This is a genomic window from Streptomyces sp. NPDC104202, from assembly GCF_055584185.1.
Genome location: NZ_JBVJMN010000018.1, coordinates 57,672 through 115,342, shown reverse-complemented (window position 1 = coordinate 115,342; position 57,671 = coordinate 57,672). Strand labels below are relative to the sequence as shown.

Sequence of the window (57,671 nt, the reverse complement as noted above, 5' to 3'; positions counted from 1 at the left end):
GCCGGCACGGCATATCCGCCGACCACACCGTCGTCTTCCTCAGCGGCAACAACAACTGGTGGGCCGCCGCCGGATACTGGCAGTTCGCCCTCTACGGCCACCGGCGGCTGCGGCTCCTCGACGGCGGCCGGCTCCGCTGGGAGGCGCTCGGCGCTCCCCTCACCCGGGACGCCCCGGAGCGGCCGCCCGTCACCTACCCCGTCCCCTCCGTCGACGAGTCCGTCCGGGCCCGCCGCGAGGACATGCTCGACCACATCGGCCGCCACCAGCTGCTCGACGTGCGCTCCCTGGAGGAGTACCTCGGCCACAGCAACACCCCGCCCGGCGTCCCCGAGGACCTCGGCGTGCGGTGCGGCCACGCCCTCTCCGCCGACCACATCCCCTGGCACACCGCCGTCCGCCCCGACGGCACCTTCCGCGACCAGGAGGAACTGGCCCGCGCCTACGCCGGCGTCCGCACCGACGCCCCGACCGTCGTGTACTGCCGCGTCGGCTGGCGCTCGGCGCACAGCTGGTTCGTGCTCAGCGAGCTCCTCGGCCTGCCCGACATCCGCAACTACGACGGCGCCTGGCGCGAGTTCGGCTCGCTCATCGGCGCCCCCATCGTCAACGGCCCCCAGCCCTGGGGCCCCGGCGGCATCCCGTCCGTCGTCGCCCAGCGGACCCCGGAGGTCACCGCCCGTGCCTGACGTCACCGTCTTCCGCGACGTGTTCCGCAACGGCTTCGACCAGACCGACCTGCCCTGGGTCCCCTGGGCCGAACCCGGCCGCGTCGGCGTCGAGTACGTCGTCCTCTGGGGCCCCGACCCCGCCGAGGACGAGGACTCCGCCTCCCTGCTGCTCCGCTTCCCGCCCGGCGCCCACGGCGACTTCCACGAACACCTGGGCCACGAGCTGATGCTCGTCCTCGACGGCACCCTCGACCACAGCGACGGACGCCGCTTCCACCGCGGCGACCTCGTCGTCGAGGAGCCCGGCACCCGCCACCAGATGTCCAGCGCCACCGGCTGCACCGTCCTCGCCGTCCGCGCCCGCCCCGCCGCCCCGCGCACCCCGGAGGACGGCGAGATCACCACCGGCGTCGGAGCCGGCGTCCCGGCCCCCTGACCCGTCCGCACACCCCGAGGCCACCGGGCCCCACAGGCCCGGCGGCCTCGCTCCGTACCCGCGCCCGTCCCGAACGCCCGCCCGTCCGCACGCCTTCCGGAGAGACGCCATGACACCGCCCGCACGGCCCCAGTCCCTGCGCAGTCCCGAGCCCTCCCGCCGGGTCCTGCTCACCACCGGTTCCTCCGACGCGCACACCTGGAACCTGGTTCACCTCCAGCTCTTCCTGGAGGAGCACGGGCACTCGGTGCTCAACCTGGGCCCCTGCGTCCCCGAGCAGCTGCTCGTCGACACCGCCCGGATGACCAACCCCGACCTCGTCGTGCTCTCCTCCGTCAACGGCCACGGCCACCAGGACGGGCTGCGCGCCGCCCGCGCCCTGCGCGCCGACCGCGCGACCCGGACCGTCCCCATGGTCATCGGCGGACTGCTCGGCATCTCGCCCGAGGGCGCCGCCACCCGCACCGCCGAACTCCTCGACGCCGGATACGACGAGGTGTACGCGGACGGCACCCCGCCCACGGCGCTGCTGCGCCGGCTCGCCGGACTCGGCGGCGCGTGTACCGGGCGGGCCGCGGCTTGACGACGTCCGCCCCGCCCCCGTACGCCGCCGGTGACCTCGGCGCCCACGTCCGCGCCGCGGCCGAGGCCGGCGAACTGGTCGTCCAGCCCCGGATGGGCATGGTCGGGCCCCGCGAGATGGCCGCCGGAGTCGCCGCCGTCGCCGCCTTGCCCCAGCGCACCGTCGCCACCCTCACCATCGACAGCTACACCCGCGTCGGCGACCACGCCGCCGCCACCGCCGCCCTGCGCGGCGGCCTGCCCCTCAACGGCTTCCCGCTCGTCAGCCACGGCCCCGCCACCACCGCACGGGTCGCCGCGGCGGCCGGCCACACCACACCCGTCCAGGTCCGGCACGGCTCGGCCGACCCGATGGCGATCTTCCGCACGATGACCGCCGCCGGACTCGCCGCCTCCGAGGGCGGCCCCGTCTCGTACTGCCTTCCCTACGGCCGCACCCCGCTCGCCGAATCCGTCGCCGCCTGGCGCGACTCCGTCGCCTTCCTGACCGAGGAGAGCCGCGCGCACGGCCGCCGCGCCCACCTGGAGTCCTTCGGCGGCTGCCTGCTCGGCCAGCTCTGCCCGCCCTCGCTCCTCGTCGCCGTCTCCGTCCTCGAATGCCTCTTCTTCGCGGCCCACGGGGCGACCAGCGTCTCCCTCAGCTACGCCCAGCAGACCCACCCCGCCCAGGACGCCGGCGCCCTCACCGCGCTCCGGCTGCTCGCCGACGAGTTCCTGCCGCCTGCCGTGGACCGCCACCTCGTGCTCTACACCTACATGGGGGTCTATCCCAGGACCGTGCCCGGCGCCCGGCTGCTGCTGCGCCGCAGCGCCGAACTGGCCGTCCGGGGCGGCGCGCAGCGCCTGATCGTGAAGACCGAGACCGAGGCGCACCGCATCCCGACCGTCGCCGAGAACCTGACCGCGCTGCGGATCGCCGCCGACGCGGCCGCCCGCGCCCCCCGTGCCGCCGGAGCCGCCGGCACCCCGGGGCCCGGAGCGCGCGGCCATGGAGGATCGGCCGACGCGGACGCCGAAGAGGTGCTCGCCGAGGCCCGTGCCCTGGTCACGGTCGTCCTCGGCCTCTCCGACGACATCGGCGCCGCCCTGCTCAAGGCCTTCGACCGGGGCCTGCTCGACGTGCCGTTCTGCCTCCACCCGGACAACCGGGGCGCCGTCCGTTCCACCGTCGCACCGGACGGGCGCCTGCAGTGGACCGACCTGGGCGCGCTTCCGCTGCTCACCACCAGCAGGAGGACCACTCCGATGACTTCGCGACAGCTCTCCGGCATGCTCGACCGGGTCGCCCGCGAGCACGACCGCGCGGCCGGGACGGACGCCGGCCGGGCACAGGCGGCCTCCGCCGCGCCCGGGAGCGGGCTCCCGGGCCGGGGGCCGGCCGAGGGACACGGCCGGGCCCGGGACCGGGCCGCCGACCCGGCGCCGGGACACGAGCGGACCGCGCCGGCGCAGGCCCCGGGCCGCGCCTCCGCGCCGGACCCCGGACGCCGCGGCGCCCCGGTGGCACCCGCGGACCCCCTGCGGATCGCCTTCGTCGGCATGGGACCGCGCGGGCTCTCCGTCCTGGAGCGGCTCGCCGCCCGCTGCGCCGAGGAGGCGCCCGGACGGCCGGTGGAGGTGTACGCCGTGGATCCGTACGAGGCGGGGGCCGGTCGGATCTGGCGTACGGACCAGTCGCCGTGGTTCCTGATGAACACCCCCGCCCAGGAGGTCACCATGTTCTCCGGGCCCGCCGACGACGGGCCGCACCGGCCCGGCGCCGGCCCCACCCTGGGCGAGTGGTGGGTGCAGGACGACCCGGCGGACGCCGCACCCGAGGGGTACGCGCCGCGCGCCGTGTACGGCCGCTACCTGACCCACGTCATGCGGCGGATCGAGGAGACCCTGCCGCCCTCGCTCACCGTCCACCGGGTCGCGGCCCGGGTGATCTGCGCCGACCGCACGGGCGCGGACGGCGGCCCCGGAGCCCACCGGCTGCGGCTCGACCGCGGGGACGTCCTCACCGTCGACCGGGTGGTCCTCGCCACCGGCCACCCCGTGAACGAACCCGACGCGGACCAGCGCGCCTGGCAGCGGTTCGCCCGCGAGCACAGCACGCCCGCCCGTCCCGTCCGGCACATCGCCGGCGGCTCGGCGAGCGAGATGCCGCTCGCCGAGATCCCGGCGGGAGCGAGCGTCGGCATCGTCGGCATGGGACTCACCTTCTACGACATCCTCACCGAGCTCACCCTCGGCCGGGGCGGCGTCTTCACCGAAGGCGGCGAGGGACTCCTCTACCTGCCCAGCGGCAAGGAGCCCCGCATCCTGGCGGGCTCCCGCGGGGGAGTGCCGCTGCTCACCCGGGGCGCCAACCAGAAGGGGCCCGAACACCGCTACCGGGCACGGCTGTTCACCCCCGAGCGGATGGCCGCCCTGCGGTCGGCGGCGGCGCCGCTCGACTTCGAGCGGTCCGTCCTGCCCTGGCTGCTGGCCGAGGTCAACCTCGTCCTCCTCGCCACCCGGATCCGCCGCGCCCACGGCGTCGACGCGGCCGCCGAGTTCACCGAGCGCGGCGCCGAGGCCCTCGCGGACCGGCCCGACCTCCGGCTCCTCCAGGGACTGGCCGCCGCGCACCGCGTCGACCCGCGGCCGCTCACCGGCCTGGACGCGCTGGCCCGCCCGTTCGGCGGCCGGCACTTCGGCTCCCCGGCCGAGTTCCACAAGGTGCTCACCGACTGGCTGCGCAGCGACCTGGCCGAGGCGCGGCAGGGGAACGCCGACGGCCCCCTCAAGGCGGCGGCCGACGTCCTGCGGGACGTCCGGCAGACGATCCGTTCGGTCGTCGACTTCGGCGGCCTCACGCCGGAGTCGCACCGCCGCTTCCTCGCCGAGTTCGGCCCGGTCGCCGCGATGGTCTCGACCGGACCGCCCCAGGTCCGCTCGGAGCAGTTCCTCGCCCTGCTGGCCGCCGGCGTCCTCGAACCCGTCGGCCCCGGGGCGCGCTTCGCGGCCGACCCCGTCGAGGGCCGGTTCTCGGTCGAGTCCGCCCAGGTCGAGAACTCCTGGGTGCCGTTGGACGTGATCGTCGACGCCCGGGTCCCCGGCACCGACCTGGCGACGGACCTGGACCCGCTGATCCGCGGCCTGATGGTCGACGGGGAGATCCGCACCTTCACCAACCACGCGGAAGGAGCGGGGGAGTTCGCCACCGGCGGGCTCGACTGCACCGACGCCCCGTTCCACCCGGTGCGGGCCGACGGCTCGGTGGACACCACCACCCACGTCCTCGGCATCCCCAGCGAGCACACCCGCTGGTTCACCCAGGTCGGCAGCGGCCGTCCCGGCCCGTGGGGGTCCTTCACCCGGGACGCGGACGCGATCGCGACGGCGCTGCTGCGGGGGGCGGCGGACCCGGGCGGATCCGTCCGGACCGGCGGGGGACCTGGCCGGCACCGCCGCCGTCCGGGGACGGCCGGCGGTCCCACCGCCGACCTCCCGCGCCCCGGCGGCGTCCTGCTCGGGGGTGCGGCGCGGTGACGGACGCCCGCACGCCCCGCTCGTCCGCGCACGAGGAGTACCGGGCCGCCCGGGACCTCCTCCTGCGGCTGCGCGGGGACCGGGAGGCGGCCTGTGCCGCCTTCCGGTGGCCGCGCGCCGGCGACTTCAACTGGGCGCTCGACTGGTTCGACGTCATCGCCGAGGGCAATGACCGGCCTGCCCTGGAGATCCTCGGCCGGCCCGGCCCGGACGGCTCCGTCCCCGTCGTCGACCGTCTCACCTTCGCCGAACTCGCCGCGCGTTCGGACGAGTTGGCCGTGACGCTGGGGGAGTGCGGCGTCGCGCGGGGCGAGCGCGTCCTGATCCTCCTCGGCACCCGCGCCGAACTCTGGGAGACGCTGCTCGGCTGCGTGAAGTCCGGCGCCGTCGTCGTGCCCGGCTACCAGGACCTGACCCGCGACGAGGCCGCCGACCGGATCACCCGGGGCGGCATCCGGCACGTGATCTGCGCGCCCGGACTCGTGCCGCTCGTCGAGGGGCTGCCGGTGCCCGGCCTCCGCATGGCGCCGTGCGCGGACCGGGCCGGCTGGGTCCCGTACCCCGACACCCGAGGCCCCGGCCGCCGCGCCCACGTGCCGGACCGGCCCACCCGAACCGCCGACCCGTCCTTCTGCTACTTCACCTCCGGGACGACGTCGCTGCCCAAGCTCGTGGAGCACAGTCACGCCGGATACGGCGTGGGCCACCTCTCCAGCCTGTACTGGAGCGGGCTGCGGCCCGGGGACCGCCACCTCAACCTCTCCGCGCCCGGCTGGGCCAAGCACTCCTGGTCCAGCTTCTTCGTGCCGTGGGCGGCGGAGGCCACGGTCCTCGCGCCCCCCGACGGCGGGCTCCCGCCCGAGGTCCTGCCCCGGGCCCTCGCCGACCACGCCGTGACCAGCCTCTGCGCGCCGCCCAGCGCCTGGCGGTCCCTGCTGCCGTACGTCACCGGCGGCGCGGGCGCTCCGCGGCTGCGCGAGGCCACGGCGGCCGGCGAGCCGCTGACCGCCGAGACCGTGCGAAAGGTCGAGGCCGCCTGGGGCGTCCGGGTGCGCGACGGCTACGGGCAGACCGAGGCCACCGCCCTCATCGGCCGTGCCCCCGGCACCCCGGAGCCGATCGCCCCGCTCGGCCATCCGCTGCCCGGCTACCGGATCGTCCTGAGGGATCCCGAGACAGGCGAGGCGGGCGACGCGGGCGAGGTCTGCGTCGACCTCACGGAGCGGCCGCCCGGTGTGATGCTCGGCTACGCCGGCCTGCCGGGCCGCACGGCGGAGGCCTTCGCCGGCGGCCTGTACCGCACGGGCGACCGGGGCGAGCGGTGCGCGGACGGCTCCATCCGGCTGCTCGGCCGGACGGACGAGGTCTTCAAGTCCCACGGCCACCGCGTCTCCCCGATGGAGATCGAGGCGGTGCTGCGCACCCATCCGGACGTGGCGGACGCCGCGGTGATCCCCTGCCCGGACCCGGACGGGGGCCTCGCGCCGTACGCCGTGGTGGAACTCCGCGCGCCGGGGCACGCGGTCGGGGCGATCCCGGCCGGGGGCTCCGGGGGCTCCGAGGGGCCCGACGGCCGGCACCGGCGGATCGGCGGCGAGCTGATCGCGCTGGCCGCCGAGCGGCTCGCGCCGGTCTTCGTCCCGCGGGGGGTCGACGTCGTCCCGAGCCTGCCGCGCACCCGCTCGGGCAAGGTCCGCCGGGGCGAACTCCGCCCCGCCTCCGCCGCGCGCTGACCCGCTTGGCCGCGTCGCCGCGCTCCGACGCGTGGGCCCGCCTCCGCCGCCCGCCGCCGCCCCTGAGGCCCGTGCCGTCGGGCGCGCAGGGCCGCCCCGCCGGGCGTCGATCCGGCGGGACGGCGCACGTCAGGCGCTGACCTGCGCGCGGTCCGCCGTGCGCAGGAGGACCTCCGCCACGGTCCGGGCGCGGACGGCGGCGTCCGCGGTGCCCTCGCGCACGGCGGTGACGATCGCCCCGTCGCCGAGGAGGGCGAGCTGACGGGCCAGGGACTCGTGGTCGCGGTAGCCGCCCTCGGAGAGGAGCCGGGCGAGGACGCCGATGACCTTCTCCTTGTGCTCGGCGGCGACGTGGTGCGCCGGGCTGTCCGGATCGGCCGTCTCCACCATCGTGTTGATGAAGGCGCAGCCGCGGAAGGAGGCCGCGGCGAAGCGTTCGGCGAGGCCGTCGAAGAGGGCGAGGGGCAGTTCCGAGGGGGAGCGCCCGCTGGCCGCGATGCGGCCGTCGAGCCAGGCGCGCCACATGGCGTCGCGGCGCCGCAGCACCTCGACGACCACGTCGTCCTTGCTGGGGAAATGGCGGTAGAAGGAGGCGCGGCCGACTCCGGACTCGGACAGGATCCGCTCGATGCCGACGGCCCGGATCCCCTCTTCGTAGAAGAGACGCTCCGCCGCGCTGAGGAGTCGTTCTTTCGCGTTCGTGGCCATGCCCGACGGTACCACTCGGTGCCGAATAGGTTGCCGCATCAACCACCTTCGGCCGGAAGCCGTCCGGCGGGGCGGCCGCCCCGCCGAATCAGGGATCCGGATGCGAAAGGCGGAGGCGGGCGCTCCCGTTGCATCGGACGGAACCGGTCGGTACCGTCTCGATGGTACCGATCAGTTCCGTCTTGGTCCGGCTCAAGGAGAGCTCCATGCCCCGCCTGCCCCAACTGACCGTCGAGACCGCCAACGAGGAGCAGCGCGAGCTGCTCGAAGGCACCCTCAAGCAGCTCGGCAAGCTGCCCAACCTCTACGCCGCCCTCGCCAACGGCCCCGCGGCGCTCCGCGGTTACCTCGCCATGCGCGAAGCCCTCGTCGGCGGCGCCTTCAGCGCCCGGCAGCGGGAGCAGCTGGCGCTCTACATCGCGCAGCGCAACGACTGCACCTACTGCGTCTCCGCGCACACCCTGCGCGGCGGCAAGGTCGGCCTCAGCGAGCAGGAGCTGCTCGACACCCGCCGCGGCGGTGACGCCGGCGACCCGCACATGGACCAGGTGCTCCGGTTCACCGGCGCCGTCATGGCCACCGCGGGCCGCGTGGCCGACGAGGACCTGGCGGACGCCCGCGCCGCCGGCGTGACCGACGCGGAGATCGCGGAGGTCGTCGGCCACGTCGCCCTCAACGTGCTGTCGAACTTCTTCAATCACGTTGCGCAGCCGGACTTGGACTTTCCGTTGGTCCCGGCGCACCTCGCCGAGTAGAGTCTTCGCGGCCGAGCAGGGGTGCCGGGCGCGACGGAGCGTCCGGCACCCCTGCGGCGTGTGCGACACAGCGACTGGGGCGATCGAGGCGGGTGGCCGACCAACCACCCGGGGCGAGGACACTGCCGCCTGTGCGGCAGGGGGGAATTCACGTGGACATCGACGCAAGAACCCTTCGGACCTTCCGCGAGGTGACCCTCACCGGGTCCTTCACCCAGGCGGCGCGACGCCTCGGGTACTCGCAGTCCAGCGTCACGGCGCAGATGCGTGCGCTGGAGCGGCAGGTGGGCGAGCCGGTCTTCGAGCGGCTCCCCAACGGCGTGCGGCTCACCCACTCCGGCACGGTCCTGCGGGACTACGCGCGCCAGATCCTCACCCTCGTCGGCGAGATGGAGACCGCCCTGCGCAGGCCGGCGGCCAACCCGCCCCGCCTCACCGTCGGCATCGTCCCCGCGCTCGCCTACGGGCAGCAGCTCGCCCGCGTCACCCACATCGGGCGGCGGCTGCTCTCCGGCGTCCAGCTCGCCCTGCGGGTCATGGGGACGTCCGAGGTCCACGACGCCTTCCGGTCCGGCGCGATCGACGGCGCCCTCGTCCTGACCGTGGTGGACGCGGAGGACCCGACCGTCCTCTTAGCCGACCAGCCCCATCCCGAGCGCGCCGACGACCTGACCGAAGTGCGCCTGCAGGAAGTCGAGTTCGTGCCCGTCACGAGCATCGGTCACCGGCGCGGGCACGGCCGCCAGGTCGTCATCGCCGACCCCGACTGCCCCTCCCAGCGCTGGCTGCCCGAGTTCCTGCGGCTGCGCGGGGACACCGCGCCCGAGATCCACGAACTGGGCTCCATGGCGGGCGTGCGCGCCGCCACCCAGTCCGGCCTCGGCTGCGCCATGCTCCCCATGGCCCTCGCCGCCTCCCCCCAGGAGGCCGACGGCCTGCGCCCGCTGCCCGGCGTGCCCCGGATGCGCTGGAACGCCTCCCTGCTCCTCGGCCGCCACGACACCCGCCCGGCCCTCGACCGGCAGAACCTCACCGAGACCCTCCGCCAGGCCACCGCCCTCGCCTGCGCCGTCCACCCCGGCGAGCGGGGCGGCGCGGCCCCGGCCGGCGTCCTCTCCGCCGGGGACGACGTCCTCGGCGGAGACGCGGCCGTGCTCGGCCCGGACCCGAGCATCGCCTCCTGACCCCCTCCGCCGGCGCGCGCCCCGGCCCCGCCGGTGTCCGCGCGCGCCACCCCCGAACGGTGCCGCGGCGCACCGTCGCCTCCCCCCGGCCCCACCCCCGACCGGGTCCAAGAGGGAGCGACGGGGCGCCGCGGCACCTCCGTCACCAGGGCGTGCCGGTCCCGCCACGGCCGTGGTCCCGGCCGGGGACCCGGTGGCTACAGTGGGGCACGATGACACGTTTTCGCGAGAGTGTTCGGTCCCTGCTGCGCGAGCAGGTGCTCGACGCCGCCCACCGCCTCGTCGCCGCCGAGGGCTGGGGCGGGCTGCGCATGACCGCCATCGCGCGCGCCGCCGGGATCAGCCGCCAGACCCTCTACAACGAGTTCGGGTCGAAGGAGGCCATCGGCAAGGCCCTCGTCCAGCGTGAGCTGGAGGCTTTCCTGGTCGGCATCCAGCGCGAACTCGACGCCCACCGAGGCGACCTGGAGGCCGCCGCCTCCGCCGGGGTCGGCTACACGCTCCAGCAGGCCGTGGACAATCCCCTGATCAAGGGGGTGCTGGTCGCGGCACGCGGCGGCGAGGACGATCTCCTCTCCTATCTGACCACGCGCGCCGAGCCGGTCTTCGGCACGGCGATGACGATGCTCGACGCCTACGCGACCGAGGCGTGGCCCGGGGTGGACGAGGAGTCGCGCGGGCTGGCGGTCGAGACGATCGTGCGGCTCACGGTCAGCCACATCGTGCAGCCGGTGGCCCCGCCCGAGGAGTCGGCGCGGCGCATCGCCCGGATCACGGCGAGGATCGCGTACCCCGGCGGCGCCGGCTGAGGGGTCCGCGCCGGACGTCGACGAGGCCCGGTGCCGGACACGGGGGATCTCCGGCACCGGGCCTCTGTTGAAGATTGTACGAGACGTCGAGGGGTGGCTGTCCACCCGGGGCGCCCGGCCCGGATGGCGAAGCACCGGCGTACGGGGTACATCTCCCTCTGAGGCGCATCACCGGTCACGACAGGGAGGCCGCCGTGGAAGGCAGAAGCATCGGGTTCGTGCATTCCTTCAACCGTCTCGGCGGATACGGCTTCGTGGTCCCGGTGAACTCCGAGGACCAGGTCTACTTCCGCGCCGAGGACATCGAGGGGGACGACCAGGTCGTCTCGGAGGGGCAGCAGGTCTCCTTCGTCCTGGTCCTCGGCGAGGGGCGCTTCGAGGCGAAGGAGCTGCGCCTCTGATGGCGACGGGGCTGCCTACGATGGGTCCATGTCTGAGCGAGTGGACCCCGAGGCCTTCCCCCGCCCCCACGAGGGGACCCCGGGGCCGCGCGAACTCTCGGCGGCGGCCGGGGTGTTCGCGCTGCTCTCGGACCCCACCCGGCTCCATCTGCTGTGGCTGCTCACGCACGGCGAGGCCGATGTGACCGCGCTGACGGAGGCGTGCGGCGCGGCGCGCCCGGCGGTGAGCCAGCACCTGGCGAAGCTCCGCCTCGGCGGCCTCGTCCAGTCCCGCAAGGACGGGCGCCGGGTCGTGTACGGGATGCCGGACGGGCATCTGAGGCGCCTGGTGGTCGAGGCGCTCAGCCGTGCGGACCACGAGGTGAGCGGCGAACCCTGGCACGCCTGAGAGCCCGGGCGCGCCGGGGAGCTCCTGGCGCGCCCTCCTCGAAGTAAACATGTGCGCACTTGTGCACGCATCGGCTACCGTGAGGACGTCAGTCGTTCGTCGTCCGCCGTGGCCGACCGGGGGCGTCCATGCTGTCCGTGCTGCGCGACCGCACCTACCGCCGTCTGTTCGCCGCCCAGGTCGTGGCCCTGGGCGGCACCGGCCTGGCGACCGTGGCGCTGAGCCTGCTCGCCTACGACCTCGCGGGCGCGAACGCCGCCGCCGTGCTCGGCACGGCCCTCGCCGTCAAGATGGCCGCCTCCGTGGGGATCGCCCCCGTGGTCGCCGCGCTCGCCGACCGCGTACCCCGGCGCGCCCTGCTCGTCTCGGCGGACCTGGCCCGCGCCGCCGTCGCCCTCTCCCTGCCCCTCGTCACCCGGGTCTGGCAGGTCTACCTCCTGATCCTGCTCCTCCAGGCCGCCTCCGCCGCCTTCACCCCCGCCTTCCAGGCGACCCTGCCCGACGTCCTGCCGGACGAGAGGGAGTACACCGAGGCCCTCTCGCTCTCCCGGCTCGCCTACGACCTGGAGAGCCTGGCGAGCCCGGCCCTCGCCGCGGCGCTGCTCACCGTCGTCCCCTACGCCTGGCTGTTCACCGGCACCGCCCTCGGGTTCCTGGTCTCCGCGCTCCTCGTCCGCACCACCACCCTCCCGCCGCCGGCCGGACCGCCGGGCGACGCCCTCCCGCCCCCCGAAGGCGCGGAGGGCCGCGCCCGCCGCGCCTTCGGCAAGGCCGCCTTCGGGACCCGGCTGCTCCTCGCCACCCCGCGCCTGAGGGCCCTGCTCGCCCTCGACCTGGCCGTCGCGGCGGCCGGAGCCGTGGTGCTGGTCGACACCGTGCTCCTCGTGCGGGACACGCTGGGGCGCTCCGCCGGAGACGTCCCCCTCGCGCTCGGGGCGTACGGGGCGGGGTCGATGGCCGTGGCCCTGCTGCTCCCGCGCCTTCTGGGGCGGGCCGACGACCGGACGGTGATGGTGCGGGCCGCCTGGGTGCTGCCCGGTGCGCTCGGGCTGCTGGCGACGGGGCTCGCCGGCGCGCCGGGTGCGTGGTCGTGGCCCGCGCTGCTCGGGCTCTGGCTGGTCCTCGGCGCGGCCGGGTCGGCGGTCCTCACGCCCGGCGGCCGGGTGGTGCGGCGTTCCGCGGCCGGCGGTGACCTGCCCGCCGTCTTCGCCGCCCGCTTCTCGCTGTCGCACGCCTGCTGGCTGGTCGCCTATCCGCTCGCCGGCTGGTCGGCCGTGCGGTGGGGACCCGCCGTCTCGGCGGCGGTGCTCGCCGCCGTCGCCCTGCCGGCGGCGGTGGCCGCCGCCCTGCTCTGGCCGCGCCGCGACCCGGCCGAGCTGCCGCACGCCCACCCCGAACTCCCCGCCGGGCACCCGCACCTGGCGGGGCCGGGCGGGCCGCACGCGCACGACTTCCGCATCGACGCGCTCCACCGGCACTGGCCCCGGGCGCGCTCCGCGGGTCAGGCGGGATCCGCCCCGGGCCGACGCGGAAGGCGCATCTCCAGGCCGTCGAGGACCACCTCCAGGCCGTAGGCGAACTTCGCGTCCCGGAGGGCGACGGGGTCGGCCGTGGCGGTGCCGGCGGCGTCCGCGTACGCCTCGGAGAGCAGGTCGTGCGCGGCCGCCGCCTGCTGGGCCGCGGGCATGAGGCGCGCGATGAAGGCCGCCTCGGTGTCCCCGGAGCGGGCGACCGTGGTGAGCCAGGCGGCCTCGGTGGTGCTCATGCCGATGACGTACGACAGGACGGTGTCGATCGCCCGGCTCGGCTCGGGGAACCCCGCGGCGGTGAAGAGGGCGGCGAGGCGCTCGGAGTACGCCATGAGGTTCGGGCCCAGGTAGGCGAGGCCGGCCTGTCCGAGCACGGACGAGAGCCAGGGGTGGCGCAGGGCCGTGCCGCGGAAGGAGGCGGCGGCCCCGGTGGCGGCCTCCCGCCAGGGGCCGCCCGGGCTGGGGACGGTGAGCTCGGCGGCGACCTCGTCGACGGCGAGCTCCATCAGCTCGTCCTTGGTGGCGACGTGGCGGTACAGGGACGTCGCGCCGGCGTTCAGCCGGGCGCCGAGCTTGCGCATGCTGAGCGCCTCGGTCCCGTCGGCGTCGAGCATGACGATCGCCTCGCGGACGATCGTGGTCCTGCTGAGCGCGGGCTGGTCGGGCGTGTTCTGCTCCCGCGTCCAGACGGACGGCACGGGGTTCGCCTTGGCGGCCATGGTCCGGGGCTCCTTCCTCGCTGCGTACGGCGTGCGCATTCAGCGTACAGGTCTCCTTCTTGCGAACACTGTACGCAGCTGCGTACAGTGTTCGCATCGAAGGGCGACGAACGCATACCGAGGGGGAAATCCCGATGGAAACCCGCAACCCACGCCGCTGGTGGATCCTGGTCGTGCTGTGCCTCAGCACCCTGGTCCTGGTGGTCGACAGCATGGCGCTGACCGTCGCGGTCCCCTCCATGACCGAGGACATCGGCGCCGGCGCCCAGGACATCCAGTGGATCCTGGACTCCTACATCCTGGTCTTCGCCGGACTGCTGCTCACCTCGGGAAGCCTCGGCGACCGCTTCGGCCGCCGGAAGGTCATGGTCCTCGGCCTGCTGCTCTTCGGGGCCGCCTCGCTGGCCGCCACGGTCTGCACCAGCCCCGGCGAGGTCATCGCCGCCCGGATCGCGATGGGGGTCGGCGGCGCGCTGATCATGCCCTCGACACTCTCCCTCCTCATCACCGTCTTCGACGAGGACGAGCGCCCCCGGGCGATGGCGGCCTGGGGCTCCGTGTCCATGCTCGGACTCGTCGCCAGCCCGGTCCTCGGCGGCGTCCTGATCGACCACTTCTCCTGGCACTCGATCTTCTTCGTCAACGTCCCGGTCGTCGCCCTCGCCGTCCTCGCCGCGCTCACCCTGATGCCCGAGTCGAAGGGCCCGTGGCAGAAGCCCGACCCGCTCGGCGCGGTCCTCTCCGCCGTCGGCATGACCGCCCTGATCTGGTGGATCATCGAGATCCCGCAGCACGGCGCCTTCCAGGGCCGCTCGCTCGTCACCCTGGCCGTCGCGGTCGTCGCCCTCGCCGGCTTCGTGGTCTGGGAGAACGTCACCCCTGAGCCGATGGTGCCGCTGGTCCTCTTCAGGCACCGCAACTTCAGCGGCGGTTCGCTCTCGCTGACCCTCGTGCAGATCGGCAACGGCGGCCTGCTCCTCGTCCTGACCCAGTACCTGCAGTTCGTCCTCGGCTACTCGCCGGTCAAGGCCGGCCTCGCCTTCGTGCCGCTCGCCGTGGCCGCCCTGATCGGCAACGGCGCCGGTGCCGGGCTCGCCGCGAAGACCGGAAACCGCGTCCTGATCCTCGTCGGCATGCTCGTCATGGCCTCGTCCTTCGCCCTCCTCACCACCGTCGACGCCGCCTCCGGCTTCACCGTCCCGGCGGTCGCCCTCGGACTCCTCGGCCTCGGTGCCGGTCTCGCCATGCCGGCCGCCGTCGGCGCGCTGATGAGCACCATCCCCGAGGAGAAGGCCGGCGTCGGCTCCGCCCTGAACGACACCATCCAGCAGGCCGGCACCGCGCTCGGCATCGCCATCCTCGGCTCGCTGCTCACCCGTACGTACTCCCGCGAGATGCCGGCCGACGCCCCCGAAAAGGCCAGGCAGTCGATCGGCGGCGCCCTCGCCGCCGCCCGGGGCGACGCGGACCTCGTCGACGCCGCCCGGGAGGCCTTCACCTCCTCGATGTCGACCACCTTCGCCCTCAGCGCCCTCGGCGTCCTGGCGGCGGCCGTCCTCGCCGCCCTGGTGATGCGGGACGGCGGGCCGGCCGGCTCCGCCCCCGCCGCCGACGGGCCGCTGCCTGAGAAGGAGACGGCGGAGCCCGTCGCCTGATCCTCCCGGCACGGCAGGAGCCGGTGCCCCCGCGCGGGGGCACCGGCTCCTGCCGTGGGTGGTCGGGCGACGGCTGCGTGCCGCCGCGGCGGGTCAGCGGGCCGTCGTCGGCGCCGGTCCGGAGGCGAGGGCGAGGGCGAGCGCGAGGCCGTGGGCGAGCTGACGGCCGAGGTCCGCCTCGGGGTCGGCCCGGACGAGCCGACGGACGGCCTGCATCGCCTCCCACGCGGAGATCTCGGCCAGGGTCCGTCCCCACGACTCGTCCAGGCGGTCGGAGAGATACGCGCAGAACCCGAGCTGAATCGTTCCTTCGCGGGCGCGCTCCTCCTGGTGGGCCTTGAGCGCCGCCGTCAGGAACGCCGTCGCCCGCCGTGGGCCGAGCGCCCCCAGGATGATCCGGAGGTACGGGTCCACCAGGGGGGCACTCGCCGGACGTGGGGCCGGGTGGCCGGGCCGGTCCGCCGGACGCGGCGCCTGGGCCGCGTGTGGGTGGGCGGGACGGGTGTGCGGGTGCGGACGGTCGAGCGGTGCGGACGGCAGAGCATCCCGGTAGTCGTTGGCCATGGGCTCACAGTTATGCGACGTCCCCCGGTGCCGGAGCCCGCGACACGGCCCTCGGCGAGTTCAACGCCCGAACGGACGTGTGGCCCGGGAGCGCCGACCCCGTCAGTACACGTCCCGGACGTAGCGCCGGTCGGCGGCCAGCTGCTTCACCCAGGCCGCCGCGTCCTCCGCGCTCATGCCGCCGTGCCGGGCGACGATGTCGCGGAGCGTCCGGTCGACGTCCTTGGCCATGCGCGTGGCGTCGCCGCAGACGTAGAAGTGGGCGCCGTCGCGCAGCCACCCCCAGAGCACCGCGCCGTGCTCGCGCATCCGGTCCTGGACGTAGACCTTGGTGCGCTGGTCGCGGGAGAACGCGACGTCGAGGCGGTCGAGATGGCCCGCCGCGAGGTGCTCGCGGAGCTCCTGGCGGTAGTAGAAGTCGGTGGCCTCGCGCTGCTCGCCGAAGAGGAGCCAGTTCGGACCCGTGTGCCCGCGGGCCCGGCGCTCCTCCAGGAAGCCGACGAAGGGTGCCACGCCCGTGCCGGGACCGACCATGATCATGGGGACCGAGGGGTCGGCGGGCGGCCGGAAGGCGGGGGAGCGCTGCACGAAGACCTGCACGGGGCCGTCGTCGGCGCCGTCGGCCAGGTAGGTGGAGCAGACGCCCCCGCGGTCCCGCCCCCGGCCGTTGGCGTAGCGGACGACGGAGACGGTGAGGCTGACCTCGCCGGGGTGGGCGAGCGGGCTGGAGGAGATCGAGTACAGGCGCGGCTGCAGCCGCTTGAGGACGCCCGTCCAGTCCGCCGCGGACGCCCGCAGCGGGAAGGCGCCGATCAGGTCGGCCGCCTGGAGTCCCCACCCCCACTTGGCGAGTTCGTCCTTGTTGCCCGGACGCAGGAGCCGCTTCAGCTCGTGGCCTCCGGTGCGGTCGGCGACGAACCGGAGGAGGTCGGGGGTGATGCGGCTGATGTCCAGCCGGGTGCGCAGGGCCTCCGCGAGCGGGACCGTCCCGGCGTCGCCGACCGTGACCGGCTCGTCCGGATCGAGCCCGGTGAGCGCGAGCCACTCGGTGACGAGGCCGGCGCCGTTCACCGGCCAGACGCCGAGCGCGTCGCCCGCCTCGTACGCCAGCTCGCCGCCCCGGGTGTCGAACGAGAACCGCCTCACCTCCTTCTCCGAACCCGGCAGGCTCAGCAGCCGGTTCCCGACGAGCAGGGTCGCGAACGGCGACGTCTTGGAGTACGTGCCGCGGCCCTCGGCGGCCGGGACGGCGGCCGTGACCGGCGCGCGGTCCGGGGCCGGCGGCGGTGGGCCCGCCGGGGCGGCGGCCGGAGCGGCCGCGGTGAGCGAGGCGAGGACGCCCGCCAGCCAGGCGTCCGCACTCTCCTCGTGGCCGGGTTCGCAGTCGGTACGCGGGTGCAGACGGGTCGCGCCGAGTTCCGCGAGGCGCTCGTCGACCCGCCGGCCGTGCCCGCAGAAGTCGTCGTAACTGGAGTCGCCGAAGGCCAGCACGGAGAAGCGCAGGCCCGTCAGCGGCGGGGCGTCCGGGGAGCTCAGCGCCTGCCAGAAGGCCGCGCCGTTGTCGGGCGCGTCCCCGTCGCCGAACGTGCTCGTCACCACCAGCAGGTCCGTCTCCGCGCCGAGTCGGGCGAGATCGACGTCCGTCATCGGGAGCAGCTCCGGTGCGCGTCCCGCGCCGGACAGGGAACCCGCCACGGTCGCGGCGAACTCCTCGGCGTTCCCCGTCTGGGACGCCCAGAGGATCAGCAGGCGGCGGGCGGGCGGCGCGGTCCGGCCGGCGGGCGCGTCCGCCGCTCCGGCCGGGTCCCCGGACCCCGGCGGCCCGGACGGCGCGGCGGTGCGGGAGAACAGGCCGGCGAGGAGACCGTCGACCCAGAGGGCGCGGTCCGGGTCGAGCGGCGCACCGGACGGCAGGACGGGCACCGGTGCCCGCTCCTCGGGCGGCGCGGTGACCGTCGTGGCCGGGCCGGAGAGGCCGGCCAGGCCGGAGACGTACCCCGCGAGGTACTGGCGCTCCGACGCGGTGAACGCGGGCGGCGCGGCCAGGTCCGCGACGCCGAGCAGCGAGGCGAGCAGGGCCCCGGCCGAGCCCGCCGCCGCCTCGCCGACGGCGGCGGAGACGCCGACGGGGGAGGGCCCGGGGTCGGCCGGGACCGCCGGTTCCCCGCCCGTGCGAGCCGGCGGCACCGGCGCCGTCGTCCTGGTGAGGGCGACCGCGCACGCCTTGAACTCCGGCTGGAAGGAGACCGGGTCGACGGCGTCGTTGGTGACGGCGTTGATGCTGAGGTACTCGCCGAACAGGTCGTTCCAGTGGAAGGGCGCGAAGCAGTCGCCCGGCCTGACCCGGTCGGTCACCACGACGGGGAGGACGGCGCGGCCGCGGCGCGAGGCCATCTCCAGGTGGTCGCCCTCGGTGACGCCGAGTGCCGCCGCGTCCTCGGGGTGGACCTCGACGAAGGGCCCCGGGTGCAGCTTGGCCAGCCGGGCCACCTTCCCGGTCTTCGTCATGGTGTGCCACTGGTGCTGGAGGCGACCGGTGTTGAGGACGAACGGATAGTCGTCGTCGGGCAGTTCGGCCGGCGGCAGGTGCGGCCGGGCGAAGAACCGGGCGCGTCCGCTGGGGGTGGGGAACGCCAGCCGGGGCCGGCTGCCGTCCTCGCGTTCCCGCAGGGTCTGGCTGACGCCGTCGTTCACGTACCGGACAGGGTTGCGGTCCGGGCCGTCGGCGGTGGGCGCCGGCCACTGCACGGGCGTGGCGCGCAGCCGCTCGTAGGTCACCCCGCGCAGGTCCCAGCCGGTCTGCGGGTTCCAGGCCCGCTTGAGCTCCTCGAAGACCTCCTCCGCGCTCGTGTACGCGAACGCGTCGCCGAACCCCATCTCGCTCGCGACGCGCGCGATCAGCCGCCAGTCGGGCAGGGCCTGGCCGGGCGGGTCGACGACCCCCTGGACCAGGGTGAGGTTCCGCTCGGAGTTGACCATGACGCCGTCGGACTCGGCCCACAGTGTGGCCGGCAGCACCACGTCCGCGTAGGCGTTGGTCTCGGTCTCCGTGAACACGTCCTGGGTGACGACCAGTTCCGCGGCCTCCAGGGCGGCGATGACCGTCCGGCGGTTGGCGACGGAGGCCACCGGATTGGTGCAGATGATCCAGCAGGCCTTGATCTCCCCGGCCGTCATCCGTTCGAACATGTCGACGGTCCCGGTCCCGACGTCCGTCCGGAGGGTGCCCTCGGGGACGTTCCACAGCTCCTCGACGAAGGCGCGCTCGGCGTCGACGAGGACCGACCGCTGGCCGGGCAGCCCTGGCCCCATGTACCCCATCTCGCGTCCGCCCATGGCGTTGGGCTGGCCGGTGAGCGAGAAGGGACCCGACCCGGGCCGGCAGAGCGCGCCGGTGGCGAGGTGCAGGTTGACCAGCGCGTTGGTGTTCCAGGTGCCGTGGGTGGACTGGTTGAGCCCCATGGTCCAGCAGCTCGTCCAGTCGCCGGCCTCGCCGATCCACCGCGCGGCCCGGCGGATGTCGGCCTCGGCGAGCCCGGTGATCTCGGCGACCCGCGCGGGCGGGTAGTCGTCGAGGAACGCGGGCATGCCCTCCCAGCCCTCGGTGAACTCCGCGATGAACGCCTCGTCGGTGTGCCCCTCGGCGACCAGCAGGTGCAGCAGCCCGTTGAGGAGGGCCAGATCGGTCCCGGGCCGTATCTGGAGGAACAGGTCGGCCTTGTCGGCCGTGGCGTTGCGGCGCGGGTCGACGACGACGAGCTTCGCCCCCGCCTTGACCCGCTCCATCATCCGCAGGAAGAGGATGGGGTGGCAGTCCGCCATGTTCGAGCCGATGACGAGGAACACGTCGGCCCGGTCGAAGTCCCGGTACGAGCCGGGCGGTCCGTCCGCCCCGAGTGACAGCTTGTAGCCGGAGCCCGCGGAGGCCATGCACAGCCGGGAGTTCGACTCGATGTGCCGGGTCCGCACGAAGCCCTTGGCCAGCTTGTTCGCGAGGTACTGCGCCTCCAGCGACATCTGGCCCGACACGTAGAACGCCAGCGCGTCCGGCCCGTGCTCGTCCAGGATCGCGCGCAGCCGCCCGGCCACCGCCGTGATGCCGGCGTCGACGTCCGTCTCGGCGAGTTCGCCGCCGCGCTCGGCCCGGACGAGCGCGGCGCGCGCCCGCCCGCCGGCCGCCATCATGTCCGCGCTGGTCGAGCCCTTCGTGCACAGCCGCCCGAAGTTCGTCGGGTGGGCCTTGTCGCCCGTGGACCGCACCGCCCGCCGCAGGCCCGTCCCCGGGTCGCGCGCGACGTCGAGGACGATGCCGCAGCCCACACCGCAGTACGAGCAGACCGTCCGGACGGCCTCGGTCCGCGAGTCCGACGTCACCGGGACTCCTCCCCCTCAGGAACCATCCGCCGTCCCGACCCGCGCCGGTACGCCGGACCGTGGGAGGTCTCCCACGGCCACGACCGTACGGAGCGCGGGTTTCCGGACCGTCACACCCCACGGGCACCCGGCGTTACACGCCCCGCACGACGGCCGGGAGATTACCGTGAGCGACCTGAGGGCGGGTCGAGGACGGCCGGGGTCCGCCCCTCCCGCCCCCGGTGAGCAGGGCCGGAACGCGGCGCCCCGGCTCTCAGCCGACGTGCACGCGGGGGCGTCGGTCACGGTCCGGCTCCGCCTCGCGCAGGATCTCGCGGGTGACCGGGGCGACCTCGCCCTGGCCGAGGAGGAAGAACCGGAGGAAGTTGGCGAAGGGGTTGCCCTCGGTCCACTCCAGGTAGATGTGGGGGCGGGTGCCGGTGGTGTCGCGGGCGTGCAGGAGCAGCGCGGCGAGCGCGTTGGGCACGGAGGAGGACTCCACGGTCAGGACGCGGAAGCGGTCGTGCAGGACCTCGCCGCGGACGGTCAGCCCCGCCTCGAACTCCGACGGGTCGGTGACGGTGACCTCGACGAAGACGAAGTCGTCCCGCTCCGGGATGTCGTTGTCGGCACGGATCTGCTCGATCTTCTCGCGGTACTCGGCGGCGTCGCGCCGGTCGGGCTCGTTGGCGACGAACCGCGCCGAGCGCCGGGAGACGTCCTGGACGAAGCGCTCGGCTGTCTCGTCCAGCGCGACGTGGGTGACGCGCAGCTCGAAGGCCCGGCCGAGGCGGGAGAGCAGCGAGATCAGGATGATGCCGGCGATGAAGCAGGCGCCGATCTTGACGCCGTCGGGCCGCTCGATGACGTTGAGGACGGTCGTGTAGAGGAAGACGGCGGAGATGACGGCGAAGCCGACGGTCCAGCCGCGCTGTCCGGCCTTGCGGGCGGCGATGGTCACGGCGATCGCGGCGGAGCAGATCAGGACCAGGACGCCGGTCGCGTACGCGCCGCCCTGGGCGTCGACGTCCGCGTCGAAGATCCACGTCACCAGGAACGCGACCAGCGTGAAGACGAGGACCATGGGGCGCACGGCGCGGGCCCAGTGCGGGGCCATGCCGTAGCGGGGCAGATAACGGGGCATGAGGTTGAGCAGGCCCGCCATGGCGGAGGCGCCGGCGAACCACAGGATCGCGATCGTCGACACGTCGTACACGGTGCCGAAGGCGTTGCCGAGGTACGTGTGCGCGAGGTAGGCCAGCGCACGGCCGTTCGCCTGGCCGCCGGACTCGAACTCCTCGTGGGGGATGAGGACGGTGGTGATGAAGCTGGTGCAGATCAGGAAGACGCTCATGATCAGCGCCGCCGTCGTCAGCAGCTTCTTCGTGTCCCGGATGCGGCCGGCGGGCCTCTCCTCGGTGTCCTCCGCGTCGCCCCGCACGTGCGGCATGACGGCGACGCCGGTCTCGAAGCCGGAGAGGCCCAGCGCGAGCTTGGGGAAGACGAGCAGGGCGACCCCGACCATGGCGAGGACGTTGCCGTGCTCGGCGGTCAGCGCCGCGCTCCAGTCGGTGACGACGTGCCCCTCGGTCGCGACGTGCCAGAGGCCGGTGACCACGACGACGGCGTTGAGCGCGAGATAGGTGCCGACGAGGGCGACGGCGACCCCGACGGCCTCCAGGAAGCCCTTGAGGAACACCGCGCCGAGCAGCGCGATCAGGACGAGCGTGATGACCAGCTGTCTGTCGTGGAGGGCCTGCTCCAGGTGCGGGTTCTCCACCAGGTGGGTGGAGGCGTCGGCCGCCGACAGGGTGATCGTGATCAGGAAGTCCGTCGCCGCGAAGCCCAGCAGGGTCAGGACGAACAGCTTGCCCTTCCAGAAGGACAGCAGCCGCGACAGCATCGCGATCGACCCCTCGCCCCGCGGGCTCTCCTCCGCGACCCTCCGGTACACCGGCAGCGCGCCGGCCAGGGTGACGACGACGAGCACGATCGTGGCGACGGGGGAGAGGAGCCCGGCCGCGAGCGCGGCGATCCCCGGCTGGTAGCCGAGCGTCGAGAAGTAGTCGACGCCGGTCAGGCACATGACCCGCCACCACCGCTGGCCGCGGTGCCCGCTGTCGGAGGCCGCCTCCACCGGCCGCGAGGGCCTGCCCCGGCCCATGTCGGAGAGCCCCTCCAGCATCCACGCGCGCAGTCGTCCGGTGGGCGCGTCCGGTGGGGTGGCCATGGTGGTGCTCCTGAGCTGGGATGACGAGGGGGAGGCCGTCGACGGAGGGCCGGTCCGGGCCGTCGAACGGACGGCCGAGCCAGCGTAGGCGGCGCCGGCACGCCCGATCGGCGTCCCGGCGTCAGGAATGCGTCAAGGCCCGTCAGGAAAGCGTCAAGACGCGGCGACCGGCCTCCCTCGATGGGGTGGAACGGCGGGACGTCCCGCCGCAGCGGGGCGCGAGGGGCGCACGCGGGGCGCGCCGCACCGCGCACGGTGGCGGCCCCCCCGGTCCGCCACGACGCCGCTCCGCCCTCATCCGCCGGGCGCGAGAGGGCCCGTCCCGCGGTCCCTAGACTCCCCGCACATGTCGCTCTGGCTGCTCAACCACTTCAGCACCTTCACCCTGTCCGTGCTCCTCGTCGGCGGGGCCGTCGCCCTCGCCGTCGCCGGCAGCGTCCTCGCCCGCCGCCGGTACCCGTCCCTGGCCGAGGGCGAGCACAACGACATGGTGGGGGTGACCCTGGGGATGTTCGGCGCGATCTACGGGATCATCCTCGCGTTCGTCATCGTCACCCTCTGGACCCAGCTGGAGAGCACCCAGACCGTCGTCGCCACCGAGGCCACCGACGTCGCCCTCATCGCCCGCGACGCCGCCGCCTTCCCGCCCCCGGTCCGCGCCCGGCTCGACGACGCCCTCAGCGGCTACGTCCACGGCGTCGTGAACACCCAGTGGCCCCGGATGCGCGAGGGAGCCCCCGACTACGACGCGACCGCCGGCAGCCTCCAGGGCGTCTTCGACGTCCTCCAGTCCTACGAACCGAAGACCACGCGCGAGGAGGTCTTCTACGAGGAGGCCGTCGGCCGCCTCAACGACGTCGCAGCCCAGCGCCGCGCCCGCCTCACCATGGCCGAGCAGGAGCTGCCGCCGCTGCTCCAGGTCCTCGCCTTCGGCGGCGCGTTCGTCCTGGTCCCGCTGACCTTCCTCTACGGCATGCGGCGGCTGCGCATCCAGCTCCTCTTCGTCGCCTGCGTCGCCGGCCTCATCGGCTTCAGCCTGCTCCTCGTCCTCGTCCTCGACCGGCCCTTCGCCGGCGAGCTGAGTGTCAGCCCGGAGCCGTACCGTCAAGGAGCGCTCGCCCCGTACTGGGGCGAGTCGCCGCACACGTCCCCCGACGGGCCGTCCACCCCGGCCCGAGCAGAGGAGAGAACCCCGTGAGGATCCATCTGACCAGCGTCTTCGTCGACGACCAGGCCAAGGCCCTGCGCTTCTACACCGAGGTCCTCGGCTTCGTGAAGAAGCACGACGTCCCGGTGGGCGGCGAGGACCGGTGGCTGACCGTGGTCGCCCCCGAGGAGCCGGGCGGCACCGAGCTCCTCCTGGAGCCCGCCCGCCACCCGGCCGCGCGGACCTACCGCGACGCGCTCGTACGGGACGGCATCCCGCTCGCCCAGTTCGCCGTCGACGACGTGGACGCGGAGTACGCCCGCATGAGCGGGCTCGGCGTCCGCTTCACCCAGGAGCCCCAGCGGATGGGCCCCGTCACCACCGCCGTCTTCGACGACACCTGCGGCAACCTGATCCAGCTCGCCACCGCACCGGCCTGAGCCCTCCCCGTCACGTCCCGTCCGGCCCGCGACGCCGGCCCGCCTTCCGGCCGCACCCCGCCCCGGCCGGGGTTCAAGGCCCCGGCTGGGGGCGGACGGTGAGGATCTGCTCGGCCTGCCCCACCGGCCCGTGGACGTCGTACAGGACGCTGCTGGTGAGCCCCTGGCCGGTCGGGCCGAAGGTGGCGGTGGTGTCGAGGCCGGTCCACCGTCCCTCCGGCTGCCGGTGCAGATGGATCGTCAGGTCGACGTTCGGGAACATCCACGCGGCCGGGTCCTGCTGCACGGCGATGCCGTTCGCCGTGTCCACGAGCGCCACGTAGGAGGCGAGGGCGCTGCTCTCCTCGCCCCCGACGAGGGCGACGCGCGACGACACCCACGCCGTGGTGCGCCCCCTGCGGACCGCGGGGGTGCGCCGGACCTCGATGGAGGAGATGTAGCCCCCGCCCCACTCGCCGTCCATCGCCCACGCGGGGAGTTCGTCGGGCGACGGCACCGACGGGTACGGGCTGTCGGCGACGGCCGACGTGTCGAGGGACGCCAGCAGCCACGCCCGGGCCCGGACCACCGTCCGGCCTCCGATGACCACGCGCGCCTCCAGCAGCTCGATCGTGCGTCCCGGCCGGACCATCTCCACCGTGATCTCGCACTCGTCCAGGGCGATCCGGCCGAGGATGTCGTAGCTGATCCGCGCCAGGGCCATGCCGTCCGCGCGTCCGGCCAGGTGCCGGTCGACCGCGTGCACGACGAGCCCGCCGAGCGGACTGAAGTGCTGCTCGTCGGCGCTCCACGCGCCGCCCGCGTACGCCGTCGGCTTGTAGCGGTTCTCGCCGGTCCGCTCGTAGTAGCTCTCCCGGCCGGCTGTGCCTGTGCTCACGCGTTCCGTCTCCTGGGGCGGGCCGTGCACGATTAGGTGCCTAGGCCACGCATTCTAGGGACCGCGGCGGCCGCGGCGACCGTGACGTCCGCCTCACCCCCGCGGGAGCACGGACGCGTTCCTCATCCCCGCCGGAACACGGAGGCGCGCCCCGCCCGCGGGCGGGGCGCGCCTCCGCCCGCGTCAGCAGACGACCCAGTAGCCCGGGGAGGTCTCCTTCACGGTGCTCGTGGTGAACAGGTTCCACAGGCCGAGGTTCTGCCCCGAACCGTTCGCGTAGGCGTAGCCGCCGGACTGGTGGGCCCGGCCCGCCTGCGTGTGGGCGTAGTTGCTGGCCGTCACGCAGGTCACCGCGCCCGGGGTGGTCGCGCTGACCGTCCCCGACCTGGCGCCCGCCGCCCCGGCCGCGTCGACGGCCGCGACGGAGTAGCCGTAGGTCGTCCCCGCGGTCAGACCAGTGTCGGTGTACGAGGTGGCCGTGACCGGCGCGGTGTCGACCCGCGTGCCGTTCCGGTACACCTGGTACGAGGCGGCGCCCGGGACGGCGTTCCAGCTCAATGCCGCGGTGGTGCCCGTCGTGGCGGCGGCGGTCAGTCCCGTCGGGGCCGGCAGGCCGGGTGCGTCCGCGGCGCCGGCGCCGAGCGCCCGGGCCATGTTCATCACGGCCGTCATCTGCGGACCGCTCTTCTGGGCGTAGTCGGCGGACTTGTACCCCCACCAGTCCCAGCACCCGCGCGGGTTGCCGGACATGGTGGTGGTCTGCGGATAGAGCACGATCATGTCGTTGGTGTCGGCGTACTCGTTCAGATAGCCCTTGTCCATGAGGGCGTCGCCCACCAGGCCGAAGTACTGGTAGCAGCCGTGGAGCGTCACCATCAGCTTGCAGGACGCGCCGTTCTGGCAGCTCACCGGCACGTACGCGAACCCCTCGTTCCCCAGGCTGATCGCGCTCGGGCTGCCGCCGGGGGCGTACGCGCTCTGGTCGAACCGGACCAGCTTCCCGGTCAGGGGCGAGGAGCTCGCCGGCGCCACGGCCCCGAACAGATGGGTCAGCATGTCCTTCACCGGGTCGCCGCCGCAGTTGTTGACGTACGGCGAGTCCGTGGAGGAACAGGAGTTGGGGCCGATCGGGCTGACCCAGGCGTGGCCGGCGGCCGACGTCTTCGCGTAGACGACGTCCGCGCCGAGGTCGCGGTAGTACGTCGCCAGGTCGTCGTTGACCGCCTGCTTGACCGTGGTGTCGCTGGTTCCGTGGAACAGCCACACCTTGTCGCCCGCCAGGTTGGCCACCGGATCGACCTTCCCGGCCGCGGCCCGGTCCCGGGTCAACTGCTCCAGCTGAGCCGGGGTCCTGCGGGCCGTCAGCGTGTCCATGCACCCGTACAGCGCCGTGTTGAGGCTGTTCTGCGCGCAGTCGTAGGCGCCGGCCGAGAAGATCCCCGCGCCCCGGAACACGTCGGAGTAGGCGACGTGCATCTGGTTGGCCATGAACCCGCCGGACGACAGGCCGCTCACGTACGCCGCGTCGATGCTGTACCGCTGCAGCGGTCCCGGGGTCGGCGCCGGCACGGCGGCGGTCGCTCCGCCGACCGTCGATCCCGCGATTCCGGCCGTCGCCAGGACGGCCACGACAAGCTGTCTGATCTTCATGCGCGTCTCCAGATGGGGGTGGGGATGCGCACATCCTGGTGACCCTCCGTGGCCCCGAACACAGGGCGTTCCCCCACTTCCCCGGGGCGCAATGTGGCGCGCCTTGCCATAGGAACGACGACGGCCGCCCCCGGGGAGGGCGGCCGACAGGCGATACGGAGCAGGCGCGGCCGTCAGCCGACGAGGGCGACCGGGGCGTCCCAGGCGTTGCGGTCGACGTTGATGGTGTGACCGCCGCGGGTCTCCTTGCTGTTGGCCTTGTACTGGTGCCCGCGGCTGTGGTCGGTGTACAGCTTCGGGTCCCAGGGCCAGTCCCTGGTGGTCGTCTCCTGGCCGTTCCACAGGGCGTACCAGAGGTTGCCCGGCAGGTCCGTGCGGTCCTTGGCCGTGGCGACCGCCTTGGCGCTGGAGCTGCTGAAGCCGTAGAGCCCGGCGCGGTAGGTCTTGGCGCGCAGGGTCTTGGTGAAGGACCGCACATAGGTCAGCGTGGCGTCGTTGCACGCCTTGTCGGTGACGTCGTACGGCTCCATGTTCAGGTAGACGGGGCTGCCCGGCTTCATGCCGAGCGCCGCCGCCCTGGCGACCGCGTCGTTGGCGTTGCTCGCCCCGACGGAGGCCGCGGTGGCCGCCGTGAACCTCTCCTTGTTCCCGCTCTTCTGGCACGGCGGCTGCGCGCCGACGTAGAGCGGGATGATCCGCCAGCCCATGGTGTCGACCGACTTCACCCACGTCCTGGTCAGGTTCGGCTGCGCGCACCCGCGGTTCTTCCCGCCGATGTAGACCGCGATGCCGCCGTAGTACCCGTCCTTCCGCCACGCCGTCATCGCCGCCGACGAGGGTGCCGTGCAGGCGTCGAACGCCCGGCCCGTGAACGTCCTCTGCGCCGGCCACGCCGTGGCCGCCGTCGACACCTGCGCGGCCACCCCCGCCCCCGCCACGACCACGACGCCCGTCGCCGCCATCGCCACGTAGCGCCCTCTTCTGGACAACCGGTGCTTCGCCATTCCCCACCCCAAGTGACATCCCACCCCGGCCCTCCGGAGCCCGGCCAGCCTATCCACCACCACCCCACCGGTCCCCGCGGTCCCCTCCGTCCCCCGAGGTCAAACCCGCGTCCCGCTCCGCACGGACGACGAGCCGCCCCGCCGCCCCGAGCCGGCGGCCGCTTTCCCCGGTCGGCCCAGCGGCGGACCGGGCCGGTTGTAGGGGCGCGTGAGCACGGACAGATCCGGCGGCACGGCCGGCCGGGGCTTCATGCCGCACGGCTTCCATGGGGCGACGGCGTACGGCCGCCTGCGGCGGTGCCCCATTCAGCGGCGTCGCGCGGTGATGAGGTAGTAGTCGAGGATCTGCCGCTCATAGGCCCTCAGGAAGTTCCGCGCCCAGGAGTCCGGGGCGCACACGCGGGACAACCAGGCGTCCCAGCCCGCCCAGACCTGCGGACCCAGCGACTCGACCCGTACGTCCGAGAGCCCCGAAGCCGTGAGCGCGTCCGTGAGGGCCGTCACGGGGCGTGCGATGTCCAGGCCGTTCGCGTAGGTGTCCAGCAACCGTGAGAGGGCCTGTCCCTGGCCGGGCGCGTCGTCCCCTGCGGTGAAGAAGCTGGCGACGGCGACCCGTCCCCGCGGACGCAGCACACGCGCCGTCTCGGCCGCGAAGGCCCCCAGGTCGGGGAAGTGCTGCGCGGCCTCCACGCTCACGACGACGTCGAACTCGGCGTCCGGGAAGGGCATGCGCTCCGCCGCTCCCTGGACGAATCTCAGCCGTCCCGGCATCTGCTTCAGGAGAGCGGCGTGCGCCTCTTGGGCCCTCGTCAGTTGGGCGGAGTGGATGTCCATGCCCGTGACCTCTGCCGGACCCCGTTCGTGCAGAGCCAGCGCGCAGCCCATGCCGAGCCCGCATCCCACTTCGAGGAGTCGCAGCTGCTCCATCGGTGCCGCGGCGTCCCAGATGTGCCGGTAGAGGTCCTGTTGGCTGCGAATGCGATCCGCCTCGCTGAGCGGGGCGTTCACGTCGATTCCGCGCCAGTATCCGAAGTTGATGAACCCACCGGCGAAGATCGGCTCCGCGCTCAGATCGGCGGGGCCGTACGTCTCCCGCACCGCGGACCGCATGACGGGGGAGGGTTCCTGGGCATCGAACGCCACGCTGTGACACCTCCGAGAAGATGCGAACACCACACCATCGACGCGGCCAGTCTGGCACCGCTCGCACCATGTCCGGCCAGAGCGTCAGCGTCTGGCCTGAGAGGCACCGTGAATGTCCGGAATCGACTGGAGTCCGAGGCGGCGCGAGAGGAGCGACCGGGTGCCGCCGCTGAGAATCCACTCCGGCGGTCGTGGGCGCGCGGGCGGCACCGTGCCGGGCGGGCGCGCACTGACCGAAAGTCATGCCTGAGAGCTACTCAGATATCGCTGTGCAAAGAGTAGTTGCTGAGATAACTTGCACGCTGGCCAAGTGATCGGGGGGGATCATGGACAGCGCATGGATCGGACTTGCTGAGGCCGTGCAGCAGCTGCGCGTCGAACTCGAAGCCGCCATGGAGGAGGGCGCGGAGAGCCGGATTCGCTTCGAGTTGGGGCCGATCGAAATGGAGTTCCAGGTCGATCTCCGCCGCACCGGTGGCGTCGACGGGTCACTGCGTTGGGGCGTCGTCTCACTCGGCGGGAAGAAGGAGCAGAGCAGCGGCAGCGGCCACCGGGTGACTCTCGTCCTGAATCCCAAGGACGGCACGACCGGGGCGAACGCCGAGGTGTCGGCTGCGCGCTGGTCGACCGGCGAGAGGATCTGAACGCCCCGTGGAGCGCGGCCGGCTCGTCGAGGTCTGGGCATCCCGGCGCCGGGGGAGCGGCTACCTAGTCTCCGACCGGCTCGTCCTGACCGCCGCACACGTCGTGCGCCGTGCGGACGGAGACGTCGAGTCGACGCTCGAGGTCCGCTTCCTGCACGGTTCGCCGGATGGTGACGCACCACTCGCGGCCCGTCCGGTGTGGGTGCGGTACGACGGGCCGGAGAGCGGAGTCGACGCGGCGCTCGTCGAGATCACCGCTCCCGGCTGGGAGCCGCCGCCCGGGGTCCACCCCGTGGTCTGGGGCAGCCTGGAGGGTGACGAGCCGGGGATCCGGGTGCAGGTGGCCGGCTTTCCCCGTGCGTCGGACATGCGCACCGACACCGACGCCGACCACGTGGCCGCCGTGGTCAATCCGCTCAGCGGTGCCCGCTCCGGCCGCCTCCACCTGATCACGGAGTCCGCACCCGCCCGCTCCGCCGCCGGGGATTCCCTCTGGTCGGGAGTCTCGGGAGGGCCCGTCTGTGGCCAACGCGACGGGGAGACCGTCGGAACCGTCCTCCTGGGCGTGGTGGTGGTGGATCCCGTGAACTACCCGGGACGCCTGACTGCCGTACCTGTGAGCGGAGTTCTGGAGGACAGCAGTGCTGCCGCAGTCCTGGACGCGCACCACGTGCCGCGACGGAGTGTGGCATATTCGTGGAGAGGCCACGTAACTAGACTCCGAGCGACTCCGGCGGCGGCAATGCGTACTCTCCCAAGGGATCTGACGAACTTCGTCGGCCGTAGCCGTGAACTGGCACAGCTGACCGAGTCGGTTCTCGCGTCCTCCGAGACGCGTCAGGTCATCGACATCCACGCGATCGGCGGCATGCCCGGAGTGGGCAAGACGGCGCTCGCCGTACACGCCGCCCACCGGTTGGCGGAGCGCTTCCCGGACGGTCAGCTGTTTCTGCCGCTGCACGGTCACACGCCCGGCCAGTCCCCCGTGGACCCCTCTGATGCGCTCGCCTCCCTCCTGGCCGCGAACGGAGTGGCCCAGGAGCTGATCCCCAACGGCACCGATCCCCTGTCCACGCTCGACGCCAGGGCGGCCATGTGGAGGGACAGGCTGGCCGGGAAACGGGTGCTCCTCATCCTCGACGACGCGGTGGACCAGGAGCAGGTCGAACCCCTGCTGCCCAATGCGGCCGAATGCCTGGTCCTCATCACGAGCCGTCGCAGACTGACGGCACTGCCCGACACGGTGGTGCTGGCGCTGGACACGCTGAGCCGGGCGGACGCCGTGGCCATGCTGTGCCGGCTGTCCCGCCGTAGGCCCGAGGGGGCGGCCGAGACGGCGGCGGCCGAGGAAGTGGTCCAGCTCTGCGGACAACTTCCCCTGGCCATCGGGCTGGTAGCGGGCCGGATGCGCAACCATCCTTCGTGGTCGTTCACCCACTTGACCCGGTCGTTGACCGCAACCCGCCGACGGCTGGCACGGCTCCACGCGGGGAACATCGCGGTGGCCACGGCGTTCGAGCTCTCGTACCGGGATCTCGACGCCGACCGGCAGAGGTTCTTCCGCCTGCTGAGCCTGCATCCCGGCAGCGAGTACAGCGCCGAGACCGCCGCCGCCCTCCACGATCTCGACCCGATCGAGGCCGGTGAACTGCTGGAGGCGCTCTACGACGAACACCTGGTCATCGAGTCCGCTCCCGGCCGCTACCGGATGCACGACCTGATGAGGGACTTCGCCGGCACCCTCGCGGAAGCCGATCCCGCGCCCGAGAAGGAAGCCGCCCTCGAAAGGCTCTTCGACCACTACGAGGAGCGTGCGGCAGAGGCGTCGGCGGTCGTCACCGGGCAGCAGCCGTCCGACGCCTCGGCCCACCGGGCCGAGCGTTCCGAGGTGATGACCTGGTTGGAGGCGGAGACCGCCAACCTCCTGGCCTGCGCGCGGTTCTGCGCCGATCACGGCCGCGGGGCCCGGGTAGTGGCCCTCGCACGGTCCCTGGCCGGATTCCTGCGCCTGGTCGGGCCGTGGGAGCAGGCGATCGCGCTGCACCGGACGGCTGCGGACTGCGCCGCCGGAGCGGAGGACGGTCCGGGCAGGGCCGCCGCGCTGGGCGACCTGGCCCTGGTACGCCGCCTGACCGGGGACTACGGTGGGGCGGCCCAGGATCTCGTCCGGGCCATGGAGATCCACCATTCCCTCGGCGACCGCAAGAACGAGGCGCGGGCGCTCAATGATCTCGGCGCCGTGTACGGGCAGACCGGTGACTACCCCGCCACGGTGGAAGCCCACGAACGGGCCTTGGTCATCTGCCGCGAACTGGACGACCGCGCCGGCGCGGCCGGCGGTCTGAACTACCTCGGGGTCGTCCTGCGGCTGACGGGCGACTACGCCCCCTCCGAAGCGGCCCTGCGTGAATCGATCGAGCTCTTCGAGGCCGTGGGCGACGCGCGAGGCCGGGCCACCGCCCTGAACAACCTCGGCGTGGTGCTGCGGCAGACGGGCCGCTATGCCGACGCGGAGCCCCGTATGCGCCAGGCACTCGACTTGGCGACGGAGGTCGGCGACCGGCGCGGGGCCGTCTACATCAGAAACGCCCTGGGGTCGCTGCGACTGCTGAGGGGAGACCTCGCGGAGGCCGAGAGCCTGCAGTCCGAGGCGCTCGAGTCCGCCCGCGAGCTGCGCGACCGACGCGGGCAGGTGTACAGCCTTAACTACCTCGGAGCCGTCCGGCGGTGCGCCGGCCGCCTGACGGAGGCCGCCGAGGCACACGAGGAAGCCCTGGGCACGGCACGTGTGCTCGGTGACCGGAGGGCTCAGGGGCACGCTCTGCACCACCTCGCGTTCGTGCGGATCGCTCTCGGAGACACGCCGGGCGCGGCCGCCGCGGCGGCGGATTCGCTCGCCATCGCCACCGACCTCGGGGACCGACGCGGCCGGGCGACCGCCCTCCGGGCGGGAGCGGCCGTACACGCGAAGGAAGGGCGTGCCGATGCGGCGTTACGAGATCTGTCGGCCGCCTACCACCTCTCCGAGCAGATCGGTGACCGCCAGGGTCGTGCCGCACTGCTCAACGACCTGGGCGACGTCCGGCTCACCCTGGAAGACGGAGCGGCCGAGGACGCCCACCGTGAGGCGGCCGTCCTCGCCCGGGACGTCGGCAGCCCCCTGGAAGAGGCCAGAGCCCTGGCCGGGCTCGGCCGCTGCGCCCGGGCCCACGGCGAACCCGATCTCGCCGTCGGCCTCCTGCGACGGGCCTTGGACCTCTTCAGCAGGATGGGCGCGGTCGAACGCGACCGCCTGGCCGCCGAGTTGGACCCGCCCCGCTGACCGCGACACCGCGCGACGTTCGTCCGAGGCGCAGAGGGCGGCAGAGTCGCGTCCTCGCGGGAGCCGGGTCGACCCACGGTTCCGTTGCGTGGTCTACAGCCAGTCCTTCTTCTTGAACACCACGCACAGACTCACGCACACCACCGCCATCAGCACCACCGCGAACGGATACCCGCCCGCCCAGTGCAGTTCCGGCATGTGGTCGACGTTCATGCCGTAGATCGTTCCCACGAGTGTGGGTGCTAAGAGAATGGCCGCCCAGGCCGAGATCTTCTTGAAGTCGTCGCCCTCGTTGCGCTGACCTGCGCAGATCCTTGCAGGAGGTGTGCTGACCTGGGGCTTTGCCCGTTTCGCTGGCTTTCATGATGACGCCGATCTACGCGGCCGATTCTCCCCAGACGCTCCCCAACGGGGCTTCATTCTCCCCGGATTCTCCCCAGCGGAGGCTGCCTCTTAAGGAGAATCACCGCTGGTCGGGACCGTGATCCGCGTGCCGTGTCAGGCTACGCGACGTAGTGGCAGTGGGGCAGGTGGCCGCTGTTCGGTCGGCGGTAGATCGCGATCGGGTGCGGCTGCTCGTTCACAGGGACGGCAACCGACGACGCGGACCAAAGCGCTCCCTGCGACTGGATCTGGCGAATGGAGTCCCTGCGCAGGATGCGAGGTCACGGCGGCGTCCCATGGGTCGGGGCGGATCACAGCCCGGGCAGCGAGACTGTCCTGGCAGTTTCCGGTCGGCAATCCGCCAGGCCTTGAGCCGGGCGAAGGCTCGCTCGACGGGGAAGCGGAGTCGGGCATGAGCTTGGTTGACGGCTGCTTGTCTGACGGTGAGAGTCTTCCGAGGTGGCGTTTGAACGGCACCTGGAACGTGCCGCCGGCCCCGGCGTAGGCGTTTGCAGCGGCGGTCACCCTCGCGGGTGACGATCAGCATCGTGACCCACTCCACAAGCGCATGCGGCAGGTCGAGTGCGGCAGGATGGACGCCAACGAGGCCTCCGGGCAAAGCGGTTGAGACGTCAAGCAACTCGAACCACTGCCCCGAAGGCCTCGCCTGTCATCTACCTTCGGCCGTCACCCGATCGGTGACCACGCTGAAGATCCTTATTGATCGCGATGCCCGCGCTGATGGCCGCAAAAGGGGAATCGACCCTGAGTCCTTCGGCAGTTGCGCCGTTGCCGGCCCACGTCCTCGCGGGGCCGCTGGACAGCCAGTGTGACGCCTACAGGTTGGCTGTCCAGCGGCGGACGCCTACATCAGCGGGCTTGCGCGCCGAATCGAGTGCCGACGTTGGGCAGGCCGCCGGTGCCCGGCTTGTACACGGTTACCGGTGCGACTGTTCCGCCGATGATGGTGTTGGACATGGGCAGGGCGTACAGGGCGCCGAGGCCGGGTCCGTAGGGCATGCCGACGTAGAGCTTGGTGCCGGTGTAGTGGATGTTGCGGCCCAGGTACTGGTTGGCGCCCGGGGTCCCGGGGATGCCGTCGCCGTCTCCGACCTCGATCCAGCGGTCGTTGGTGCCGGCCGCCGCGACCAGGGAGAAGGTGTGGATGGCGCCGGCGTTCGCGGTGGTGCCGAGGGCCTCACCGGGGGTGCCGACGGCGAGGCGCATGGTGGCGCCGGTGCTCACGGCACGGGGTGCGGTGTTGACGGCGGTCAGGCTCTCGCCCATGCGGTCGCCGGCTTCGGCGGTGCCGGAGACGTCGTCGTCGGCGGTGCCCTGCCACAGCTGACGCGTCTCGCTCCACGCGCCCGCGGCGGTCACGCGGCCGACCACGACGCGGCCCGCGTCGGCCTTCTGTGTGGCGCCGCCGTCCGTGGACATGGCCTCACCGGGCGAACCGATCGCCAGGATCGACTCGTTGGCGGTGGCCGAGCCCGAGGGGCGGTAGTCGGTCAGGGAGAGCGACCAGGCGAAGTCGTCGTTCGCCTCGGCGCCGCCGGAGACGGTGTCGAGGTCCTGGTCGAGGCCGAACAGCGGCTTGGGGTGACCGTCGGCGTGCAGGGTGTGGCTGAACACCGCGAGGTTGCCTGCGGCGGCGTCGCCACCGATGACCTCATTGGGTGCGCCGATCGCGATGTGGTTGGAGTCGGCGGCCAGAGACGTGCCGAAGCCGTCGTTCGCCTCGGCCGCACCGGGGACGTCGGCCTTGTCCTGGTGGATCGCGACGTTGACGGAGCCGCGCAGGTAGAAGGCCGCACCGGCCTTGGCGACCGTGCCCACCTTCTCGCCGGGCGCCGCGACCACGATGTAGGGCTCGCCCGCGGCGGTGGTGCCGGCCACGACGTTGTCGCCCATCCGGTCGCCCGCCTCGGGCGTGGCGGCCTTGATCGCTCCGTCACCCGCACCCTGCTCGAAGTGGGTGCTCTTCAGCGCGCCGGTGCCCATACCGCCCGGGGCGCCGTACAGGATGTCGAAGAAGCCCGCGTCGGCGGCGGTGCCCACGTCCTCGAGGGTGGTGCCGACGACGAGGTCCGTGTAGCCGTCCTCGTTCCAGTCGACGGTGTCGATGGAGTCACCGAACCAGTCACCCGGTTCGGCACCCCCCGCCACCCAGTCGAGGTCCTGGTTGATCTCGGCGACGCCCTTGCCTCCGCCGTACACGATCCGCACCAGACCCGCGGTGGTGTTGGTGCCGACCGTGCCGGCCGGGTCGGCGATCGCGATGTCCTCGAGACCGTCACCGTTGAAGTCCACGATCCGGGTGGCACCGACCTTGCCGTCGATCCAGGACTTGAGGTCGTCGACACGGGAGATGACGCCGGCCGTGGAGGTCTGCGCGGGGTCGATGCCGTAGCAACCCCCCTGCGAGGACTGGCTGCTGAGGCCGGCGAGTTGGCCGGCGCGTACGACGGGGCCACCTGCGTCGCCCATGCAGGCGGCCGCGCCGTCCTTGCCGGTGACGGTCGCGGAGGTGGCGGCCGCCGAGTCGACGGTGTAGGCGGCGGTGTGCAGCCTGAGCGGTGCCCACTCGGTCTTGTTACGGCCGTAACCGGCGAACTTCAGCTCTTCACCCGCTGCCGGTGCGGACGCGGCGAGCGTCACCGGAGTGACGCCTGTGACCGGCCTGTTGAGGCGGGCCAGGACGACATCACGGTCGGTACGCGGGACGAGTTCGACCACGCGCCGCTCGGCGCCCTGGGTGCCGGACAGATCGGAGCGGCCGATGATCGCGGTGGTGCTCTTCTGCGGGGCTCCGGCCGGGACGGCGAGCGAAGCGGCCGGGTCGGCGGCGAAGCAACTCGCGGCGGTCAGCAGCCACTCGGCGTCCACGAGGACGGCGGAGCAGCCGCGGTCGTGCGGGCCGACGGTGATCTGGGCCGTATAGGCGTAGGTGGTGTCGGAGTCGGCGACAGGCGTGCCGGTGACTGCGGAGGCGGGTGGGGCGCACAGCGCCAGCGGAGCCGCTATCAGGGCTGCGCCGAGCGTGGCCAGGCGGAGACCTCGGGAGTGCTGCATGAGTTGTTTCCTTGCTGCGGGATCCAAGGGGTGAACAGGTGGTCTGACGTTCCTACTTGGAGGTGCGGATCTCGACGAGCATGTGGTCGCGACCCTCGGGGTCGGCACTCTCGCCGACCGCGGTCCAGGTGTTCTTGGCAACGTCGAAGGACTTCTCCTCCGTGCCGACCGTCATGTCGACCTGGGCGCTCTGGTCGACGCTGCCCTTGACGGCGTACACGGCGGGGATCTCAAGCGTCAGCCAGCCGCTGTTCCCGGTGACCTTGAAACAGATCTTGTCCTTGCTGCGGGCCCAGACCTCGAGCAGTCCGGTCTCACTGGCGCAGTCGGCCAGCACGATGTGCCCGTCGCCCCGCTTCAGGACGATGTTCTTCTCGGCGAGGATCTTGTCCGCGTTCGGGTAGTTGTATTCCTCCACGGCATATCCGGGTGCCGCGTCGGCCACAGGGTCCGTGTTCCCCGCCGGTCGGCCCGCCGACGAAGTCGTCCACAGCACGGCCGCCAGGCCGGCGGTACATGCCGTCGCAATGATGCGAGTGACGAGTTTCATGTGCAGTTCCCTCTTACAGATCAGGTGCCTCATCCCCTTCTTCTCTGCATAGCGACGCGCCCCGACCGGGTGCCTCTACGCCGTTTCAGGGAAATGCGAGCAAGTCCTGGAAGCAGCCGGGATGACGGCTGCCGAAATTTCCGCGCAGGCCGTTTCGGCCCACCTGGCGAGGCGTGCGAATTCATCCAGGCGAGCTGAAGCGGCTTTCTGCGGCGCCTCATTCAAGAGCTCAATCCCTCCACATGTCCAACAGGGCAAACCGGAAGCAGCTATGCAGGGTTGGCGAATTCGCCCGCTGAAACAGCCAGTTGCACGAAGGTTGTAGGGATGTTCGTGAAGGACCTGTGCAAAGTGTGAGGCGTGACCTTCATGGACGTGTGGGCTTTGGTGCGCGAATGGAAATTCTATCGGGAGATGTTTGGAGTCGAAATTTCCAATTTGCTGGATGGATCGCGCTTTGCGATCCATCATGAATGGTGGAGTGGATAACCCGAGAAAACGGAACAATTGCCACAGATTAAACCGTAGAGCTGCACCTCGCATTGCTAGCCAATTGACGTTTAACTGAATGGATGTTGGGATCATGCTGCCTCGACGCCCGGACAGCATCTGCGCGCTATTTGCGCATCTGTCTCGGCGACGCGGCGGGCGGCACCGTGCCGCGCCATCGGGGCGAGTGCGGGTCGGATAGACACAGTGAGAGTGGAAAGGAGTCGTGATGTCACAGCAATCACGGCGGGTGTTGAGTAGGCGTCAGACGCTGGCCATTTTCACCGGGGTAGCGGCCGGCAGCGTGCTGTCCACCGGTATGTTCGGCACGCGCCCGGCGTACGCGGCGAGCGGTTCGGGTGGCACGCCGGCGGTGCCCGAGGGATCTGGACTTCCGGATACCGATCGCGGCAGGGTGGTCTGGGCGTACCGATCGGGCCGCCGGGCCGTCCGCACCGCGGCGTCTGCGGCGCTGGCGGGATCCGCCGCGGACATAACGGAGTTCCTCGCTCAGAAGGCACCCGTGGCCTGGGCCGAGGACAACAGGTTCGCGCTCGCGGAGTCCCTGGCCACAGCGGGCTTGGCGACGCGCAACGCCATCGGTGCGGCGTTGTCCAGCGGGGACGCAGCGGTCGAGACCCTCCTCCAGGGCGGTTTCCAGACTGCCGTGGACGAGGATCTCAGGGTGGCCGTGAGTACGGTCCAGGCCCACGGTGCCAAGGCTGTGAAGCGTGATGCATCCGCCGCGCTGGCGGCCGATTCCCCCTTCGCGTTGCGCGCCTTCCTCAGTGACGGGCGGTTCACCGCGCAGCAGGAGGACGACCGTGTGCAGGTGATGACCATCCTCGCCTCAGCGTCACCACAGGTGGCTGACTACGCGAGTCGGGCCATGAACGACGGGTCGGCCAGGGCCATCCGGTGGTTCCTGGAGACGGGTCAGTACATCGCCCGGGCACGCGACGAGGAATCGGCCACGATCCAGCAGTTGGTCGACACCGTGGAGAAGGAAGCACGCCGCGCCGGTCAGAAGACCGATGAGGCTGTCGAGCTGTCCGAGCAGGCAGTCAAGGCTTCCGAGAAGGCGAAAGCCTCGGCACTGGAAGCCAAGGCCGAGGCCTTGGCCGCCGAGCAGGATGTCGCACGCTCGGCCAAGGCGGCGGGGAAGGCCGCGCAGGCGGCCAAGGGCGCGGCCACGGCCGCGTCGACCGCGGTGGCGGCCTCACGGACGGCACAGTCCGCCGCACAGCGTTCGGTGGCTGCCGCCAATGCCGCTGCCGCGGCAGCGGCATCGGCGGGACGCGCTGCGGCGAATGCGTACCGTGCGGCGATCGCCGCTTCCAAGGACAGGGCGATGGCGGGCGCGGCCACCGCGGCGGCGGACGTGTGCCTGAAGCTGGTGAGCTTCGTGCGCACGGTGGCCGCCAAGGCGGACCTCGCGGCCTTGGCTTCCGACGCGGCGGTGCGGGCGGGCGACGCCGCCCGCAACTCGGCGGTCAACGCGGCCGCCGCCGCCGCCGCGGCGGCCGACGCGGCCGTGGCCACCGGAGCAGCCAAGTCCGAGGCCGCTGCCGCGAAGCAGGCCGCCGCCGAAGCGGATGCCGCCGCGGCCGTGGCGACCACGGCGGCGGGCAGGGCGCGGAACCTGGCCGGGCAGGCGGCCGTCGCTGCCCGCACGGCGCGTGACGCGGCCAACAGCGCCGCCGATCACGCCGAGAAGGCCGCGGCCGCGGCCAAGGAAGCGGCCGCCCACGCCGGTGAGGCGGTCGACTACGCCAACCGGTCCACGCTGGCTGCCGACGCCGCTGTCGAGGCGGCGAACGCCGCCGCCGACGCGGTCGCCAAGGCGGGGGATGTCGAAGCGCTGGCCCGCCAGGCCGAGGCTGACAGTCTGGCCGAGGAGACCAGCGAGGCGATCGAGCAGGCACGGCTCGCGGCGAGTGCGGAGTTGAACGAGCTCGAACGGTTCAACCGGGAGCGGACCCAGGAAGCACGCCTCTCCGAAGAGCTCCTGGTACTCATCAGCGCTGCGGAATCAGCGCTGCAGAACGGAACCATCGAGCAGGCCGCGGCGGCCGGGCGCAAGGCGGCGGTCCGCCTCTTGGAGGGCTCGGGGACCTGGACCCGTCAGGCAGCGGAGTACGCGCTGGCCGGTTCGGACCAGGACGTCGTCAACTGGATCTCGACCGACCGCGTCCTCGCGCTGCAGCAGGACAACGTCGAGAACGTCGGGGCGGTCGCCGCGACGTCGACGGAGGCCGTGGCGACGGCGGCCGCGGCGGCCCTGAAGACCGAGGACCACGCCAAGATCAAGGCGTTCCTGGAGACCGGAGCGGTCGAGGCGGGCGCTGAAGACAACCGGGTCGAGGTGGCCAGGATCCTGGCCGACCCCAGCAGCGGCACGAGGGTGCGAAGCGAGGCATCGGCCGCTCTGGACGCGGGGACCGCCGAGGCCCTGCACACCTTCCTGTGGGTCGGTCGCGAGGCGGCCGTACGCGAGGATGACCGGGTGGCCGCTTCCGCACTGCTCGCAAGCGGAGGCCCTTACACCAAGGCGGCGGCGCAGATCGCGCTCGAGGGCGACACCTTCATGCTCCGCCAGTTCATCTCAACCACTCAGTACGACCTCGCGCGGATCGACCACGATCGCGCCACGCACATCAGCGCGGTCCGTGCGTCGATCGCACGCGCGGCCAAGATCGCGGCGAATGCGCAGGAGGACGCGGCCCGCGCCTCCGAGGCTGCCGCCCTCGCACGCCAGGCCGCTGACAAAGCGCTCGAGTGGGCCGACCTCGCCAAGGGTTATGCCGCGGATGCGGAGAACTCTGCGCAGGAAGCACGTGACAACGCCGACGCCGCCGAGACGTCCGCGGCCGAAGCGGCGAAGTCCGCCCAGACCGCGAGCAACGCGGCCGCCGCGGCAGTCAAGGCGAGCAGCGTGGCACGCAAGGCCGCGACGCGAGCCGTGCGGTCCGCTGAGATCGCCGCGCGCTACGCCACGGACGCCGCGATCTCGGCAACGGTAGCCCGCAAGCAGGCACTCGAAGCCGGCAAGGACGCCGTCGCCGCCGCGCAGGCCGCAACCCAGGCCTACATTCTTGTTGCCCAGGCCGCGGTGCGTGAGGCGATCCAGAAGGCGATCGACAATGCTTCCGTTCCCATCGGCAGCGGGAACGGCCTTCCGGCCGGAGCCGAGAGCTGTCTGACGCCGTTCGGCAAGCCCATCCCGTCCGGAAACGGCAATAACCCGTTTGAGCTGGGGTGGAGCTGGCTCACGGGGGGCGGCGACCGTTCCCAGTGCTTCGGCCCGGACGACGGGTTCACCAAGCTCTACCGGGAGCATCCCTGGACCAGTGAGGCCCTCGGCTACTTTGCTGATCGGGTGCGGGCCGGGAACTACGAGCTGGGTCACACGTACATGTACGACTACAGCCTCGCCGGCTTCCAGGGCCTGAAGTGGCTCAGAGACATCCATGCCACGCAACCAGGAGACGGGCTCCTGACCGGGTACACCGGAAACTTCGCGTACGCGTTCCTGGGCTCACAGCAGATCCGGATGACCCCCATCCGGAAGAACGCGGACGGCAGCGTGGTGTGGCGGTACACGGCGTTTAGCGCGCAGAGCATTGAGTCCGCGACCCGCCCGCCTGTCATCGGGTACCAGGACTGGTACAAGGACACCGCCGGTAAGGCCATCAACGGGTTGATCGACTGGGTCAGCGGCGACTCAGGGCCGGGGTCGACCATGACCATGGTCATCGAGTTCAACGTGACGCTGGGGCCGTAGTGGGCAAGCTGGCGAGTGGACGTCGGTTCGCCGCTGCCCTGGCCGCTTCCGCGGTACTCATCGCAGGCTGCACGGCTCAGGTCGACGTCCAAGACCTGCCCGGTCTGTACCGCAACAAGGAGACCGGCGGCGAGATCCGGCTTGATTCCAACGGCACATTCACGGCCACTCATCTGTCGACAGACGCGCACACCGACCCCGCCGATTTCCACGGCCAATGGGAGTTCGTCGACAGCAGCGGCAGCGACTTCGTCTACCTGGACATCGATGAGCGTGGCATCGGTGAGGTCTCCGGTGTCCAGCTCTACGCGCGCGGCGGAGGAGAGGTGGCGTTCAGCACTCCGGATGGGTCGTGGTCCCTGGTGCTCACCAAGAGCACGGAGACTTAGGGGCCGTGTCTCAACCGGTCATGGAACGTATGGGTCGAACAGGATCCTGGCCGGGTGATCTTCCGGTGGTGCGCGCATGAAGGCAGGGCCTCTCGGTAGCTCAGTGGTTGTTGAAGCCAAGAGCTGTTCCAGGAGGCCCTGAGCCTTTTCCAACCTCACGCTGATGCGTGGTGAAGGACGACGACGGCCTTCACGATGCTCGTGGTGCGGTCAGGACAGCAGCAGAGTTTCCGCAGTGGACGCCAGCACTTGAGCGTGGCCATGGCCTGGTCGCCGGCACAGCAGATCGGGGCGTGGGTGGTGTTGTGCCGACGCTGCCATCGCTTAAGCCGACGGACCCGGAACGGGACGCGAACACACCGGCCGGCACCCGGATAGGACTTGTCCGCCCGGCACTTGATGTCGGCATCGGCAAGGGCGTCGACGATGCCGTGCGTCCGGGCGGCGGCGAGGTCGTGGGTGGAGCCGGGCACCGCCGCAGGCCTCACCGTCGAACTGCGGGACCACCCCGACCTCGGCCCTACGGCACCGGCGCGGCACTGACTGCGGGTCACGTCGCTCATCCGTGCTTCACCATGAGGACGCCTGAGGCACTTCTACCCGGCGGGCAGCGGCAGACGGCGCCGGAACCTCTCCCGGTACGCACCAGGTCCTCGGCAACCGCGCCCGAGGGATCCCTTGAGGAACTGACGTGTTGCTCCGCCCTGAAGCCAGTGTCACTGTCCGTGACCGGCCAGGAGGCGGCCGGAGCAACTGGCGAGATGTCGAGCAGGGAAGAAGAGACGGACCGAAGCCGCAGTCGAAGGAGCTGCGTCGCCGGCTGATTCTCCCCGGATTCTCCCCAGCGCTTACAGGAGGGCAAAAGTCCTGGTCAGGGCCGTTCCGGAGGCAGGTGGACGAGATCACCCGCATCACTTCTCCCCAGTGGCTCCCCAGAGCCCGAATTGGGCTGTTCACGCAGAGGAGCAGAAGCAAACCGCGTGTGCTGTGCGTGTAGGGCCGGGCGCCTGCTATAGCCAGTCTCGACGCTTGAAAATAGCGTACAAACTCACGCAGACCACCCCCATCAAGCCGATCGCGAAGGGATATCCGAGGCCCCAACTGAGCTCAGGCATCTGCTCGAAGTTCATGCCGTAAATAGTTCCCACGAGTGTGGGTGCGAAGAGGATGGCCGCCCAGGCCGAGATCTTCTTGATCTCCTCGTTCTGTTCGAAGCCGGCTTCGGCGAGGGCGCGCATCTCGGCGTTCTGCTGTTGGGTGACGAGGGTGGCGTTGACGGTGAGGATGTCGGCGAGGGCCTGGCGGAAGCCGTCGACGCGTTCGCTGGTGTGGGTGACGTGGTCGGCGACGTCGCGGAGGTAGCGCTGGAGTTCCTCGTCGGTGCCGTACTTGGCGAAGCCGGCGATGAGGGCGTGGAGCATGCCGACGAGGGGGCGGGTGGCGCGCTGGAACTCGACCATCTCGCGGGAGAGTTCGTAGATGCGGCGGGAGACGGCGGGGTCGCCGCCGAAGACCTCGGTCTCGATCTCGTCGATGTCATTCTGGACGCCGGCGACCACGGGGGCGTAGCCGTCGACGACGGCGTCGAGGATGGCGTAGAGGACGGCTTCGGGGCCGAGGGCGAGGAGGCCGGGGTTCTCCTCCATGCGGCGGCGGACGGCGGAGAGGTCGGGGGCGGCGCCGTGGCGGACGGTGATGAGGAAGTCGGGGCCGACGAAGACGTGCAGTTCGCCGAAGTCGACCTCCTCCTGGGCGTCGAGGTAGCGGGCGGCGCGCAGGACCACGAAGAGGGTGTCGCCGTACCGTTCGAGCTTGGGGCGCTGGTGTGCCTCCATCGCGTCCTCGACGGCGAGTTCGTGCAGGTCGAACTCGGCGGCGAGGGAGTGGAGTTCCTCGTGGGTGGGGTGCTGGAGACCGATCCAGGCCATGCCCGCGGGGTCCTCGCGCAGGCGGCGGAAGGTGTCCGCGAGGGTGGCGGGCGAGGCGACGCGGCGGCCGTCGCGGTAGAGGCCGACCTGGACCACGCTGGGCGTGTCCGCCGCCGGTCGCGCGGACGCGGTCTCGGGCGGCGGCTCGGGGTGGCGGCGCCAGGCCGCCCGGGGCCGGCGGTCGGACATCGTCGTGCACCTCCTGGGTCACCCGAAGGATATAGCGGACGGATGGGATGTATGCCCCGGAGGGGACCGATGAGGGGCGGGGCGGGCCGGTGAACGGCCCCGGTTTCCCGGGATAGCGGACCGTATCTGTCCTCAAGGGTCGATAGCGTGCCGGTATGGCCTTGAAGACGACCCACCCCGTGCTCGGAACGCGTGCCCTGAACCGCGCCACGCTCGACCGCCAGCTGCTCCTGCGCCGGGCGCCCCTCGGGGCCGAGGAGGCCGTGGCCCGTCTCCTCGGGCTCCAGGCGCAGAACACGAAGCCGCCGTACTACGCGCTCGCCGCCCGGCTGGAGGACTTCCGGCCCGAGGAGCTGTCGTCGCTCATGGAGTCGCGGGCCGTGGCCCGCATCGTCACCCTGCGGTCCACCGTGCACACCCACACGGCGCGGGACGCGGTCGCGCTGCGGGGGCTGGCCCAGACGGGGGCGATCGACCGCGAGCTCGCCATGTTCGTGGGCCGAGGGGGCCTCGACGGGGTCGACCTCGACCGTCTCGCGGCCCGCGGCCGGGCGCTGGTGGAGGAGCGGCCCCGGACGCCGAAGCAGCTGCGCGAGGAGTTCCTGAAGGAGTGGCCGGACGCCGATCCGCTCGCCCTCACCCTCGCGGTCCGCTGCCTGCTGCCCCTGGTGCAGGTCACCCCGCGGGGACTGTGGGGCAAGCCCGGGCAGGTGGCGCTCACCACCACCGACGCCTGGTTCGACGGGGTGCCGGCCGGGGCCGCCGACGTGGACGAGACGGTCCTGCGCTATCTGGGCGCCTTCGGGCCGGCCTCGGTGAAGGACATGCAGACCTGGTCCGGGCTGACCGGGCTCAAGGAGGCGTTCGAGCGGCTGCGGCCCCGGCTCGCCCTCTTCCGGAGCGAACGGGGCACCGAGCTCTTCGACCTGCCCGACGGGTCCCGCCCCGACGAGGACACCCCGGCCCCGCCCCGGTTCCTGCCCGAGTTCGACAACCTGCTGCTGTCGCACGCCGACCGTTCCCGGGTGGTCAGCCCCGACCACCGCGGCCGCACCTGGAAGGGGAACCAGGCCTACCGCGTCTTCCTCCTCGACGGCTTCGTCGCCGGGCGCTGGCACCTGGCGGAGACCAAGGAGCGCGTCACGATGACCATCGAGCCGTTCGAGCCCCTGCCCTCCGGTGCCGACGGCAGGCGGCAGCGGGCGGAGCTGCTCGCCGAGGCCGAGCGGACCCTCGCCGTCCTGGGCACGAAGGGCGTCCCGCACGAGATCGGCTTCGGCACCCCCGAGGCGTGACCGTCGGGGCGTCCCGCCTGGGGTGACCGGCGAGGCGTGACCCCCAAGGCGTGACCCCCAAGGCATGGCCCCCAAGGCATGGCCCCCAAGGCATGGCCCCCAAGGCATGGCCCCCAAGGCATGGCCCCCGGGGGCGTGGCCCCCAAGGCGTGGCCCCCAAGGCATGGCCCCCAAGGCATGGCCCCCAAGGCATGGCCCCCGGGGGCGTGGCCCCCAAGGCATGGCCCCCGGGGGCGTGGCCCCCGGGCGTGATCCCTGGGCGTGATCCCCGAGGCGTTCCCGGGCGTGACCGGCGAGGCCCGTCGGCGCCCCTCAGGGCAGTGCGCCCGCGCGCCGGGCCGCCACCACCGCCTCCATGCGGGTGTGGGCGCCGAGCTTGCGCATCGCCGAGCGGAGATAGCCCTTGACGGTCTCGGGGCGCAGGCCGAGGCGACGGGCGGCGGTGGCGTTGGTGGCGCCGGAGGCCACGGCGGCCAGGACATCGGTCTCGCGGGGCGTGAGGGCGACGCCCGGGGTGGGGACGGCGGCTCCGGAAGCGGTCCGCAGACGGCCGCAGACGGCGAGGAGGCGTTCGCGCAGCGCGGGGTCGTCCACCTGCGGGGCCAGTTCGCGGAGCTCGCCGTAGGCCTGCCGGACCTCCTCCCACGACGGGCCGGGGGAGGGCGGGGCGAGGAGCCGGCGCACCTCGTCGCGGACGGCGAGGGCCTGCTCGACGTCGCGGGCGGCGGCGACGGCCGCGTCGAAGACCCGCTCGCCGATCGGGACGGCGTCGCGCAGCGCGCCGTAGAGCACCCCGCGGACCTGGCGGCGGACGACCACGGGCACGGCGATCACCGACCGCAGCCCCTCCGCGGAGACCGGGCCGTCGTACTCGTGGGTGATGTGCTGGGCGGAGGGGTAGTCCGTCACGGCGCAGGGCCGCGAGAGGGCGAGGCACTTCCCGCCGAGGCCCGAACCGGTGGAGACGGCCAGGCCCTGGAGCGCCGGTGTCACCGCCCCGTTCAGCTCGTCGATCCGCAGGCCCCGTGACGCGTGGAGCAGGCCCCCGAAGGCCACCGGAAGGCCGGTGGCGCGGCGCAGCCGCTGGAGCGCGCCGCGCAGCTCCACCGATTCGACGTGCTCGCGCACCGTGCTCCCCTTCGTCGCCCCGACGCCGCCGGTCGGCGTCCTTGCTCACCGTCCCCGTCCCGGGCGCCGCCGGTCGGCGCGTTCACCCCCGAACGGGGGTAGTGAGACCTGGGTCACTGATTACACGATGTCCGGGACCGGTCCCGCAACGAGGAGGACACATGACGGCAGCGAGCGCGACCAGCGCGACGGAGAGGTTCAGGGAGGCCAGGGACTTCCTGCTCCGGCACCGCGAGGACTACGGGACCGCCTACGAGGGCTTCGCGTGGCCCCGCCCGGACCGTTTCAACTGGGCGCTCGAATGGTTCGACGTCATCGCCGAGGGCAACGACCGGACCGCCCTGCACCTCGTCGAGGAGGACGGCTCGGAGACGAAGGTGTCCTTCGCCGAGATGTCCGCCCGCTCGAACCGGGTCGCGAACTGGCTGCGCGCCCAGGGCGTCCGCGCGGGCGACCGGATCATCGTGATGCTCGGCAACCAGGCCGAACTGTGGGAGACCGTGCTCGCCGCGATGAAGCTGCGGGCCGTCGTCATCCCCGCCACCCCGCTGCTCGGCCCCGCCGACCTGCGCGACCGCGTCGACCGGGGCCGCGCCCGGCACGTGATCGTGCGCGGCGAGGACGCGGCGAAGTTCGACGACGTGCCCGGGGACTACACCCGGATCGCGGTCGGCGGGAACGGGGTGAACTGGCTGGGCTACGAGCACGCCGCCCGCGAGTCCGCCGACTTCGAGCCCGACGGCGTCACCCTCGCCGACGACACCCTCATGCTGTACTTCACCTCCGGCACCACCGCCCGCCCCAAGCTCGTCGAGCACACCCACCTGTCGTACCCGGTGGGGCACCTGTCGACGATGTACTGGATCGGCCTCCAGCCCGGCGACGTGCACCTCAACATCTCCTCGCCGGGCTGGGCCAAGCACGCCTGGTCGAACCTCTTCGCGCCGTGGAACGCGGAGGCGACCGTCTTCATCCACAACTACGCGCGCTTCGACGCGGCCCGGCTGATGGACGAGATGGAGCGGAACGGCGTCACCAGCTTCTGCGCCCCGCCGACGGTCTGGCGGATGCTGATCCAGGCCGACCTCGGGCAGCTGAAGACCCCGCCGCGCGAGGTCGTCGCCGCCGGGGAGCCGCTCAACCCCGAGGTCATCGAGTCGGTGCGGCGCGCCTGGGGCGTCACCATCCGGGACGGCTTCGGCCAGACCGAGACCGCCGTGCAGGTCTCCAACAGCCCCGGCCAGCGGCTCAAGGAGGGCTCGATGGGGCGCCCGAGCCCCGGCTTCCGGGTCACCCTGGTCGACCCGGTGACCGGCCGCCCGGACGTGGAGGAGGGCGAGATCTGTCTCGACCTGTCGGCCCACCCGGTGGGCCTGATGACCGGTTACCACGGCGACCCGGAGCGTACGGCCGAGGCGATGGCGGGCGGCTACTACCGCACCGGCGACATCGGGTCGCGCGACGCGGACGGGTACATCTTCTACGTCGGCCGCTCGGACGACGTCTTCAAGGCCTCCGACTACAAGATCAGCCCCTTCGAGCTGGAGAGCGCCCTCCTGGAGCACGAGGCGGTGGCGGAGGCCGCCGTCGTCCCCGCGCCCGACCCGGTCCGCCTCGCGGTGCCCAAGGCGTACGTGGTGCTCGCCGCCGGCTGGGAGCCGGACGAGGAGACCGCGAAGGCGCTCTTCGCCCACTCGCGCGCGGTCCTCGCCCCGTACAAGCGGGTCCGGCGCATCGAGTTCGCCGAGCTGCCGAAGACCGTCTCCGGCAAGATCCGCCGGGTCGAACTCCGCCGCCTCACCGCCGAGGGCGGCGGCCGGGAGTACGTGGAAGGGGACCTGTCGTGACCGGACCGACGCCGAGCACCACGGCACTCTCCTACGCGCACGGGGTGTCGACCACCCCGCTCCTCGGCGACACCATCGGCGACAACCTCGACCGGGCCGTCGCCGCCTGGCCGGACCGGGAGGCGCTGGTCGACGTGCCCACCGGCCGGCGCTGGACGTACGCGCGGTTCGCCGCCGACGTCGACCGGCTGGCGGACGCCCTGCTCGGCAGCGGGGTGCGGAAGGGCGACCGGGTCGGCGTCTGGGCGGTCAACTGCGCCGAGTGGGTGCTCGTCCAGTACGCCACCGCCCGCATCGGCGCCGTGATGGTCACCATCAACCCGGCCTACCGCGCCCACGAGCTGGCCTACGTCCTCGACCAGGCGGGGATCACCCTGCTCTTCGCCTCGCTCACGCACAAGACGAGCGACTACCGGGCGATGGTCGAGCAGGTGAGGCCCCGGTGCCCGGAGCTGCGCGAGGCGGTCTACTTCGGGGACGCGAGCTGGGACGCTTTCCTCGGCCGTACGGCGGGCGGCCTGCGCCCCGAGCCGCTCTCCTGCGACGAGCCCGTCAACATCCAGTACACGTCGGGGACGACGGGCTTCCCCAAGGGGGCCACCCTCTCCCACCACAACATCCTCAACAACGGTTACTTCGTCGGGGAGATGATCGCCTACAGCGAGCAGGACCGCGTCTGCGTCCCGGTCCCCTTCTACCACTGCTTCGGCATGGTCATGGGCAACCTGGCCATCACCTCGCACGGCGCCTGCATCGTGATCCCGTCCCCCTCCTTCGACCCCGCCGCCACCCTGCGGGCCGTGCAGGAGGAGGGGTGCACCTCGCTGTACGGGGTGCCGACGATGTTCATCGCCGAGCTCAACCTGCCCGACTTCGCGACGTACGACCTCTCCACCCTGCGCACCGGCATCATGGCGGGTTCGCCCTGCCCGGTGGAGGTCATGAAGCGGGTGGTCGCCGAGATGAACATGGCGGAGGTGTCGATCTGCTACGGCATGACCGAGACCTCTCCCGTCTCCACCCAGACCCGCCGCGACGACGACCTGGAGCGCCGTACCGGCACCGTCGGCCGGGTCCTGCCGCACGTCGAGGTGAAGGTCGTCGACCCCGCCACCGGCCTCACCGTGGAGCGCGGCACGGCCGGGGAACTGTGCACCCGCGGCTACGGCGTGATGCTCGGCTACTGGGACGAGCCCGCCAAGACGGCGGAGGCGATCGACGCCGGGCGCTGGATGCACACCGGCGACCTGGCCGTGATGCGGCCCGACGGCTACGTCCGGATCGTCGGCCGCATCAAGGACATGATCATCCGGGGCGGCGAGAACGTGTACCCGCGCGAGATCGAGGAGTTCCTCTACGGGCACCCCAAGATCGCGGACGTCCAGGTCGTCGGCATCCCCGACGAGCGGTACGGCGAGGAGATCCTGGCCTGTGTCGTCGCCCGCGACCCCGCCGACCCCCCGACCCTGGAGGACGTCACGGCCTTCTGCCGCGACCGGCTCGCCCACTACAAGATCCCCCGCAGGGTCGAGGTCCTCGCCGAGTTCCCCATGACCGTCAGCGGCAAGGTCCGCAAGGTGGAGCTGCGCGAGCGGTACGGCGCCCCCTGACCTGCGGCCGGCGGACCGGCGCCGCCCCCGCCCCGTCCCCGGCGGTCCCGGGACGGCTGCGCCGGTGTCAGCGGAGTTCGCGGCGCATGCAGATCCGGGGCCAGGCGGAGAGGCCGTGGGCCGCCTCGGCGCGGCTGATGGCGAGGAGCCCCTCGGTGAGGGCCGGGTCGGAGGAGGCGAGGGGACGGAAGCCGAGCCGCGCGTAGTACGGGGCGTTCCACGGGACCTCGGTGAACGTCGTCAGGGTCAGGGCCGCGAGGCCCTGGCCCCGGGCGGCCGCGGCGAGGTGCTCGATCAGCGCCCGGCCGACGCCCCGGCGGGCGGCGTCCGGGTGCACCGACACCTGCTCGATGTGGGCCGAGCCGTCCACCGTGTCGGTGAGGAGATACGCGACCGGACGGTCGGCCGCGTCCACCGCCACCCACGCCCGGCCCGCGTGGCGGTACGCCTCCAGGACGTCCAGGGGCAGCGGGTCGTCGTCGGCGATCGCCGCCATGCCGAGGGAACGGAACGGCTCGCCCGCCGCCCGTTCGATGTCCTGGAGCAGCGGGAGTTCGGCCTCAGCGGCCGCTCTGATGCGCATAGGACAGTATGGCGCGGGGGCGCCGGACACGGTCCGCCCGTGCCCCGGCCCGGCCCGGCGCACGGCCGGTTCCGGATGCCGCCTGAGCGGCCGCTCCGGGTCGCGGGGCCCTGTCCGACCCGGAGCGGAGTGCCCGGCCTGATCGGCAGGACGCCGCCTAGGGCCTGTCGTCACCATCCCCTCTGCCCCGCGACGCCTGGCACGCGCTCTCGCCGCACCGGGCGAAAGCGCGAGTACGTCCCGTACGAGCACTTCCCCCCGGCACACCGAGAGCACGCACCAGACGCCGCAGGGCCGCCCTTCGGGCAACGAGGGGATGGTGACGACAGGCCCTAGGTGCTCCCCGCCGCCGACTCCCGGTCCGGGCGGTCGAGCAGGCCGCCCTCGCGGGAGAAGCGGGGCAGGAAGAGGGCGAGGGCGGGGTCGCCGTACAGGGCCACGTACAGCTGGACGAGCCGTCCGTCGGTGACCTCGCGCCGGTGGGCCGGGAGCGGGTAGCGGGCGCGGAGGTCGTCGAGCAGCCGGCCCGCGGCCCGGGTCGCGGGTGGCATCCGCAGGAGCGCCACCGCCGCGAGGACCGTCGGCACGCCGACCGCGAGCGCCAGGGCGACGTTCGCGGAGGAGGGCCCGGGGGTCCCGGGGCCGAGGAGCCCGGTCGCCGCCCCCGCCACCACGGTCAGCGGGACGCAGCAGAGCAGGGCCCGGGCCGCCCAGAGCCGCGCCGCCGGCCTCAGCAGCCCGGCACCGCGCAGCTCGCCGCGGAGCGCGTCCACGGCGCGCCGCGCCTCGGGGCGCAGGGCGAGGGCCCGCAGGGCGAAGGCCCGGTGGAGCGCCCCGTGCACCCCGAGCTGGACGGGATCGCTGGTGCGGCCCGGTCCGCCGTTGGCCCGAATCGTATGTTTGCGGCCGGCGGCGACCGCGCCGCGCTGGTGCAGCGCCACGAGCGCCACGGTCACCGCCGCCCGCCGCCCGCCCCGCAGCAGCGCGAGGGCCTGCGGCGGCGGCACCTCGTCCCCCGCCGCCGCTCCGCTTTCCCGGCTGCGGGTTCGCAACAGAGCCGCCGCCAGGAGGAGTTCCGCCCAGGCCGCTCCGATGAACCACCACATCCCCGTCGCCATGACACCCACCCCCGAGGGTGTTGTGCCCGGCAGAACATGATCGTCACGCGTGAATGGCCGGTTTCGGATGCCGAGGTCTTGTGGGCACGCCAGGAGGACGGTGCGCCCGGACGGGCACCGGCCCTCCCTTCGGTCAGGCTCCGCCCGCCGACAGCTCGTCGGCGGCGAGGTTCACCGGCTGCGGGGTGCCGGTGAGGTCGAGCACGAAGAGCGGCAGACCGATCTCGGCGGCGCGGGAACGGGCCTCCGGGGTGTAGCCGGCGAGCGAGAAGAAGACGCTCACCGCCGAGGCGCTCAGCCCGTTGAGCCAGAGGCACTCGACCGCCCGCAGGCTCGTCTGCCGGGTGCTCGGGTCGACCTGGGCGACGAGCCCGGGCGCGCGGAGGTCCACCCCGGAGGCCGGCCGCTCCTCGGGCTGCACGACGTCCCGGAAGCCGAGCCAGCGCAGGTACCCGGCGGCCGCGGCCACGGCGTCGCGCGCGGTCCGGATCGTCACGGGCCGGAAGGCGCCGCGCACCGGGACGGGGCGCGGGGCCGTCGGCGGGGGCGGGATGTGCGCGGGGTACCGCTCGGCGAACGACCGCTGCGACGCGCCGATGCGGGGCGGCAGGCCCGCGCTCTGCGCCGCGGCGCCCGGGGCGCGCTCCGCCTCCGGCCGGTCCGCGGCCGGGCCGTCCGGCCGGGGCGCGTCGGCGTCGGGCCCGCCCGCCCGCGTACCGGGTCCGCCGGCGGGCCCGCTGCCGAACCAGTCCGACCCCGGCTCGACCGGCCGCGGCCGTGCCCTTCCGGACGGGGCCGCGCGTCCGGCGCTCCCGCCCGGACCGGCGTCGGCTCCCTCCGGGGCGGCGCCGTCGGGAGCCTCCGGGCCGCCCGACGGGCCGCGCCCGTCGTGTGCCGGTTCCGGCCAGGACTCCACGTGCTCGGAGACGGGCCCGGTGGTGGGTCCCGAGGCGGACCCGGAGGCCGGTCCGGCGGTCGTGGACCCCTGGGGGCGGCTCCGCTCCCCGGGCATCGCCGCACCGCGGTGCCGGCCGGTCCCCGGAGCGGTGCCGCCCTGCTCGGGGCGGGCCGGAGGCGGCGGGACGGACGGGGGCTCGGCCCCGGTCGCCGCCGGTACGGATCCGGCCGGTGCCGTCCCCGGTGCCGTCTCCGCCGCCGGCGGTGCGGACGGGATCCCGGGGTCCGGTGCGGCACCCGGGGCCGGCGGTGCGGAGTCCGGGACCTCCGGAGCGTTCGGACCGTCCGGAGGGGAAGCCGCTCCGGCCAGGGGCTGGACCGGGACGCGGAGGACGGTGCCGCAGGGGCAGCCGAGTTCGGGATGGGGCCAGTCGTCCTCGCGGCCGCAGGCACGGCAGCGGACGGTGACCCATTCGTCGGTCCAGTTCCGGTGGGTGATGGGCTCCGCCGTCGCGCCCGCCGCCACCGCCGGGGCGACGGGGCTGCCGCAGGCACAGGGGAAGACGGGCGCCGCGTACGCCTGCGTACGCAGGCACTCCGGGCAGCGCACCGGTACGGAATCGCCCACAACCAACCCCCTGTCGTTCGGTCCCATCGTCCACCCATCGCCCCCCTCGGGGGAGGTCTTCGGCCACTTCGGTGATTCCGCCGGGCGGACGTCCCTTGACGGCTCTCCGTGACCCCACCTACATTGCTTCCGTATAGCAGAACAGTATTTCCGCATTACGGAAACAGGCCGCGAAAGGCTCCCGAGCCACGGCGCGCGCCCGCATCCGACCGGCCGAAGCAGGAGCACTCCCATGCCTCGTATGACCGCCGCCGCAGCGGCCGTTGAGATCCTCAAGCGCGAAGGCGTCACCCAGGCGTTCGGCGTCCCCGGCGCGGCGATCAACCCCTTCTACCGCGAGCTCAAGAACGTGGGCGGTGTCGGCCACACCCTCGCCCGCCACGTCGAGGGCGCGTCGCACATGGCCGAGGGCTACACCCGCGCCAAGGCCGGCAACATCGGCGTCTGCATCGGCACGTCGGGCCCCGCCGGCACCGACATGATCACCGGCCTGTACTCGGCGATCGCGGACTCCATCCCGATCCTCTGCATCACCGGCCAGGCCCCGGTCTCGAAGCTCCACAAGGAGGACTTCCAGGCCGTCGACATCGCCACCATCGCCAAGCCGGTCACCAAGGCCGCCACGACCGTCCTGGAGGCCGCGCAGGTCCCCGGCGTCTTCCAGCAGGCCTTCCACCTGATGCGCTCCGGCCGTCCCGGCCCGGTCCTCATCGACCTCCCGATCGACGTCCAGCTGACCGAGATCGAGTTCGACCCGGAGACCTACGAGCCGCTGCCGGTCTACAAGCCGCGGGCCACCCGCGCGCAGGCCGCCAAGGCGCTGGGCTTCCTCCTGGAGTCGGAGCGCCCGCTGATCGTCGCCGGCGGCGGCATCATCAACGCCGACGCCTCCGACCTGCTCGTCGAGTTCGCCGAGCTGACCGGCATCCCGGTCATCTCCACCCTCATGGGCTGGGGCACCATCCCGGACGACCACGAGCTCGCGGCCGGCATGGTCGGCGTCCAGACCGCGCACCGCTACGGCAACGCGACCTTCCTGGAGTCGGACTTCGTCCTCGGCATCGGCAACCGCTGGGCCAACCGCCACACGGGCTACAACCTGGAGGCGTACACCAAGGGCCGCACGTTCGTCCACGTCGACATCGAGCCCACGCAGCTCGGCAAGATCTTCGCCCCCGACTTCGGCATCGCCTCCGACGCCAAGGCCGCGCTGGAGCTCTTCATCGAGATCGCCAAGGAGATGAAGGCCGCCGGCACGCTGCCGGACTTCTCCGCCTGGGCCGCCTCCGCGCAGGAGCGCAAGGCCACCCTGCAGCGCCGCACCCACTTCGAGAACATCCCGATGAAGCCGCAGCGGGTCTACGAGGAGATGAACCGCGCCTTCGGCCCGGAGACCCGCTACGTCACCACCATCGGTCTCTCCCAGATCGCGGCCGCGCAGTTCCTGCACGTCTACAAGCCGCGCCACTGGATCAACTGCGGCCAGGCCGGCCCGCTCGGCTGGACCATCCCGGCCGCGATCGGCGCCGCCACCGCCGACCCGGAGACCCCGGTCGTCGCGCTCTCCGGCGACTACGACTTCCAGTTCATGATCGAGGAGCTGGCGGTCGCCGCCCAGCACAAGGTCCCCTACGTCCACGTCCTCGTGAACAACGCCTACCTCGGTCTGATCCGTCAGGCGCAGGGCGGCCTCGGCATCAACTTCGAGGTCAACCTGGAGTTCGAGAACATCAACACCCCCGAGATCGGCGTCTACGGCGTCGACCACGTCAAGGTCGCCGAGGGCCTGGGCGTCAAGGCCATCCGCGTCACCGACCCGGACAAGCTGGGCGAGGCGCTGGAGCAGGCCAAGAAGCTGGCCGTCGAGCACCAGGTCCCGGTCGTCGTCGAGGCCATCCTGGAGCGCATCACCAACATCGCGATGAGCAAGACGGTCGACATGAGCGACGTCACCGAGTTCGAGGAGCTCGCGACCGAGCCCGGCCACGCGCCGACCGCCATCAAGGCCCTCGCGGTCTGACCGCGGCGCCGCACCGCGGCCCCCGTCCCGAAGAGCACCGGGACGGGGGCCGCCCCGCGTCCCGGCGGCTCCGTCCGGAGGCCGCCGGCGTGCTCCGTCACTCCCCGCCCGGCGCCCGGACGAGCGCGCTGCCCGCCTCCGTCCGCTCGTAGAGCACCGACCGGCCCGCCCGCCCGCGGCGTACGAGACCGGCGTCGAGCAGCACCTTCAGATGGCGGCCCACCGATCCGAGACCCTGGCCGGTGAGCGCCACCAACTGGCTGGTCGAGTGCGGGGATCCGAGGCGCACGAGGACCTCCGCGCGCGCCCCGCCCAGCAGTGCGCCGAGGGCCTGCGGCACGAGCGGCCCCGTCGGGTCGGCCAGGACGCCCGCGCACGGGTACACGACGGCGAAGCGCTCCGTCCCCTCCCAGGAGACCCACCCCGTGTCCGCGGTCACCGGGACGAAGAGCAGCCGGCCGGCGTCCACCGCGCGGGGCGGATAGGCGCGGCTGCTGACCTGGAGACGGCCGTCGCCCAGCCAGCGCGTCCTGCCCGGGCACAGCTCGTCGAGCGCCGCGGCCCAGCCTCCCCGGCCCAACCGGGCGGTCCGGGCGACCACATCGGCTTCCAGGGCCCGGCGCCGCCGCGGCCACTCCGGCAGGACGGTCTCCCGCCACACCCAGGTCAGGACCCCGGCCATCCGCTCCGGCAGATCGCGCGCCGAGCGGAGCGGCTCCGGCACCGGCCGGCCGAGCGAGACGGCCAACTGGCCGACGGCGTCGCCCGGTTCGACGGCGCGCACCGCCTCGACCTCCTCCTCGAAGCTCCGCTCGCCGTCGCCCAGCGGCGTCGGCGTGAGGAAGTCGGCGTTCCAGGTGCGTCCGAGGGCGGCCCGGACCAGCAGGGCGTCGAGCGGTGCGGCGGCGAGGCGCTCCCGGTAGGCGGGGAGCCGCTCGGCCAGCCAGGCCCGCTCGCCGGGATGGGAGCCCGCCGCCGCGTGCAGGACCTTCAGGGCCGCGACGGCCTCGGCGAGCGGAGAGATCAGGAACCGGCCCCCCGCGAGCGCGTCCGTACCGATCCGCCACCAGCCCACGCCGCCGCCCCCCCCGGTTTCGCCTCCGCGCGAAACAGTACCGACACCGCCGGGCCTCCCCGAAGCTCCTCGCATGCCCCGCTACCGCGCCCTGTTCCGCGTCCCCGGATTCACCCCGCTGTTCCTCACCGGCTCCGCCCAGACCGCCGCCCAGACCGTCGCCGGTCTCGGCCTCGCCACCCTCGTCTTCCGGGCGACCGGGTCCCCGCTCCTCTCCGCGCTCGCCCTGTTCGGCCCCTCGCTCGCCCAGCTCCTCGGCGCGACCACGCTGCTCTCGGCGGCCGACCGGCTGCCGCCGAGGACCGCGCTCGCCGGCCTCGCCCTCCTCCTCGCCCTCTGCACCGCCGTCCTCGCGGTGCCCGGCCTCCCCCTCGGCGCCGTCTTCGCCGTCCTCCTCGCCCAGGGCCTCGCGGGATCGCTGGGCGGCGGCGTGCGGCACGGGCTCCTCGACGAGATCCTGCCGCGCACCCGGTACCTGCTGGGCCGCTCCCTGACGAACATGTCCTCGGGCGTCTGCCAGATCGCCGGCTTCGCGTCCGGCGGGGCCCTGGTGGCCCTCCTCTCGCCGCGCGGCACCGTCCTCGTCGGCGCGGGGCTCCACCTCGCCGCCGCCCTCTGCGCTCGGCTCGGCCTCGGCCGGCGCCCGCCCCGCGCCGCCGGCCGGCCGTCGATCGCCGAGACCCGGCGCGGCAACGCGCGCCTGTGGTCGTCCCCCGCCCGCCGCCGCTGCTACCTCGCCCTCTGGGTGCCCAACGGGCTGATCGTCGGCTGCGAGTCGCTCTTCGTGCCGTACGCCCCCGGGCACGCGGGGCTGCTCTTCGCCTGCGGCGCGCTGGGGATGCTGGCCGGCGACACCGCCGTCGGCCGCTTCGTACCGGCCCGGCTGCGCGAGCGCGTCCGCTTCCCCCTCCAGGCGCTGCTGGCCGCCCCGTTCCTCCTCTTCGCCCTCGACCCGGGAGTGCCGCTCGCCGTCGCCGCCGTCACCGTCTCCTCCGTGGGGTACGGCGCGAGCCTGCTCCACCAGGAACGACTGATGGAGCTGGTGCCCGAGGAGCTCGGCGGGCACGCCCTCGGGCTGCACGTCTCGGGCATGCTCGCCCTCCAGGGGCTGAGCGCGGCGCTGGCAGGCACCCTCGCCCAGTCCACCTCCGCGCGGACCGCGATGGTGGCCTTGGCCGTGGCCTCGCTCACCGTGACGCTCGCCCTGGCCCGGGCCGACCGCCTCGACCGCTCTGGACGTGATGGACGTGATCGGCAGGACCGGCGGGACGAGCGTCCGGCGGGTCGACGGCGGACGGCCTGAGCGCCTCGAAGTCCGGACACACAAGAAGAGCGCGGAACCAGGGACCGTAAACCTGGTTCCGCGCTCTCCGGCTTGATGACCGCCCGACGGCACGAGGCTGGCGCGACAGGACGTTCGCGCCGCCGGGCGGAGACTGTGGGCCCCTTCCGGGGCTGGGCGTTGGGACCGCGGCGGTGCCGACGGGCGCCGGCCGTCCCCTTCTTTCAGGTCAAGAAGGAGGGCCGGGAGCCCTTACCACCGCACTGGCTCGGCGCCGCCGCGGTCCTCACGCTTGTCCGGTCCGCCGGCCACCCCTCATCCGGGCCGGCGATCCGGACCGCGTACGGCACTGACCTCCCGTCAAGCGCCGTACGCAGTCTGGTTGCTGCGGTGTGCTCAGTCCTCGCGCAGGGCGCGGACCGCCTCCGCCACGCGCTTGCCGTACTCCGCGTCGGCGGCGGCGAAGTGCGCGAGGTTCTTCTCGATGACGTCCTCGCGGGACACCTGGGACAGGCCGCCCGCGATGTTCGCGACCAGACGGCCCTTCTCGTCCTCGGACATCAGGCGGTAGAGCTCGCCGGCCTGGAAGAAGTCGTCGTCCTTGGTGTGCTGCGGCGCCTCGTGGGTGCCGGTCCAGCCGTGGATCGCGAGCGGCGCGGCGAGCGCGGCGTCGGTCTGGGCCGGGCCCTGGTACGAGTTGGGCTCGTAGTTCTTGTCGTGACGCGAGCCGTTGCGGGTGGCCATGAGGCCGTCCCGGCCGTAGTTCTGGGCCGTGGTCGCCTTGGGGGCGTTCACCGGCAGCAGGGTGTGGTTCACGCCGAGGCGGTAGCGGTGGGCGTCCGCGTAGGCGAAGAGGCGGCCCTGGAGCATCTTGTCCGGCGAGGGGCCGATGCCCGGGACGAAGTTGTTCGGGGAGAAGGCGGCCTGCTCGACCTCGGCG

At 73.0% G+C, this 57,671-nt stretch carries 43 protein-coding genes and 1 pseudogene (2 of these 44 cut by a window edge); 23 read left to right on the top strand and 21 right to left on the bottom strand.

Annotated elements, in window-relative coordinates; genetic code table 11:
* From ACZ60W_RS14920 to ACZ60W_RS14900, 5 genes are all read left to right on the top strand, one after another.
* Positions 1 to 689, top strand: partial view of a sulfurtransferase gene (locus tag ACZ60W_RS14920; RefSeq protein ID WP_469755719.1) — the 3' portion only. Its footprint begins 217 nt before the window's first position; only the last 689 of its 906 coding nucleotides appear in the window; its start codon lies off the left edge, out of view; the stop codon is at positions 687 to 689.
* Entirely contained in the window at positions 682 to 1,107 is a 426-nt protein-coding gene (locus ACZ60W_RS14915) for a cupin domain-containing protein (protein WP_469755718.1), read from the top strand. Before ACZ60W_RS14920 ends, ACZ60W_RS14915 begins: the two co-directional genes overlap by 8 nt.
* Positions 1,108 to 1,216: 109 nt before the next feature.
* Entirely contained in the window at positions 1,217 to 1,690 is a 474-nt protein-coding gene (locus ACZ60W_RS14910) for a cobalamin B12-binding domain-containing protein (protein WP_469755717.1), read from the top strand.
* Positions 1,687 to 5,205: an FAD/NAD(P)-binding protein gene (locus ACZ60W_RS14905; protein WP_469755716.1), complete on the top strand. Its 3,519-nt coding sequence runs from the start codon at positions 1,687 to 1,689 to the stop codon at positions 5,203 to 5,205. Before ACZ60W_RS14910 ends, ACZ60W_RS14905 begins: the two co-directional genes overlap by 4 nt.
* On the top strand, positions 5,202 to 6,938 hold the full coding sequence (locus ACZ60W_RS14900) for an acyl-CoA synthetase (protein ID WP_469755715.1): 1,737 nt from the start codon (positions 5,202 to 5,204) through the stop codon (positions 6,936 to 6,938). Before ACZ60W_RS14905 ends, ACZ60W_RS14900 begins: the two co-directional genes overlap by 4 nt.
* A gap of 129 nt (positions 6,939 to 7,067) precedes the next feature.
* Here the strand turns inward: ACZ60W_RS14900 and ACZ60W_RS14895 are convergent, their stop codons facing one another.
* Positions 7,068 to 7,646, bottom strand: coding sequence for a TetR/AcrR family transcriptional regulator (locus ACZ60W_RS14895; RefSeq protein WP_469755714.1), 579 nt, complete (start codon positions 7,644 to 7,646; stop codon positions 7,068 to 7,070).
* Positions 7,647 to 7,852: 206 nt separating this feature from the next.
* Between ACZ60W_RS14895 and ACZ60W_RS14890 the strand changes: the two genes are divergently transcribed.
* The 6 genes from ACZ60W_RS14890 to ACZ60W_RS14865 all read left to right on the top strand — a co-directional run bounded on the left by ACZ60W_RS14890 (position 7,853) and on the right by ACZ60W_RS14865 (position 12,757).
* A complete protein-coding gene (locus ACZ60W_RS14890) occupies positions 7,853 to 8,401 on the top strand; it encodes a carboxymuconolactone decarboxylase family protein (RefSeq protein WP_469755713.1) in 549 nt (182 codons plus the stop codon).
* Positions 8,402 to 8,553: 152 nt separating this feature from the next.
* A complete protein-coding gene (locus tag ACZ60W_RS14885) occupies positions 8,554 to 9,585 on the top strand; it encodes a LysR family transcriptional regulator (RefSeq protein WP_469755712.1) in 1,032 nt (343 codons plus the stop codon).
* A gap of 212 nt (positions 9,586 to 9,797) precedes the next feature.
* Positions 9,798 to 10,394, top strand: a complete 597-nt coding sequence (locus ACZ60W_RS14880; protein WP_469755711.1) for a TetR/AcrR family transcriptional regulator — start codon at positions 9,798 to 9,800, stop codon at positions 10,392 to 10,394.
* Positions 10,395 to 10,588: 194 nt separating this feature from the next.
* Positions 10,589 to 10,795, top strand: a complete 207-nt coding sequence (locus ACZ60W_RS14875; protein WP_469755710.1) for a cold-shock protein — start codon at positions 10,589 to 10,591, stop codon at positions 10,793 to 10,795.
* Positions 10,796 to 10,823: 28 nt separating this feature from the next.
* Complete coding sequence (locus tag ACZ60W_RS14870; RefSeq protein ID WP_469755709.1) at positions 10,824 to 11,183, top strand: ArsR/SmtB family transcription factor; 360 nt, start codon at positions 10,824 to 10,826, stop codon at positions 11,181 to 11,183.
* A gap of 128 nt (positions 11,184 to 11,311) precedes the next feature.
* Positions 11,312 to 12,757 (top strand): MFS transporter, encoded by a 1,446-nt coding sequence (locus tag ACZ60W_RS14865; RefSeq protein WP_469755708.1) that lies wholly within the window; start codon positions 11,312 to 11,314, stop codon positions 12,755 to 12,757.
* Here the strand turns inward: ACZ60W_RS14865 and ACZ60W_RS14860 are convergent.
* A complete protein-coding gene (locus ACZ60W_RS14860; RefSeq protein ID WP_469755707.1) occupies positions 12,685 to 13,431 on the bottom strand; it encodes a TetR/AcrR family transcriptional regulator C-terminal domain-containing protein in 747 nt (248 codons plus the stop codon). The two genes, ACZ60W_RS14865 and ACZ60W_RS14860, sit on opposite strands and share 73 nt — an antisense overlap.
* A gap of 134 nt (positions 13,432 to 13,565) precedes the next feature.
* Between ACZ60W_RS14860 and ACZ60W_RS14855 the strand changes: the two genes are divergently transcribed.
* Positions 13,566 to 15,086, top strand: a complete 1,521-nt coding sequence (locus ACZ60W_RS14855) for an MFS transporter (RefSeq protein WP_469755706.1) — start codon at positions 13,566 to 13,568, stop codon at positions 15,084 to 15,086.
* Positions 15,087 to 15,179: 93 nt separating this feature from the next.
* On the opposite strand, the gene ACZ60W_RS14850 is transcribed toward ACZ60W_RS14855, so the two are convergent.
* The 3 genes from ACZ60W_RS14850 to ACZ60W_RS14840 all read right to left on the bottom strand — a co-directional run bounded on the left by ACZ60W_RS14850 (position 15,180) and on the right by ACZ60W_RS14840 (position 22,233).
* Positions 15,180 to 15,650, bottom strand: a complete 471-nt coding sequence (locus ACZ60W_RS14850; RefSeq protein WP_469755705.1) for a hypothetical protein — start codon at positions 15,648 to 15,650, stop codon at positions 15,180 to 15,182.
* Between the two features lie 102 nt (positions 15,651 to 15,752).
* On the bottom strand, positions 15,753 to 20,024 hold the full coding sequence (locus tag ACZ60W_RS14845; RefSeq protein ID WP_469755704.1) for a molybdopterin-dependent oxidoreductase: 4,272 nt from the start codon (positions 20,022 to 20,024) through the stop codon (positions 15,753 to 15,755).
* Between the two features lie 253 nt (positions 20,025 to 20,277).
* Complete coding sequence (locus tag ACZ60W_RS14840; protein WP_469755703.1) at positions 20,278 to 22,233, bottom strand: APC family permease; 1,956 nt, start codon at positions 22,231 to 22,233, stop codon at positions 20,278 to 20,280.
* A gap of 346 nt (positions 22,234 to 22,579) precedes the next feature.
* Here ACZ60W_RS14840 and ACZ60W_RS14835 point away from each other — a divergent pair, with 346 nt between their 5' ends.
* Positions 22,580 to 23,431, top strand: coding sequence for a bestrophin-like domain (locus ACZ60W_RS14835; protein WP_469755702.1), 852 nt, complete (start codon positions 22,580 to 22,582; stop codon positions 23,429 to 23,431).
* Positions 23,428 to 23,820 (top strand): VOC family protein, encoded by a 393-nt coding sequence (locus ACZ60W_RS14830; protein WP_469755701.1) that lies wholly within the window; start codon positions 23,428 to 23,430, stop codon positions 23,818 to 23,820. Before ACZ60W_RS14835 ends, ACZ60W_RS14830 begins: the two co-directional genes overlap by 4 nt.
* A gap of 73 nt (positions 23,821 to 23,893) precedes the next feature.
* Here the strand turns inward: ACZ60W_RS14830 and ACZ60W_RS14825 are convergent, their stop codons facing one another.
* The 4 genes from ACZ60W_RS14825 to ACZ60W_RS14810 form a co-directional block, all read right to left on the bottom strand.
* Positions 23,894 to 24,697: a thioesterase family protein gene (locus tag ACZ60W_RS14825; protein ID WP_469755700.1), complete on the bottom strand. Its 804-nt coding sequence runs from the start codon at positions 24,695 to 24,697 to the stop codon at positions 23,894 to 23,896.
* A 183-nt stretch (positions 24,698 to 24,880) separates the two neighbouring features.
* On the bottom strand, positions 24,881 to 26,347 hold the full coding sequence (locus ACZ60W_RS14820; protein WP_469755699.1) for an extracellular catalytic domain type 2 short-chain-length polyhydroxyalkanoate depolymerase: 1,467 nt from the start codon (positions 26,345 to 26,347) through the stop codon (positions 24,881 to 24,883).
* A 173-nt stretch (positions 26,348 to 26,520) separates the two neighbouring features.
* A complete protein-coding gene (locus ACZ60W_RS14815) occupies positions 26,521 to 27,351 on the bottom strand; it encodes a glycoside hydrolase domain-containing protein (RefSeq protein ID WP_469755698.1) in 831 nt (276 codons plus the stop codon).
* Positions 27,352 to 27,657: 306 nt separating this feature from the next.
* Positions 27,658 to 28,494, bottom strand: a complete 837-nt coding sequence (locus tag ACZ60W_RS14810) for a class I SAM-dependent methyltransferase (protein ID WP_469755697.1) — start codon at positions 28,492 to 28,494, stop codon at positions 27,658 to 27,660.
* Between the two features lie 326 nt (positions 28,495 to 28,820).
* Between ACZ60W_RS14810 and ACZ60W_RS14805 the strand changes: the two genes are divergently transcribed.
* The gene (locus ACZ60W_RS14805; protein ID WP_469755696.1) at positions 28,821 to 29,138 is read left to right on the top strand and encodes a trypco2 family protein; all 318 of its coding nucleotides are present in this window, start codon (positions 28,821 to 28,823) and stop codon (positions 29,136 to 29,138) included.
* Positions 29,139 to 29,145: 7 nt separating this feature from the next.
* Positions 29,146 to 32,460, top strand: a complete 3,315-nt coding sequence (locus ACZ60W_RS14800; protein WP_469755695.1) for a tetratricopeptide repeat protein — start codon at positions 29,146 to 29,148, stop codon at positions 32,458 to 32,460.
* Positions 32,461 to 32,553: 93 nt separating this feature from the next.
* Here the strand turns inward: ACZ60W_RS14800 and ACZ60W_RS14795 are convergent.
* The 4 genes and pseudogenes from ACZ60W_RS14795 to ACZ60W_RS14780 form a co-directional block, all read right to left on the bottom strand.
* A pseudogene (locus ACZ60W_RS14795) lies at positions 32,554 to 32,739 on the bottom strand (CorA family divalent cation transporter); the annotation flags it as partial.
* Between the two features lie 301 nt (positions 32,740 to 33,040).
* Positions 33,041 to 33,391, bottom strand: coding sequence for a transposase family protein (locus ACZ60W_RS14790; protein WP_469755694.1), 351 nt, complete (start codon positions 33,389 to 33,391; stop codon positions 33,041 to 33,043).
* 323 nt (positions 33,392 to 33,714) lie between these two features.
* On the bottom strand, positions 33,715 to 35,919 hold the full coding sequence (locus tag ACZ60W_RS14785) for a trypsin-like serine protease (RefSeq protein WP_469755693.1): 2,205 nt from the start codon (positions 35,917 to 35,919) through the stop codon (positions 33,715 to 33,717).
* A gap of 52 nt (positions 35,920 to 35,971) precedes the next feature.
* Complete coding sequence (locus ACZ60W_RS14780) at positions 35,972 to 36,469, bottom strand: hypothetical protein (protein ID WP_469755692.1); 498 nt, start codon at positions 36,467 to 36,469, stop codon at positions 35,972 to 35,974.
* 718 nt (positions 36,470 to 37,187) lie between these two features.
* Between ACZ60W_RS14780 and ACZ60W_RS14775 the strand changes: the two genes are divergently transcribed.
* On the top strand, positions 37,188 to 40,742 hold the full coding sequence (locus ACZ60W_RS14775) for an ALF repeat-containing protein (RefSeq protein WP_469755691.1): 3,555 nt from the start codon (positions 37,188 to 37,190) through the stop codon (positions 40,740 to 40,742).
* Complete coding sequence (locus ACZ60W_RS14770; RefSeq protein WP_469755690.1) at positions 40,742 to 41,131, top strand: hypothetical protein; 390 nt, start codon at positions 40,742 to 40,744, stop codon at positions 41,129 to 41,131. Before ACZ60W_RS14775 ends, ACZ60W_RS14770 begins: the two co-directional genes overlap by 1 nt.
* Before the next feature lie 155 nt (positions 41,132 to 41,286).
* Here the strand turns inward: ACZ60W_RS14770 and ACZ60W_RS14765 are convergent, their stop codons facing one another.
* Together ACZ60W_RS14765 and ACZ60W_RS14760 are read right to left on the bottom strand one after the other, a co-directional pair.
* Positions 41,287 to 41,619: a transposase family protein gene (locus ACZ60W_RS14765; RefSeq protein ID WP_469755689.1), complete on the bottom strand. Its 333-nt coding sequence runs from the start codon at positions 41,617 to 41,619 to the stop codon at positions 41,287 to 41,289.
* Positions 41,620 to 42,141: 522 nt separating this feature from the next.
* Positions 42,142 to 43,248: a magnesium and cobalt transport protein CorA gene (locus ACZ60W_RS14760; protein WP_469755688.1), complete on the bottom strand. Its 1,107-nt coding sequence runs from the start codon at positions 43,246 to 43,248 to the stop codon at positions 42,142 to 42,144.
* A 155-nt stretch (positions 43,249 to 43,403) separates the two neighbouring features.
* Here ACZ60W_RS14760 and ACZ60W_RS14755 point away from each other — a divergent pair, with 155 nt between their 5' ends.
* Complete coding sequence (locus ACZ60W_RS14755; RefSeq protein ID WP_469755687.1) at positions 43,404 to 44,543, top strand: winged helix DNA-binding domain-containing protein; 1,140 nt, start codon at positions 43,404 to 43,406, stop codon at positions 44,541 to 44,543.
* 312 nt (positions 44,544 to 44,855) lie between these two features.
* On the opposite strand, the gene ACZ60W_RS14750 is transcribed toward ACZ60W_RS14755, so the two are convergent.
* A complete protein-coding gene (locus tag ACZ60W_RS14750; protein ID WP_469755686.1) occupies positions 44,856 to 45,671 on the bottom strand; it encodes a helix-turn-helix transcriptional regulator in 816 nt (271 codons plus the stop codon).
* Positions 45,672 to 45,832: 161 nt separating this feature from the next.
* Here ACZ60W_RS14750 and ACZ60W_RS14745 point away from each other — a divergent pair, with 161 nt between their 5' ends.
* Both ACZ60W_RS14745 and ACZ60W_RS14740 read left to right on the top strand, forming a co-directional pair.
* On the top strand, positions 45,833 to 47,518 hold the full coding sequence (locus ACZ60W_RS14745) for an AMP-binding protein (protein ID WP_469755685.1): 1,686 nt from the start codon (positions 45,833 to 45,835) through the stop codon (positions 47,516 to 47,518).
* Positions 47,515 to 49,128 carry an AMP-binding protein gene (locus ACZ60W_RS14740; protein WP_469755684.1) on the top strand — a complete coding sequence of 538 codons (1,614 nt, stop codon included), beginning with the start codon at positions 47,515 to 47,517 and terminating at the stop codon, positions 49,126 to 49,128. The genes ACZ60W_RS14745 and ACZ60W_RS14740 overlap by 4 nt, the downstream gene beginning before the upstream one ends.
* A gap of 67 nt (positions 49,129 to 49,195) precedes the next feature.
* On the opposite strand, the gene ACZ60W_RS14735 is transcribed toward ACZ60W_RS14740, so the two are convergent.
* From ACZ60W_RS14735 to ACZ60W_RS14725, 3 genes are all read right to left on the bottom strand, one after another.
* Positions 49,196 to 49,711, bottom strand: coding sequence for a GNAT family N-acetyltransferase (locus ACZ60W_RS14735; RefSeq protein WP_469755683.1), 516 nt, complete (start codon positions 49,709 to 49,711; stop codon positions 49,196 to 49,198).
* Positions 49,712 to 50,043: 332 nt separating this feature from the next.
* Positions 50,044 to 50,829, bottom strand: coding sequence for a TIGR04222 domain-containing membrane protein (locus tag ACZ60W_RS14730; protein ID WP_469755682.1), 786 nt, complete (start codon positions 50,827 to 50,829; stop codon positions 50,044 to 50,046).
* A 133-nt stretch (positions 50,830 to 50,962) separates the two neighbouring features.
* Positions 50,963 to 52,354 carry a hypothetical protein gene (locus tag ACZ60W_RS14725; RefSeq protein WP_469755681.1) on the bottom strand — a complete coding sequence of 464 codons (1,392 nt, stop codon included), beginning with the start codon at positions 52,352 to 52,354 and terminating at the stop codon, positions 50,963 to 50,965.
* 241 nt (positions 52,355 to 52,595) lie between these two features.
* Between ACZ60W_RS14725 and gcl the strand changes: the two genes are divergently transcribed.
* Positions 52,596 to 54,374: a glyoxylate carboligase gene (gene gcl, locus ACZ60W_RS14720; protein ID WP_469755732.1), complete on the top strand. Its 1,779-nt coding sequence runs from the start codon at positions 52,596 to 52,598 to the stop codon at positions 54,372 to 54,374.
* Between the two features lie 97 nt (positions 54,375 to 54,471).
* On the opposite strand, the gene ACZ60W_RS14715 is transcribed toward gcl, so the two are convergent.
* Entirely contained in the window at positions 54,472 to 55,449 is a 978-nt protein-coding gene (locus ACZ60W_RS14715; protein ID WP_469755680.1) for an ArsR/SmtB family transcription factor, read from the bottom strand.
* 73 nt (positions 55,450 to 55,522) lie between these two features.
* Here ACZ60W_RS14715 and ACZ60W_RS14710 point away from each other — a divergent pair, with 73 nt between their 5' ends.
* Entirely contained in the window at positions 55,523 to 56,752 is a 1,230-nt protein-coding gene (locus ACZ60W_RS14710) for an MFS transporter (RefSeq protein WP_469755679.1), read from the top strand.
* A 375-nt stretch (positions 56,753 to 57,127) separates the two neighbouring features.
* On the opposite strand, the gene ACZ60W_RS14705 is transcribed toward ACZ60W_RS14710, so the two are convergent.
* A protein-coding gene (locus ACZ60W_RS14705) for a catalase (RefSeq protein ID WP_469755678.1) crosses the window boundary here: on the bottom strand, positions 57,128 to 57,671 show its end. It continues 914 nt past the right edge of the window; 544 of the gene's 1,458 nt are visible here — the last part of the coding sequence; its start codon lies beyond the right edge, outside the window; it ends in the stop codon at positions 57,128 to 57,130.

What these genes read in the sequence shown, in the direction of transcription:
- ACZ60W_RS14910 (WP_469755717.1), top strand. Translation starts at nt 1,217, where the DNA reads ATGACACCGCCCGCACGGCCCCAGTCCCTGCGCAGTCCCGAGCCCTCC.
- ACZ60W_RS14895 (WP_469755714.1), bottom strand. Translation starts at nt 7,646, where the DNA reads ATGGCCACGAACGCGAAAGAACGACTCCTCAGCGCGGCGGAGCGTCTC.
- ACZ60W_RS14890 (WP_469755713.1), top strand. Translation starts at nt 7,853, where the DNA reads ATGCCCCGCCTGCCCCAACTGACCGTCGAGACCGCCAACGAGGAGCAG.
- ACZ60W_RS14880 (WP_469755711.1), top strand. Translation starts at nt 9,798, where the DNA reads ATGACACGTTTTCGCGAGAGTGTTCGGTCCCTGCTGCGCGAGCAGGTG.
- ACZ60W_RS14870 (WP_469755709.1), top strand. Translation starts at nt 10,824, where the DNA reads ATGTCTGAGCGAGTGGACCCCGAGGCCTTCCCCCGCCCCCACGAGGGG.
- ACZ60W_RS14865 (WP_469755708.1), top strand. Translation starts at nt 11,312, where the DNA reads ATGCTGTCCGTGCTGCGCGACCGCACCTACCGCCGTCTGTTCGCCGCC.
- ACZ60W_RS14860 (WP_469755707.1), bottom strand. Translation starts at nt 13,431, where the DNA reads ATGGCCGCCAAGGCGAACCCCGTGCCGTCCGTCTGGACGCGGGAGCAG.
- ACZ60W_RS14855 (WP_469755706.1), top strand. Translation starts at nt 13,566, where the DNA reads ATGGAAACCCGCAACCCACGCCGCTGGTGGATCCTGGTCGTGCTGTGC.
- ACZ60W_RS14850 (WP_469755705.1), bottom strand. Translation starts at nt 15,650, where the DNA reads ATGGCCAACGACTACCGGGATGCTCTGCCGTCCGCACCGCTCGACCGT.
- ACZ60W_RS14840 (WP_469755703.1), bottom strand. Translation starts at nt 22,233, where the DNA reads ATGGCCACCCCACCGGACGCGCCCACCGGACGACTGCGCGCGTGGATG.
- ACZ60W_RS14835 (WP_469755702.1), top strand. Translation starts at nt 22,580, where the DNA reads ATGTCGCTCTGGCTGCTCAACCACTTCAGCACCTTCACCCTGTCCGTG.
- ACZ60W_RS14820 (WP_469755699.1), bottom strand. Translation starts at nt 26,347, where the DNA reads ATGAAGATCAGACAGCTTGTCGTGGCCGTCCTGGCGACGGCCGGAATC.
- ACZ60W_RS14815 (WP_469755698.1), bottom strand. Translation starts at nt 27,351, where the DNA reads ATGGCGAAGCACCGGTTGTCCAGAAGAGGGCGCTACGTGGCGATGGCG.
- ACZ60W_RS14805 (WP_469755696.1), top strand. Translation starts at nt 28,821, where the DNA reads ATGGACAGCGCATGGATCGGACTTGCTGAGGCCGTGCAGCAGCTGCGC.
- ACZ60W_RS14790 (WP_469755694.1), bottom strand. Translation starts at nt 33,391, where the DNA reads ATGCTGATCGTCACCCGCGAGGGTGACCGCCGCTGCAAACGCCTACGC.
- ACZ60W_RS14785 (WP_469755693.1), bottom strand. Translation starts at nt 35,919, where the DNA reads ATGCAGCACTCCCGAGGTCTCCGCCTGGCCACGCTCGGCGCAGCCCTG.
- ACZ60W_RS14780 (WP_469755692.1), bottom strand. Translation starts at nt 36,469, where the DNA reads ATGAAACTCGTCACTCGCATCATTGCGACGGCATGTACCGCCGGCCTG.
- ACZ60W_RS14775 (WP_469755691.1), top strand. Translation starts at nt 37,188, where the DNA reads ATGTCACAGCAATCACGGCGGGTGTTGAGTAGGCGTCAGACGCTGGCC.
- ACZ60W_RS14760 (WP_469755688.1), bottom strand. Translation starts at nt 43,248, where the DNA reads ATGTCCGACCGCCGGCCCCGGGCGGCCTGGCGCCGCCACCCCGAGCCG.
- ACZ60W_RS14755 (WP_469755687.1), top strand. Translation starts at nt 43,404, where the DNA reads ATGGCCTTGAAGACGACCCACCCCGTGCTCGGAACGCGTGCCCTGAAC.
- ACZ60W_RS14745 (WP_469755685.1), top strand. Translation starts at nt 45,833, where the DNA reads ATGACGGCAGCGAGCGCGACCAGCGCGACGGAGAGGTTCAGGGAGGCC.
- ACZ60W_RS14735 (WP_469755683.1), bottom strand. Translation starts at nt 49,711, where the DNA reads ATGCGCATCAGAGCGGCCGCTGAGGCCGAACTCCCGCTGCTCCAGGAC.
- ACZ60W_RS14730 (WP_469755682.1), bottom strand. Translation starts at nt 50,829, where the DNA reads ATGGCGACGGGGATGTGGTGGTTCATCGGAGCGGCCTGGGCGGAACTC.
- gcl (WP_469755732.1), top strand. Translation starts at nt 52,596, where the DNA reads ATGACCGCCGCCGCAGCGGCCGTTGAGATCCTCAAGCGCGAAGGCGTC.
- ACZ60W_RS14710 (WP_469755679.1), top strand. Translation starts at nt 55,523, where the DNA reads ATGCCCCGCTACCGCGCCCTGTTCCGCGTCCCCGGATTCACCCCGCTG.